This window comes from Priestia sp. SB1, from assembly GCF_038898415.1.
The window spans coordinates 1-57,671 of sequence record NZ_JBBJSS010000003.1; the positions used below are offsets into that span (position 1 = coordinate 1).

General features: G+C 37.2%; 65 protein-coding genes (1 of these 65 running past the window's edge). 6 read left to right on the plus strand and 59 right to left on the minus strand.

Features of this window, described 5'->3' with window-relative positions:
- Positions 1-122 precede the first annotated feature (122 nt).
- The 23 genes from WKH56_RS10580 to WKH56_RS10690 form a co-directional block, all read right to left on the minus strand.
- Entirely contained in the window at positions 123-524 is a 402-nt protein-coding gene (locus WKH56_RS10580) for a hypothetical protein (RefSeq protein WP_255905637.1), read from the minus strand.
- A complete protein-coding gene (locus WKH56_RS10585) occupies positions 500-934 on the minus strand; it encodes a hypothetical protein (RefSeq protein WP_342835599.1) in 435 nt (144 codons plus the stop codon). Before WKH56_RS10585 ends, WKH56_RS10580 begins: the two co-directional genes overlap by 25 nt.
- 39 nt (positions 935-973) lie before the next feature.
- Entirely contained in the window at positions 974-1,414 is a 441-nt protein-coding gene (locus WKH56_RS10590; RefSeq protein ID WP_342835600.1) for a hypothetical protein, read from the minus strand.
- A gap of 20 nt (positions 1,415-1,434) precedes the next feature.
- A complete protein-coding gene (locus WKH56_RS10595) occupies positions 1,435-4,683 on the minus strand; it encodes a hypothetical protein (RefSeq protein ID WP_342835601.1) in 3,249 nt (1,082 codons plus the stop codon).
- A 54-nt stretch (positions 4,684-4,737) separates the two neighbouring features.
- Positions 4,738-6,495, minus strand: coding sequence for a hypothetical protein (locus WKH56_RS10600; protein WP_342835602.1), 1,758 nt, complete (start codon positions 6,493-6,495; stop codon positions 4,738-4,740).
- A gap of 21 nt (positions 6,496-6,516) precedes the next feature.
- Entirely contained in the window at positions 6,517-8,067 is a 1,551-nt protein-coding gene (locus WKH56_RS10605) for a phage tail spike protein (protein ID WP_342835603.1), read from the minus strand.
- A complete protein-coding gene (locus WKH56_RS10610; protein ID WP_342835604.1) occupies positions 8,064-9,491 on the minus strand; it encodes a distal tail protein Dit in 1,428 nt (475 codons plus the stop codon). Before WKH56_RS10610 ends, WKH56_RS10605 begins: the two co-directional genes overlap by 4 nt.
- A gap of 15 nt (positions 9,492-9,506) precedes the next feature.
- Complete coding sequence (locus WKH56_RS10615; RefSeq protein WP_342835605.1) at positions 9,507-15,416, minus strand: hypothetical protein; 5,910 nt, start codon at positions 15,414-15,416, stop codon at positions 9,507-9,509.
- A gap of 3 nt (positions 15,417-15,419) precedes the next feature.
- The gene (locus WKH56_RS10620; RefSeq protein WP_342835606.1) at positions 15,420-15,722 is read right to left on the minus strand and encodes a hypothetical protein; all 303 of its coding nucleotides are present in this window, start codon (positions 15,720-15,722) and stop codon (positions 15,420-15,422) included.
- Positions 15,723-15,763: 41 nt separating this feature from the next.
- Positions 15,764-16,276, minus strand: coding sequence for a hypothetical protein (locus WKH56_RS10625; RefSeq protein ID WP_342835607.1), 513 nt, complete (start codon positions 16,274-16,276; stop codon positions 15,764-15,766).
- Between the two features lie 73 nt (positions 16,277-16,349).
- Positions 16,350-16,919 carry a hypothetical protein gene (locus WKH56_RS10630; protein WP_342835608.1) on the minus strand — a complete coding sequence of 190 codons (570 nt, stop codon included), beginning with the start codon at positions 16,917-16,919 and terminating at the stop codon, positions 16,350-16,352.
- Entirely contained in the window at positions 16,897-17,313 is a 417-nt protein-coding gene (locus tag WKH56_RS10635) for a hypothetical protein (RefSeq protein ID WP_342835609.1), read from the minus strand. The genes WKH56_RS10630 and WKH56_RS10635 overlap by 23 nt, the downstream gene beginning before the upstream one ends.
- Positions 17,310-17,801 (minus strand): HK97 gp10 family phage protein, encoded by a 492-nt coding sequence (locus tag WKH56_RS10640; RefSeq protein WP_342835610.1) that lies wholly within the window; start codon positions 17,799-17,801, stop codon positions 17,310-17,312. The genes WKH56_RS10635 and WKH56_RS10640 overlap by 4 nt, the downstream gene beginning before the upstream one ends.
- Complete coding sequence (locus tag WKH56_RS10645) at positions 17,779-18,153, minus strand: hypothetical protein (RefSeq protein ID WP_342835611.1); 375 nt, start codon at positions 18,151-18,153, stop codon at positions 17,779-17,781. Before WKH56_RS10645 ends, WKH56_RS10640 begins: the two co-directional genes overlap by 23 nt.
- A gap of 1 nt (position 18,154) precedes the next feature.
- Complete coding sequence (locus WKH56_RS10650) at positions 18,155-18,526, minus strand: hypothetical protein (RefSeq protein ID WP_342835612.1); 372 nt, start codon at positions 18,524-18,526, stop codon at positions 18,155-18,157.
- A gap of 10 nt (positions 18,527-18,536) precedes the next feature.
- The gene (locus tag WKH56_RS10655; protein WP_342835613.1) at positions 18,537-18,779 is read right to left on the minus strand and encodes a Rho termination factor N-terminal domain-containing protein; all 243 of its coding nucleotides are present in this window, start codon (positions 18,777-18,779) and stop codon (positions 18,537-18,539) included.
- Between the two features lie 52 nt (positions 18,780-18,831).
- Positions 18,832-18,981, minus strand: coding sequence for a hypothetical protein (locus WKH56_RS10660; RefSeq protein WP_328264594.1), 150 nt, complete (start codon positions 18,979-18,981; stop codon positions 18,832-18,834).
- Positions 18,982-19,014: 33 nt separating this feature from the next.
- Positions 19,015-20,034, minus strand: a complete 1,020-nt coding sequence (locus WKH56_RS10665) for a major capsid protein (protein WP_342835614.1) — start codon at positions 20,032-20,034, stop codon at positions 19,015-19,017.
- A gap of 63 nt (positions 20,035-20,097) precedes the next feature.
- Positions 20,098-20,487: a hypothetical protein gene (locus WKH56_RS10670; protein WP_160203500.1), complete on the minus strand. Its 390-nt coding sequence runs from the start codon at positions 20,485-20,487 to the stop codon at positions 20,098-20,100.
- Between the two features lie 3 nt (positions 20,488-20,490).
- The gene (locus WKH56_RS10675; protein ID WP_342835615.1) at positions 20,491-21,210 is read right to left on the minus strand and encodes a hypothetical protein; all 720 of its coding nucleotides are present in this window, start codon (positions 21,208-21,210) and stop codon (positions 20,491-20,493) included.
- 97 nt (positions 21,211-21,307) lie between these two features.
- Positions 21,308-22,423 carry a phage minor capsid protein gene (locus tag WKH56_RS10680; protein ID WP_342835616.1) on the minus strand — a complete coding sequence of 372 codons (1,116 nt, stop codon included), beginning with the start codon at positions 22,421-22,423 and terminating at the stop codon, positions 21,308-21,310.
- Positions 22,420-24,021, minus strand: coding sequence for a hypothetical protein (locus WKH56_RS10685; RefSeq protein ID WP_342835617.1), 1,602 nt, complete (start codon positions 24,019-24,021; stop codon positions 22,420-22,422). Before WKH56_RS10685 ends, WKH56_RS10680 begins: the two co-directional genes overlap by 4 nt.
- A 106-nt stretch (positions 24,022-24,127) precedes the next feature.
- Positions 24,128-24,988: a hypothetical protein gene (locus WKH56_RS10690; RefSeq protein WP_342835618.1), complete on the minus strand. Its 861-nt coding sequence runs from the start codon at positions 24,986-24,988 to the stop codon at positions 24,128-24,130.
- Between the two features lie 141 nt (positions 24,989-25,129).
- Between WKH56_RS10690 and WKH56_RS10695 the strand changes: the two genes are divergently transcribed.
- Together WKH56_RS10695 and WKH56_RS10700 are read left to right on the plus strand one after the other, a co-directional pair.
- A complete protein-coding gene (locus WKH56_RS10695; protein ID WP_342835619.1) occupies positions 25,130-25,483 on the plus strand; it encodes a hypothetical protein in 354 nt (117 codons plus the stop codon).
- Positions 25,484-25,815: 332 nt separating this feature from the next.
- On the plus strand, positions 25,816-26,559 hold the full coding sequence (locus WKH56_RS10700; protein ID WP_342835620.1) for a hypothetical protein: 744 nt from the start codon (positions 25,816-25,818) through the stop codon (positions 26,557-26,559).
- A gap of 205 nt (positions 26,560-26,764) precedes the next feature.
- On the opposite strand, the gene WKH56_RS10705 is transcribed toward WKH56_RS10700, so the two are convergent.
- The 5 genes from WKH56_RS10705 to WKH56_RS10725 form a co-directional block, all read right to left on the minus strand.
- The gene (locus tag WKH56_RS10705) at positions 26,765-28,042 is read right to left on the minus strand and encodes a PBSX family phage terminase large subunit (protein ID WP_342835621.1); all 1,278 of its coding nucleotides are present in this window, start codon (positions 28,040-28,042) and stop codon (positions 26,765-26,767) included.
- On the minus strand, positions 28,035-28,904 hold the full coding sequence (locus tag WKH56_RS10710; RefSeq protein ID WP_342835622.1) for a terminase small subunit: 870 nt from the start codon (positions 28,902-28,904) through the stop codon (positions 28,035-28,037). Before WKH56_RS10710 ends, WKH56_RS10705 begins: the two co-directional genes overlap by 8 nt.
- A 51-nt stretch (positions 28,905-28,955) precedes the next feature.
- On the minus strand, positions 28,956-29,672 hold the full coding sequence (locus tag WKH56_RS10715) for a hypothetical protein (protein ID WP_342835623.1): 717 nt from the start codon (positions 29,670-29,672) through the stop codon (positions 28,956-28,958).
- A 102-nt stretch (positions 29,673-29,774) separates the two neighbouring features.
- A complete protein-coding gene (locus WKH56_RS10720; RefSeq protein ID WP_342835624.1) occupies positions 29,775-30,416 on the minus strand; it encodes a hypothetical protein in 642 nt (213 codons plus the stop codon).
- Between the two features lie 228 nt (positions 30,417-30,644).
- Positions 30,645-31,514: a hypothetical protein gene (locus WKH56_RS10725; RefSeq protein ID WP_342835625.1), complete on the minus strand. Its 870-nt coding sequence runs from the start codon at positions 31,512-31,514 to the stop codon at positions 30,645-30,647.
- 341 nt (positions 31,515-31,855) lie between these two features.
- Here WKH56_RS10725 and WKH56_RS10730 point away from each other — a divergent pair, with 341 nt between their 5' ends.
- Entirely contained in the window at positions 31,856-32,914 is a 1,059-nt protein-coding gene (locus WKH56_RS10730; RefSeq protein ID WP_342835626.1) for a beta family protein, read from the plus strand.
- Here WKH56_RS10730 and WKH56_RS10735 read toward each other — a convergent pair.
- The 18 genes from WKH56_RS10735 to WKH56_RS10815 all read right to left on the minus strand — a co-directional run bounded on the left by WKH56_RS10735 (position 32,883) and on the right by WKH56_RS10815 (position 43,743).
- Positions 32,883-33,452 (minus strand): sce7726 family protein, encoded by a 570-nt coding sequence (locus WKH56_RS10735; RefSeq protein ID WP_342835627.1) that lies wholly within the window; start codon positions 33,450-33,452, stop codon positions 32,883-32,885. The two genes, WKH56_RS10730 and WKH56_RS10735, sit on opposite strands and share 32 nt — an antisense overlap.
- 356 nt (positions 33,453-33,808) lie before the next feature.
- Positions 33,809-34,264: an ECF-type sigma factor gene (locus tag WKH56_RS10740; protein WP_342835628.1), complete on the minus strand. Its 456-nt coding sequence runs from the start codon at positions 34,262-34,264 to the stop codon at positions 33,809-33,811.
- Positions 34,265-34,276: 12 nt separating this feature from the next.
- Positions 34,277-34,672, minus strand: coding sequence for a hypothetical protein (locus WKH56_RS10745; protein ID WP_342835629.1), 396 nt, complete (start codon positions 34,670-34,672; stop codon positions 34,277-34,279).
- 54 nt (positions 34,673-34,726) lie between these two features.
- On the minus strand, positions 34,727-35,242 hold the full coding sequence (locus WKH56_RS10750) for an HNH endonuclease signature motif containing protein (protein ID WP_342835630.1): 516 nt from the start codon (positions 35,240-35,242) through the stop codon (positions 34,727-34,729).
- Positions 35,232-35,405: an IDEAL domain-containing protein gene (locus WKH56_RS35135; RefSeq protein ID WP_481861963.1), complete on the minus strand. Its 174-nt coding sequence runs from the start codon at positions 35,403-35,405 to the stop codon at positions 35,232-35,234. The genes WKH56_RS10750 and WKH56_RS35135 overlap by 11 nt, the downstream gene beginning before the upstream one ends.
- 86 nt (positions 35,406-35,491) lie before the next feature.
- Entirely contained in the window at positions 35,492-35,719 is a 228-nt protein-coding gene (locus WKH56_RS10755; RefSeq protein ID WP_342835631.1) for a hypothetical protein, read from the minus strand.
- A gap of 253 nt (positions 35,720-35,972) precedes the next feature.
- On the minus strand, positions 35,973-36,332 hold the full coding sequence (locus WKH56_RS10760) for a hypothetical protein (RefSeq protein WP_342835632.1): 360 nt from the start codon (positions 36,330-36,332) through the stop codon (positions 35,973-35,975).
- 1 nt (position 36,333) lies between these two features.
- Entirely contained in the window at positions 36,334-36,507 is a 174-nt protein-coding gene (locus tag WKH56_RS10765) for a hypothetical protein (protein ID WP_342835633.1), read from the minus strand.
- A gap of 158 nt (positions 36,508-36,665) precedes the next feature.
- Entirely contained in the window at positions 36,666-37,493 is an 828-nt protein-coding gene (locus tag WKH56_RS10770) for an ATP-binding protein (RefSeq protein ID WP_342835634.1), read from the minus strand.
- On the minus strand, positions 37,423-38,271 hold the full coding sequence (locus WKH56_RS10775) for a DnaD domain-containing protein (RefSeq protein ID WP_342835635.1): 849 nt from the start codon (positions 38,269-38,271) through the stop codon (positions 37,423-37,425). Before WKH56_RS10775 ends, WKH56_RS10770 begins: the two co-directional genes overlap by 71 nt.
- A gap of 205 nt (positions 38,272-38,476) precedes the next feature.
- The gene (locus tag WKH56_RS10780; protein ID WP_342835636.1) at positions 38,477-38,848 is read right to left on the minus strand and encodes an IDEAL domain-containing protein; all 372 of its coding nucleotides are present in this window, start codon (positions 38,846-38,848) and stop codon (positions 38,477-38,479) included.
- Positions 38,849-39,161: 313 nt separating this feature from the next.
- On the minus strand, positions 39,162-39,863 hold the full coding sequence (locus WKH56_RS10785; RefSeq protein ID WP_342835637.1) for an MBL fold metallo-hydrolase: 702 nt from the start codon (positions 39,861-39,863) through the stop codon (positions 39,162-39,164).
- Positions 39,860-40,795 carry a recombinase RecT gene (locus WKH56_RS10790; RefSeq protein ID WP_342835638.1) on the minus strand — a complete coding sequence of 312 codons (936 nt, stop codon included), beginning with the start codon at positions 40,793-40,795 and terminating at the stop codon, positions 39,860-39,862. The genes WKH56_RS10785 and WKH56_RS10790 overlap by 4 nt, the downstream gene beginning before the upstream one ends.
- 1 nt (position 40,796) lies before the next feature.
- The gene (locus WKH56_RS10795; RefSeq protein WP_342835639.1) at positions 40,797-42,767 is read right to left on the minus strand and encodes an ATP-binding protein; all 1,971 of its coding nucleotides are present in this window, start codon (positions 42,765-42,767) and stop codon (positions 40,797-40,799) included.
- Positions 42,768-42,828: 61 nt separating this feature from the next.
- Entirely contained in the window at positions 42,829-43,056 is a 228-nt protein-coding gene (locus WKH56_RS10800) for a hypothetical protein (RefSeq protein ID WP_098548066.1), read from the minus strand.
- A gap of 1 nt (position 43,057) precedes the next feature.
- Positions 43,058-43,321, minus strand: a complete 264-nt coding sequence (locus WKH56_RS10805; protein ID WP_342835640.1) for a hypothetical protein — start codon at positions 43,319-43,321, stop codon at positions 43,058-43,060.
- A complete protein-coding gene (locus WKH56_RS10810; RefSeq protein WP_098548064.1) occupies positions 43,322-43,516 on the minus strand; it encodes a helix-turn-helix domain-containing protein in 195 nt (64 codons plus the stop codon). It lies immediately after the preceding gene.
- A 20-nt stretch (positions 43,517-43,536) separates the two neighbouring features.
- The gene (locus WKH56_RS10815) at positions 43,537-43,743 is read right to left on the minus strand and encodes a helix-turn-helix transcriptional regulator (protein WP_342835641.1); all 207 of its coding nucleotides are present in this window, start codon (positions 43,741-43,743) and stop codon (positions 43,537-43,539) included.
- A gap of 194 nt (positions 43,744-43,937) precedes the next feature.
- On the opposite strand from WKH56_RS10815, the gene WKH56_RS10820 reads away from it, so the two are divergent.
- Both WKH56_RS10820 and WKH56_RS10825 read left to right on the plus strand, forming a co-directional pair.
- The gene (locus WKH56_RS10820; RefSeq protein ID WP_342835642.1) at positions 43,938-44,288 is read left to right on the plus strand and encodes a helix-turn-helix domain-containing protein; all 351 of its coding nucleotides are present in this window, start codon (positions 43,938-43,940) and stop codon (positions 44,286-44,288) included.
- A 315-nt stretch (positions 44,289-44,603) separates the two neighbouring features.
- On the plus strand, positions 44,604-45,734 hold the full coding sequence (locus WKH56_RS10825; protein WP_098548061.1) for a site-specific integrase: 1,131 nt from the start codon (positions 44,604-44,606) through the stop codon (positions 45,732-45,734).
- A gap of 121 nt (positions 45,735-45,855) precedes the next feature.
- Here WKH56_RS10825 and WKH56_RS10830 read toward each other — a convergent pair whose 3' ends face one another.
- Both WKH56_RS10830 and WKH56_RS10835 read right to left on the minus strand, forming a co-directional pair.
- Entirely contained in the window at positions 45,856-46,038 is a 183-nt protein-coding gene (locus WKH56_RS10830) for a zinc-finger domain-containing protein (RefSeq protein WP_013056173.1), read from the minus strand.
- 29 nt (positions 46,039-46,067) lie between these two features.
- Positions 46,068-46,721, minus strand: a complete 654-nt coding sequence (locus WKH56_RS10835) for a ribonuclease H family protein (RefSeq protein ID WP_034266558.1) — start codon at positions 46,719-46,721, stop codon at positions 46,068-46,070.
- A gap of 219 nt (positions 46,722-46,940) precedes the next feature.
- On the opposite strand from WKH56_RS10835, the gene WKH56_RS10840 reads away from it, so the two are divergent.
- The gene (locus tag WKH56_RS10840; RefSeq protein WP_033578453.1) at positions 46,941-47,339 is read left to right on the plus strand and encodes a reverse transcriptase-like protein; all 399 of its coding nucleotides are present in this window, start codon (positions 46,941-46,943) and stop codon (positions 47,337-47,339) included.
- 6 nt (positions 47,340-47,345) lie between these two features.
- Here WKH56_RS10840 and WKH56_RS10845 read toward each other — a convergent pair whose 3' ends face one another.
- From WKH56_RS10845 to WKH56_RS10895, 11 genes are all read right to left on the minus strand, one after another.
- A complete protein-coding gene (locus tag WKH56_RS10845; RefSeq protein WP_013082383.1) occupies positions 47,346-47,621 on the minus strand; it encodes a DUF6123 family protein in 276 nt (91 codons plus the stop codon).
- 61 nt (positions 47,622-47,682) lie between these two features.
- The gene (locus tag WKH56_RS10850; protein ID WP_013056169.1) at positions 47,683-48,144 is read right to left on the minus strand and encodes a divergent PAP2 family protein; all 462 of its coding nucleotides are present in this window, start codon (positions 48,142-48,144) and stop codon (positions 47,683-47,685) included.
- 130 nt (positions 48,145-48,274) lie between these two features.
- The gene (locus WKH56_RS10855) at positions 48,275-48,589 is read right to left on the minus strand and encodes a hypothetical protein (RefSeq protein ID WP_013056168.1); all 315 of its coding nucleotides are present in this window, start codon (positions 48,587-48,589) and stop codon (positions 48,275-48,277) included.
- 105 nt (positions 48,590-48,694) lie between these two features.
- Entirely contained in the window at positions 48,695-48,952 is a 258-nt protein-coding gene (locus tag WKH56_RS10860) for a DUF2533 family protein (protein ID WP_013082381.1), read from the minus strand.
- A complete protein-coding gene (locus WKH56_RS10865) occupies positions 48,949-49,722 on the minus strand; it encodes a nucleotidyltransferase domain-containing protein (protein ID WP_310884282.1) in 774 nt (257 codons plus the stop codon). Before WKH56_RS10865 ends, WKH56_RS10860 begins: the two co-directional genes overlap by 4 nt.
- A 5-nt stretch (positions 49,723-49,727) precedes the next feature.
- Positions 49,728-53,345, minus strand: a complete 3,618-nt coding sequence (locus WKH56_RS10870; RefSeq protein ID WP_310884281.1) for a dynamin family protein — start codon at positions 53,343-53,345, stop codon at positions 49,728-49,730.
- Positions 53,346-53,544: 199 nt separating this feature from the next.
- Positions 53,545-53,715 (minus strand): hypothetical protein, encoded by a 171-nt coding sequence (locus WKH56_RS10875; RefSeq protein ID WP_155017140.1) that lies wholly within the window; start codon positions 53,713-53,715, stop codon positions 53,545-53,547.
- A gap of 6 nt (positions 53,716-53,721) precedes the next feature.
- The gene (locus WKH56_RS10880; protein ID WP_310884280.1) at positions 53,722-54,285 is read right to left on the minus strand and encodes an isoprenylcysteine carboxyl methyltransferase family protein; all 564 of its coding nucleotides are present in this window, start codon (positions 54,283-54,285) and stop codon (positions 53,722-53,724) included.
- A gap of 5 nt (positions 54,286-54,290) precedes the next feature.
- Entirely contained in the window at positions 54,291-55,376 is a 1,086-nt protein-coding gene (locus WKH56_RS10885; protein WP_098627144.1) for a type III polyketide synthase, read from the minus strand.
- A gap of 224 nt (positions 55,377-55,600) precedes the next feature.
- Entirely contained in the window at positions 55,601-56,143 is a 543-nt protein-coding gene (locus WKH56_RS10890; protein ID WP_028414038.1) for a GNAT family N-acetyltransferase, read from the minus strand.
- A 444-nt stretch (positions 56,144-56,587) separates the two neighbouring features.
- A protein-coding gene (locus tag WKH56_RS10895) for an NAD-dependent succinate-semialdehyde dehydrogenase (RefSeq protein ID WP_310884279.1) crosses the window boundary here: on the minus strand, positions 56,588-57,671 show its 3' portion. Its footprint extends 341 nt past the window's final position; only the last 1,084 of its 1,425 coding nucleotides appear in the window; its start codon lies off the right edge, out of view; it ends in the stop codon at positions 56,588-56,590.

The window sequence follows — 57,671 nt, forward strand, 5'->3', positions numbered from 1 at the left end:
CCTCTCGAGTTCAGGGCTAAAGCCGTCTAGTGTTGTTTTTATTATTTTCACTGTCTACTTGACAGGGGGCAATTCATGATTACCGTGCCTTTGTCGTATTTTTTCATTTATTTCATCCTCCCTTATCGTTTAAAAAAGAATTCTGAAAGAGCTGGACCGAAAGCATCCATAAGCCAACCACCACCGACAACGGCAGTAGTTATAATTCCTATAAGGTTCCATTTACCTTTCTCCTTCTCAAGCTTCACATCATCATCACGTTGCAGTTCATTGATGGAGATATCATGTGTATGAAGTTTTTCTCTATGTTCCTTTTGTTCTTTTACAAACTCTTTCATTGTCGAGGTCATTTCACCTGTGTTTTCTTTAATCGCTTCTAAAGAAACAACCATTGGTAACACCACTTTTTCAAGGTTGCTTACATTTTGTGAAACTACACTGATATCACGCTGCAGCTCTCTTTTTATCCGGTCAGTATGTTCATAAAGCTCTTTATGCGTTACAAAATCTTCTCTTCTCTCCACGCTTTTACCCCCTTCAAAGCAATGGTTATATTCACCCCTGCAAACAATAAGTAGCGAAAGGCGTTAATTTTATATGCTGATGTGTCAAAAGATGCAGTTGCATAAAGAAGCGTAAGGCCAAAACCGGTAAAACCAGCAATCATAAAAAATAAATATTGTAGCCTTCTGTATTCAATCACTACTGCAATTAGGTGAAAAATGGCACTTAGGCAAAACAAAAGACCCCATACTTTAATGCTCATGAGGTCTTCCATTCTTTGATATGTGCTTTCATTACTGATTTCATCACTGGCTAGAAAAATAAAGCAAACACCCGTGATAATTGTGTAGAACATAACTACAATTGAAAGTGTGTCTAATACCGTATCCCGAACCTTTTTATCCATGTTGACCTCCGTTGTATTTGGCATGTTCGGCCCCCCTTTTTCTCATTCTCTCTCTTTTGGTTATTAAACTAAACTTAGATCAAGCAACAATGGAGCTGTTGAAGTTGCAATTTGCTTTTTAACAGTGAAATATTTCTTTTTCAATGCTGTATCTTTTGCAAGGTATTCATCATAATCATCAGATTCAGACATTAAATTAAATTGTGCTTGCTTATAGTTTTCTTCTAATACTTTAGAAGCAATTTCGCGCTGAAAGTCTGTTAATAAATCTTGTGTAATAACCCCGTTATAGCTTTTTTCAACAATGATGTAAGGTAAATTAATTCCTGTTGCTGTCATATTTGCTGTTTTCAGCGAATCTACACCAAGAACAAACGGCGGCGTTACATAGTCAATAGATACAATTTCTAATGTATCAGGATTCAAATATAAAACTTTATGTGTGCTGTCTTGAATGTTTTGTTGAGTTGATTCTTCAATATCAAGCATTGCTTTTTCTATCATTTTAAAAACCCCTTTTTAAATTAATTTTTGTAAGTTACTTCAACTTTTAGATTGTTATTAAAAATCATATACGGGCTATCTGCGTACACCCAAAGACCAATCCCATAAACAGAAGTTTGGTTAATTGAATTCTTGAATGCTGCTGTTGCATCAACCCATTTGCTTTCTCCCCACTTGAATCCCGCTGTATATGCTGTACCAGTGGAAAGCCCACCGTAGAAAGTAGGTTGTGAACTACTAGACGGTTGCGATTGATAACCGTGTAAGACAAAACGCGCGTTTTTTGAAGCAGAAGAACCACCGCCATTATAACGCTGCGCCCAAATGCGAACCTTTGTAATTGTTTTTCCATTGAACTGATTAAACTGAGTACCAAAGAACCAATAACCCATATAACGCCCGTAAGAACTGGTCCAAAGAGCTTGGCGAACATTCCCACCATACCATTGACCACCAAACCCTGAACGCCATGAATTACCGCTGTTAGCTGTTACTGTAACGGTTGTATACGTTGTAGGAGCTGGCGTTGTAGGAGCTGTAGCTGTTGGATATGTCCATGTCCCTTTTATCAATCCCCCCTCCCATTCATTAGTGTTAGCGGTTGAACCTGTAGGAGCTGTACCAGCACCACCAATAAATGATGAACGGTATGCTCTCATGCCATAAGGTGAACCACTACCTTTACAATTCACCACATCAATCCTAGCGCCATAGCCGGCCAAAATACATGAGTTTGTACCGTTGTAAAATTCCCCGTCCCTTAAATCTCCATAACCATTACTAATCATAATCGGATAGGCCGCAAGACCTTTTGCATCCATGATTGTCCCGCCTGTTGTAGCAAAACGAGCTGTACCTTCACAATAAACAGGATTTGCTGAACTTGTTGCGATGATTTTACCTTTGTTCATAACGCAATTGACTGTATTGTACATATATTTAAAACCGCCATATACAACGTTAGATAAGTTTTGAAAGTCTATTTTTAAAATTCCGTTACCTGTGAATCCTTGAATTAATACATTTTCGTATATTTCTTTCCCGTTGTTGTAATGTATTGTTATCGTTACATCATCAGAAAGAACTTTAGGTAAACGGTTAACAGCTTCTTGAATTGTTGCAAGCGGGCTTGACCATCCTGATCCATCGTTATCATCATTGCCGTTCATAGGATCAACATAGTAGTTAGTTGCCCCTGTAGTTGTTTCTACAATGTTAGGAGCTTTAACGCTTTTAGATGCAAACAACGTTTCTGCTACAACATTCTGAAATCCTGAATAATAAGTTACACCATCATCATCTAAAGTGTTTAACCCTACAGCCAAATCACCATTTGCATCTAAAACGATTAATTGACCGTTAACATTGTTTGCCCCTCCAAGGGTAGCAGTTCCACCTTGCAATTTATCAAATTCAACAGATGAACCTTTAATGTGTCGGCCTTCAATCGTACCATCAACAATCAAATCAGCATTAGCTTTTCTACGCCAAATAAGATTGTCTACGTAAAATTTATTTGTTGTTTCACCATTAGCTGAATAGCTAATGTAAAAACGCAAGTATGCAGTACCATCAGGAACCTTGAAAGAACCACTTTTTGTAACAAAAGCTGTTGTTCGCGGTGATTCAGTCCATCTTAACGGCGTGTTCCAGATATCTAATGATTGCTTTTTAGCGTCATAACATAAAAAACCTACTCTTCCATCACCTGTTCCCGCCGTGTTTAAATAGCGAGCTGTAGCTTGAATAAACATTTCTTCACCAGCTGTAACAGGTATAAGGTTATTTACGTAAATGCTGTTATTTGAGCTTTGTAAAGCATCCATAGCTAAAGCTTTATTTGAACCGTTCCCGTTTTGGAAAGTGGAAATATCCTCTACCCTGTTCTTTGATCTATTCGCTTCATAACTTGGATAGTATCCTAAAGGGAATGTGTTTAACACATCGTTTTCAAAATCCGGATTTTCAACAAGGTTCGTCCAATCAGCTAATAAAAGAGATTGTGCAAAAATAGTTCCTGTTGCTATTGCAGCTCCATTAAAGATTGAGTTTTGCCCGTTGAATCTCCAAAGAGTAACCGCTTCTGCTGCATCTGACCATTTAGTTCCATTAAGAGACAAGTTATCTAAAGCGCTTTGTCCTTTACCATCAGCTTGATCAATTGCATCTGTAATGTCTTTTACATGCGGATTCCAGGAAGTTGCTTTATCTCCCTCTTCTAATTTAAGAGAATGAAAATTCAATTCCCCGCCTGTTTGCCCTGTAATTCGATACAAGGTAAAGCTGTTGTAAGTTGTATTTGTAGCAGTAAACGTAAAAGTTACATAAGTCCAAGTAGTTGTTAATGCTACACTTTTTTGCCCGCCTTGCTCATGTCCAATAGTCCAGGTTCCGGAACCTTTAACCCAACCAGACCAAGTATATTTTTTACCTACTGTTAATCTTGGAGCTGACCAATAACGGCCACCGCTATTTGTAGATGTATCTGTTCTTAGAATTTGAGCTGCAACGCCATATGGTGCAGTAGATTCAGTAACAAATGATAAGGAAGTAGCTACGCCGGTCCCTACACTAGCACTTAATTTATTGGTGTAGCCTTTCATACCCGTTAATTCAAGTAAATTGGCCCCACCTACAACTACATCATCTACGTTTTGCTTCTGCTTTGCTTCAATAGCTTCTTTCAGCGCGTTGACTGCATTATTATATTGCAGGAACTTATCCCTGAATGTTGATTTCGTTACGCTGATTGTTTTTGATTTATTGACAGTTGAGAGGTCCCAAATTTTAACCGGTGTTAAACCATCCAAATAGGTTTTTAAGTTTGTATATTGTGTTGCTACAGCTATATACAAAGAATCAACCGTTGCCATACCTGCATTTAAAGCTTGCTTTCTCACCGAATAAACTTCACCTTTACTACTACCATCAAGTGTTGTGATTGTCGGCAAAGTAGTTGCGCTATCCGCGATTACATAACCGATAATTTCAGTTATTCTATCCTTCAAAATTTTTCGTTCTGTATAATCAATCAAGCTATCGCTTGTAATATCATCAATGCTTTTCTGAATGCCATCAATAGTGTCTGAATAATTTGGATCAAGTTCACCTACTTCAATCCAAGCTGAACCATCCCACTTTTTCATCATGTTAGGAGTGACATTTGTATCTAACCAAAGAGTATCAATTGAAGGGTTTGCTGGTGCTGTTCCTGCTACTATCGCATCGTTTAAATCAACTAATGAAAATGTACCTGTTGCAATTGCCATCAATTGGCCCTCCTTTCTTCAAAATAAAAAGAAGGAGGAATTCCCCCCTTCTCCTTACGCCTTATCTAAATCACACACAACATTACCCCTTGCGTTTACATCCGATGCAGCAACAGTAATTGTTTTTCCTGTCTTGTTTCCGGTTGTATTCCAGGTTGTATTTTTAACACCATTAGCATCATACAAGGACCAGTTATAAGTAAACATGGTTCCTGCAGCATCAACTTCTACACCAGCTTGAAAAACTTTAGCTGTTAAAGTAACTGTTCCTTGTCCGTTTTTAAATGTATTCGTTCCTACGATTGTTACAACGTATGGATCACTAACATCCGTTACGGTGCAAACATCTGAATATTTAACGCCGCCATAAGTTACAACACATTTGAATGATTCAACGCTTGGAATAGCACTTGCTGGAATAGTAATTGTGTCAGTTGTGTAACCTGTAACACCATTAGCCGTTGCAGCATCTTTCATTAATCTCCAACCATTACCGCCATCTGAATCACCGCCGCTTGATGTTGTTGCAGAAGGATCTTGATAGTACCATTTGAAAGCAGTACCGGTTACTTGATTCGCTCCTTTGTATACATCCACATGAGCTTTAACCGTTCCTGTAGAGTTGCGCACTACGTTTCCTTCCGGCGTCCATACAACAGCTGTTACCGCATCAGCACCGGCTTGACCTGTTTGACCATCTGCAACAATCGGTATGATTTGTTCATCAATAAAGTTCGTTGCCGATGGAGTAACACCGGCTTGATACAATCGCACACGAACCGCTTTAATTGCAGAAGTAGCTTGAGCTGTTGGTGTGTATGTTTTAGATGATTCATTTGAAGCTGATGTGTATTTATCAGTAAATGTTGAACCGTCTGTTGATTCAGCAATAACAAACTTTCCAGCGTAAGCAGAAGGTGTTCCCGCTCCCGTTTGGGCGAATGCTGTAAATGTAATACTAGAAGGTGTGTAAGCTTTTGAAATGTTCATTTGGATTGCTGAAACGCTCTGAGATAACCAGTAAGATGTTGCGTTGGCTCCACCTTTAGTTTTGTTTACGGTGAAAACTTTTGTGATAGTTGCGTACCCGCTTCTTGTCGCTGTGAAAGTAACAGTTCCTACATCTGCACTCATACCTGTAGTTGTAAATGTTCTGTTAGATGGTGTACCTGATGCTGTACCTGAAATACCTGACAATGCTTGTGTAATGGTCCAGTTCACTGTATCATCCGTTGCACCATTGAAGATTGAAATAGTTGTTGCAGCTCCACCATAACTTGAAACCGTGCCGTTTGCATCAGCTGGTACGTTTGCGGATTCATTGCTTAATACGGCCATAATCGCATTTGTACCATTCGTACCGTTTGAACCGTTTGTTACTTTAATAATCTCGTATTCTGCTTTTGTTGTAACATCGAATCCGGTTCCTGGATCAGTGTAAACAATTTCAGCCATATAAGTCATAGAGTTATTTGAAGCTAAAACGTTTGATTTAATTGTGAGAGTTTTAACGGAACCTGTACCTAAAGTATAAGTGGTATCACTAGCTGTAATTTCTGTATAGTTTCCTGAACTGTTTGTTTGATAAAACCACTTAATGCTCTTTGCTTGAGAAGCAATATCTGTATTGTTACCAGCAATAAAAAGCTGAGGTGTTAAAACGTTATTTGTTGTTGCATAGTTAGGTGAATAAGCTCCACCATTGGGATTATAAATAACTTGTCTTTGTTGTGATGAACCTATAAAGGCTTGCAGTTGTCTTGCATCCGATAAATCAACTAAACTCATTGAACCAGTAGCTACGATAGTCATAAAATACCACTCTTTCTTCTTCTAATTTTTTTGTTCTTCCGGTAAATCAAGGTCACAATAGAAAGTGGCGCGCTGGTAAACATCGGATGTACTAACTGATATCTTGCTACCTACATTCTTGTGTGCATTTGTCCAAACGTAATCAACATTGCCCGCTCTATCTTTTTTCGTCCAAATGAACGCTTCTACTGGCAATGTATCCGTTATGTTCTCTTTTCCTCTATAAACACGGGCGGTTAACTCTGTATCTATTAAACCGTTTTTAAATGTCATACCATTGCTTGAAATTACTTCTACTTTGTAAACAATATCGTTTTTGATTTTGTCTACTTTTTCTTGCGCACCTTCCGGCGTTTCAGCTCCTATTTCACTAGCTGTTGTAGGCGTGGCTTTTTTCCACTCAAAACCGTCCCAGGTGTAAAGAATTTCTACAGGCTTAGATGTATCTATCCACAACACATTAAACGCCCCTTTTGGCGGCGTTGGTTGTCTGAGTATCTTAACCCTTAGATTCTTTTTAAAATCATCAAATTCAGCTAATACATCCCGCTGAGAGTATTCAACGAATTCTCCTAATGTATAGTTCTTGGATGCTTTATCAACCAAAGAACGTTCTACGCTAATTACACGTGCTTCTACGTACAAAGGAGGAATGTAGTGTAAATCTTTAATGCGTAATGTATCCCCAAACCTAACTTTTTCATGTTGATAACCTGGAACGTTTTCTAAATCAGCTTGTGAAATTTCATATTCAACAATGCTGTTGATCCGTTTGGCTAATTCAGTTTTACCTAAAGAAGTTAAACGCTCTTTTGTCATTTCTGTATCTGAGCTTTCAGGTTCATATATTTTCCACAAATGTTTTCCTTTTCGGCCCCAACGTCTTAATGCGTCATTATCTTGCACCACAACAGAAAGCCGCGAACCATCATCTTTTTCAGGACCTAAGCACAAAAGAGCTGTTAAAATATCATCTGTTTTTTCTTTACGCACCAAATTAAGCAAGTCTTTTCCAAATTCAACTTCTTTACCTTTGAATTCTCCAACTTGCTCAAGCATATCTACAACGCGTCTAACAATTCGGTTTCCGTCAATCTCTACCCGAAAATCTAATTCACGGCCAAAAGTTGTTCCTATGAGCTGTATTGATTCGTAAGGATCTGAGTAATCAAAAGATATTTTCCTGATGTTTTCATTATCTGTTACACCCATTTCCCACTCAGTACCATCTAACACAAAGTTACCGGCGGTTCTGACTGTTTGCCCTGTTAATTCTTTAGGCTCAATAGTCTTTTGCTTACGTAGGTCTAAATATGATGCTGTACAAATAGCTGTTACTTCATCACCGTCACGTTCAATATCATCTATGATAAATTCACGAAAATTACCGTCTTCATCAGGAATTACAACCCTATTCCTTCCTACAATAAACTCCGCTTTTGGATGATCTGCAGGACAAGAAAATTCAAACGTTTCTTCTAACTGTGAATTTCTTTTGTGGTCCCCTGAATGCAGGCTTTCATCAAGTGTAGCAACAATATCATCTGATTGTTTTTCAAGAATGTGGATCATCTGAATTTCTCCCTCCACGTTACCTTAGTAGGCAAGGCCGGGCTTGTAACAATAACGTTATCACCCCGATTGAGAGGAAAATATTCACCACCAAATGCTTTTAAATCAAGGCGTGATTCACCATTTACTAAAATATCTTTACTCTTATGATCAAAAGTGACTACATCCCCTTGCTTTACAATGTAAGGAATTTGATTTTTAGTAAGCTGGTTAATCTTATACACTCTTACATCATCAGCTCTCAGCGATGGAACCGGACGCGTTCCGTATTGCGCAATGTAGATGCCTATTTGAGTCGGTTTTCTCATAAATTGCTGTTCTACATCGTTAAATTCTTTGAACGTCCTTGCTGTATGTTTTCCAGTGGTTTTATCTACTTTAGCAACATAAGCAGTCCAGCGTGTGCCAACCCGTAATATTCCGTAGAAATTCCAGTAAGTTGATTCCTTTTCGCCGGATGTACTAACAATATCCCTGTACCCTGCATCACCGCCGCCTGTTCGTGCTGTAGCGTAGTTACGCTTTCCGGATGAATCAACATCTTTAATTGTTAACATGCAAACAGAAAGGTTGTTTTCATCTAACAAGTAGACCTCAACCTTTCCAAATTTATCTTCACTGGTATTTAAAATTTCCACCATTGCTTCCATGCGGAAATCTGTTAAAGTTTGCCCTAATGATTTTTTATAAAAAGGACCATGCCAAGCGTCTTGAGTAGTTCCAAAATCTTGAGCTATAAAACGGTATCCATCGGATTTCATGTTGCCCGTTGCGTATCCATCAATCCCTACGCGCCCTTCCGTTTTAGCCCACCCAACAATTGAAGTTAATTTATCATTCAATACAGTCTCTTCTTTATCTACTGCATAATCTTCTAAATTAACAACGCGGCCTATACGGTTGATCTCTTCACCGTTAGTAATATCAATGTTTGTATAGCTTTTATCAATTTGAATTTCTATAACTGGTTGCGTTTCAACAGTCCCGGCGTTACTAGCTGTTGTTAGTGCAGTACCGTTTGATATGACCGCATCGGCAACCTTTTCTGTTTTTGCGTATTTATAAGGATCAGGACAAATAAAAGTTATTGTACCCTGTCCAAGTGTCACAATTTCATCAGGATCAAACGAACCATCCACCAATGCATAATATACACGGTCAGGTTCATCATCAAAGATTAATTCCGCTGCTTCATCTGTAATCAACCAAGCAGCTAAATCTTCTTTGATCTTTTGCAGATTCTTTGCATTTATCCAAATAGGAATAGTAATTTCTCGAACATCTACGGTTGTACGCTGATGATAACCACCCGGACGGTTTGGAATTTTTAGAATGTCTCTTTGAATCGGCGCCCAAGCTGGACGTTTCCAGCCTGGTGCGATATTCAAATAACTTCGGCGTTCACCGTTAAATGTAATACCCAAGGTTATCACCCCTTCCTAAAATCGTTTTTTAACATCATCTTGCTTACTGTCATACTCTTTACGTGCTTTGTAAGTAGCTTTAGCGAACGATTTACCATCAATATTAAGCTCTACAAGAATAGGCTTATCATCTTGGCTATTTCGCTCAGGTGTTTGACTAGGTTTTTCATTAGCTGGATAGTTTTTGACTAAGTTTGTTGTATTAGCGTAATCAGCTGCAGTGAATGAAGAAACTGGTGTTGTAATAGCTGAAACTGCATTGTTAGTTAAACCTTGCAGCAACGATGATAAAGACAACCTACCATCCATCAACATATCCATATCAAAACCTAATTGCTCACCTACATATCTAAAGAGCTGTAATGCACGGGCGCGGAATTGTTCAAGCGGAATAATAACTTCACGTTTTCCACCTTCACCTACGGTTGCATCATGTTCATAGTTGATAATTCCACCGCGTTCATACTTACGTTTTCCACTTGGCCCCCAACCGGAACGGCCGTATTTTAAATCCTTCTTCCAATTGGTATTGTTAAACCATGCTAAAAGCTGGTGATAGCCGTTATATATATCGCCAAATCCCTTCATTTTGAAGCGCGCAAATGATTGCGGTATATATTGAAGCAATCCACGTGCAGGATTTCCATTTCTTACGTTGATATCACGCAACCTTGGATCTTGAGTGATTTTTTCATTACCCTTGGATTCTCTATGAATTTGGGCAATAATCCCGTTCACTTGTGCAGGTGTTACTTTCTCTTTCATTTGTGCTGCAGCTTTTAAAATTGCACCTCTCCAAGCTTCTGCACTTTTACCGGATTTACCAGCACCGCCTTGTCCTGCTGGCGGGAAGAAGTCTGCATGTACATGATCGGTATGAGGATTTTTTCCCCCTCCACCGTAAGGACGCCATTTCTTTCCTTTACCCGGTCCACTGATTCGGTGATTATAGATAACATATTGCAAGTTACTTGCTGCAGTACGTAAATACTCAGCGATTTTCGCCATCGTACCCTTAGACCCGGAAATATCAAAGGCTCTCCCGAAAGCATGCATTGATTTTGAATTACCGCCAACCATGTTACGGTTGTTATAGCCACCAGCGAATGAAGTTTTCCCGAATTTATCCTTAACCTTTCTATACCAAGCTTCTACATAAGGCTGCATACCACCAAATCCGCTACCTGGACCAACTTTACCAGGATCTCCACCGCCATCTGAGAAAGACATATATTCATCTAGTTTCGATTTAATAAAACCAACTGTAGAATCTTTTGCTTTCTTCACGCCGCCGGTTAGAATATCACCCGCTGCACTACCTAGTTTCGGTAGATCCGGAATGAATTTGCCGAACACCTTTTTCATGAGTCCTTCCGGATCAGACATGTAATCCCAAACATCTATAGCTAAATCTTTTGCTTTACTTGCTGTTTTTACTGTCTTATCCTTTGCATGCTCATAAACTTCTTGTCCTTTATCTAATACTTGGCCACCTGTATCTTTAGCCCAATTACCAACAGCTTTTGCAGCGTCACCGATAACGTTACCCTTTTTATACATTGGAGCAGTTATTGAACGCATGAATTGAGCTGTTTTTTCACCACTCAATACTTTTGTTCCTTTCTCCATGTTGACAAGTGTAGGTTTATTTGGACTTAGTGCAGCAGTCCCATCAGGTCTAAGCATTAATTCTTGTTTATACCCATCGCCAACCCAAGCAGGACCATCTTCCGGATGCCCGTCTGTTCCTCGCTTGTACTTTGGTACATTCCATTTAGGAATTTCTTTTACATCTATTTTGTTAAGCACCCAGTTTACACCGGATATAGCGCCGTTTAAGCCTTTACCCATCGCCCCAACTAAAGTGTTTGCGAATGAAGTAACACCTTTTTTCACGCCGCCGGCCATTGCTTTGATACCATCACCGATACGTCCGGGTAACTTTTTAGCGCCTGAAACGATATCATCAAAAACAGAATTCACTTTGGACTTGATACTTTGGAACATTTCCGTTGTACGGTTGCGTAGTGAAGCCCATGCATTTACTACACCTTCTTTTGCTGATGATGCTAATTTTGTCACATTATTTTTGATTCCAGACCATAAATCTGAGAGGAATTTTCGCACCGAATTAAAAATATTGATTGTTCCATTTTTCAATGCATTCCACTGATTTTTCACATTGTTCCAAAGACCTTGAGCTGCTTTTGTTACGAGATTTTTCAAAGCGCTCCATAAGTCAGACAGGAATTTTTTCACCGCGTTGTAAATATTAATTGTCCCACTCTTCAACGCATTCCATTGGCTTTTTACGTTATTCCACGTTGCAGCAGCGTATTTTGACACGGTATCTTTCAAGCTAGACCATAAATTTGTCAGGAAGGATTTTGTAGCGTTATAAATATTGATTGTTCCAGCTTTTAATGCGTTCCACTGTGACTTAACGCCATTCCAAAGAGCTTGAGCCGCTTTGACCGCATTATCTTTCAAAGATGTCCACAAATTTGAAAGGAACGTTTTTATTTCGTTGTAAACCGTCACTGTTGAACTTTTCAAGGCGTTCCAGTTATTTTTTACGTTGTTAATGTAATTTTGTACGATTTTGGTTGCGTTGTCTTTGATCCAATTAAACGCCGCTACTATGAAATCTTTGACTGAGTTATAAATTGAAATTGTATTATTTTTTAAATTATTCCAGTCATTTTTTACATTCGTCACAAAATTTCGGGCGATTCCAACCGCTAAATCTTTGGCTTTTGTAAGCGCGTTTACTACTGCATCCTTGACCGCATTAAAAATTGAGATAGTTGAAGATTTTATAGCGTCCCAATTTTTCACAACCGCATAAACCGCTAATCCAAGTGGACCACCTAAAGCCGCTAACATCAATGGACCCCACTGTTTAAAGAAGGAAACCACCGCATTAAAAGCTGTTATTGTCGCTGATTTTATTTGGTCCCAATACTTAACTACTGCATAAACCGCTAATCCAATCGGTCCAGTAATAATTGCTAGGATTTCCGGCCAATATTTTTTCAAGAAATTCCAAACCGCTGAAGCTCCCGTTTTAAATGCATCGAATAATTTGTTAACGAAATTACGGAATGTTTCAGACTTGTTATAGGCCACGACAAAAGCCACGCCTAAACCAACTAAAGCTGCGATAATTAAACCTATAGGATTCATCATCATACTTAAATTAAGCGCTCTTTGTGCAGCTGTTACCGCTGCTATAACACCCTGCAAACCACCACCTACTAATGTATAAGCAATCATAGCCGCTCTAACAATACCCATGATAGCCACTGATGCTTTTTGTGCTAAGTTCCAAGCTTTTACTGCAGCTGCAACACCTGTAACTATTCCTTGATAGGTAACAAACGCTGCTGCAAGTCCTAAAATGACAGGTGTAAAACCTTCCCACTCAACAAATGCATCAACTACACTAGCTATTTTTTCAGCAATTGGTTGTATAGCATCACTCACTTTGTTCAAACCAACGGCTATTTTATCCCCGATGGATTGCCAAAAAGAAGCCATGTTTTGCGCATCGCTTCCAACCAACTTATTAAGTAAAGTAGTTACTTCATCACCTATCATTTTGAATGCTTTAATGAAAGGTGCTGCAATGGTACTACCTGCTTGTTTCAATGTATCCCACAAGTGCATAACAGCATTGCGTAAATCCTCTGAGTTTTTCCATAGCTTAATAAATGTTCCACCTACTAGAACTAAGGCCCCTGAAACAACCGTTGCAGCTCCTGCTATCCTCAACATACCAAGAACAAACGGTTTGATGATCAAGAAGGTTGCTGAAAAGGCCGCTTGCATCCCTTTTGCTTTACCGATACCGATAGCCATAGGTGATAAAATTAAACTCATTGCGGTGAAGAGATACGTAAACATTCCCGCTGCTGCTGTTATACTTGGATTCATTTGATTGACCGAATTAACAAAGTTACCAATAGCTGTTGCACCATCAACCGCTTTAGCCGCTATTTTGCCCCAAATATCTATGAAAGGTTGTAATGCGTCTAACCAAGTGGATTTCGCTTTTTCAAGTGAAATACCTAAAGGTGTTAAACTATTTTCAAGCGCTTTGATTTTTTCGGATGTTTCTTTTTGTAATCCTTCTAATTCTGTTAGTGCTTCTTTACGAGCTAAAGCATGTTTTTCTTTCCATAGTGCAACATACTTGTTCAATTCAGAATCAGACATTTTAGTAAGCGCTTGGATTTGGCCCGCTGCTTCCGGTCCCATTTTCCTGAGAGAATCAAGCAATTCCTGATCAATTCCTCTTTTAGCTAAACTATCAATGTTTGAAGCCCAATTCTTCATCACATCTACTTGACCTTGTAGATTTTTCATCAAGGTTTCAGGTTTTGTTTTCTCTACCTCAGCCTTTTCAAATAATCCCCAGGTATCCACAATTTCTTGTGTACGGTCTTGTACTGCTTTTTGATAATCAAGCAATAACTGACCACGCTGTTCAAACACATCAGCCATTTCAGGACCTTTTGCTGCGTTGAACATTGCTACTGTAAAACCAGCTAATGCAATCCCTACACCTATAGCAACTTGATTCATACGCATTAAGCCCTGATTAATGAGCATAATTCTATCATTCAAGTCCTTCATGCTGGCATTACGCCCTAACATGCTCAATGCGATATTAGCCGCTGTTCCACGCTTACCCATATCTTCTAAGCGATTGCCGATGTTTAAAAAGAATCTATCAATCCTTTGGATATGACTGACTTCCGGTAAAATATCCATCATCTTTTTTGATTGATTACTTCTTGCGTTCATCGTATCAATTGAACGAATAAAACGGTCCTTGTAGGCTTCCATTTGGATAGCCGCCTGATTCGCTGCATCTGATGTATTTACGCCTAATTCCGTAATCATGGCTTGATAAGCTCTACCGCCACGTGATGCGGCCATCATAGCCCTGTCAACATCGCGCAACTTTTGTTCAACAACTCTCATTCCAGCTTCATAAGAACCAAAATCACCAGCGTCACGCAATGCTTCTAACTCACGTTTTGACTGATGCAATTCATCTTTAAACCTAGCAAGACGTTGTGTAGTTTCTTCTGTTGAAATTTTCACTGTACCATCACGATTAAGACCTAAGATAGCTAATTGCGTTTCCTTGGTAGCACTACTTAACCCTTGAATAGTTTTAATTGCGTCTTTACCGGTTGATGTAACGCTGTTAATTCTATTTAGAGCAACACTTGATTTAATAGCTGAATCAGCCATTTGATCTAATGACTGTGTACCTTGAACGGCCATTCTGCGGATTTCACGCCTAGAAGTATTTACTTCACGCCCGAAATCTTTTAAATGGTCAGGAAGTTGTCTAAATTTACGTTCAAAGTCAACGTCATCAGCTGCGCGTTTCAATGCTTTAAACTGGATTTCAGCACCCCTGATAGAATCACGAACTTCATCAAAAGCACCGCCATCACCTAAGTTATCAAGCATATCATCAATGTTGTTTAACTCTCTTTCAATCATGCTCAAACTACGTTGTGTAACTTTTCCTGTACGTGACATTTCCTGTTGAACACGATTAAGGGAACTATCAATCTTGTTGAATGAGTTTGTTTCACCAAGCGCATCAAATTCATGTTCTAAATCGTTCACGGTTTGGCGTGTTTGTTCAAAGTGTTGGCGTGAATCTCTCAAAGCTCTATTTAAGTCATCTAATGCTCTACGGTCATTCAATGAATCAATTGTGTCACTAACCGCTGAAACACTATCATTCATCTGTGAGAAGCTATGCGATGACTCCCTAACCGTTTGCTGTGAAGTTCTACTTACACCTTGCAAACTACGTCTAACACCTCTTACAGTGGATAACAAACCATTTGCAGAAGCAGTAAAGATAGTGCGCATTTCCCTAATAATCCCGGCCATTCATCAGCCTCCTTCCTGTTCAGCTTTTAATTTCTTGAGCAATTCAATGTCTGTTTCAAATCGCTTATCCGCTTTTGAACCAGCTTTTACTTTTGGTTTGATCAATTCAATAAACTGGTTCCTTGCTTTCTTTACTTCTGAATCATCCGTTTGTAATGGATGCGAATGAGCAAGTGAAAGAAAGTTTATCCATCTCTCAAACTCTTTATTTTTCGCTTCCATTTCATCTTTATCTTTCAATAGGCTCATATGCCCTAGTGCTTCTCTAAGCGGTAATTTAAGGACTTCTGAGCGCCCACCAAGCAAAGGCGCAAGGCGATGAATTATTGCTTCATGCAGCTCTATTTTTATTTTGCCGCTGCTTTTGTTTTTGGTTTTTCCGTTGTCGTCTTCACTTTCTCCATGAAATTCTTGAACTTGAATTTTGTTTGCGTCAACGCTAAAGACTTTTTTGCGCGATTGATAAGATCATCCATATCATTCTCTTCTAAAACAGCATCATAAATGTCCATAACATCTTTAAGCTTTTGTCTTTCCATTACATCAAGTTCAACGCCGCTCAAGATGCTTAGTAATTTAAAAGCTTGGTCAGGCAATTCAACCGCTAACATATCAAAAGAAGCAATTGCTTTAGTAATTACATCTTGATCTGCTGCATCTTCATCTTCTAATCCCTGGCCGTTAGTTAGTGAACCAAACAATACTTTCAAATCATCATTTTCATTCACTTTAGCCATGATTTCTTTTATCGTTTTCATGAGCTGCTTAAATTGCAATACATCAATTTCTTCAACTTCATGATTTTCTTTTTTAACGTTACCTTCTTGATCTTTGATTTTTAATGTAATAACTGTTGCCATGTTATTTTCCTCCTTGGAATGAAAAAGAGGACTGAATTCAGCCCTCTTCTTTTTTTTAGATTATTTTATTTAATTAAGCTGCAGCGTTTGGATCTTTTGCACCAAGGTAGAAGAAGTTACCCGGCTTAGTAGCATCAAAGTTGTCACGGATGAACATAGACATTTCAATAGTAACGTTACCTTGTTCATTAGCAGAACTACGGTTAAAGTCACCGTCAGACGCCATTTTATAAATAGTGATATCCAATGATTGATCTGCACCTAATACACGTGGATGGATTTTTACGCGTTTAGCTTTACTTCTTAATGAAGTTCCTAAAGCCGCATCCATTAACCCTACTTTAGCGCCTGATGTTGCATCAGTAATTGCTACAGTTGCAGCCATCGCTAATTCAAAGTTATCAATGCTTTCTTCTGCTGCAGTAATGGTTAATTTCGCTTCCCAACCTACTAGAAATTTATCATAAACTGATTCGCCAAAATCAGCTACTTTAACTTCTGAAAATTGAGGTGTAATAACTAATTCTCCACCTTCTGCTTGTAGGTTGTCTTTACCGTTAAAGCTCATTACGTTAGCACCTTCACCAACTGTAATATCTGACATACCAAAAGGAATGCGTTTAGTTTGTGGTGTTCCCGCCATTGTTTATTTCCTCCCTCATAGTGATTAATAAATTCAGTGAATATTCCATTACATCGCCACTTACACCTAAGCGGCTAGGTTCCGATACCGCTTCAATGAAGTACACGCGGTAACATGTTTCAAGCTCAGGAACGCAAACAAGCTCCTCCACTGTTTTCATGTGAAAGAGCTTGTATAATTTATGAGCGGTTACTTCTGCTTCACTGAAATCAGAAGACCGAATAAATATCATATATTCCGGGCGGCGTGTTTGCGCTTCATCATTTTTATTCGCTGCGCGGCCACCTTCATAATAAACCGTGCCTGTTCTATCAAGTCCGGTGTAATAATCAACGGACCATTCCAAATCAGGTTTAACCGGTTTAGCTTGATTCATCAAAAATTCTTGGATCATTTAGAATCACCTTCTAAAGTTCTATCACGGATGCGTTCGTTCATGCTGTTATAATCCGCTTCTGTAGCGTTAATAGCATTCTGCATGAACTTTCTGCCCGGCTTATATCCACGCCAACGAGCCTTGGTTAGCGTTCTTCTACCCCGTCCATTCAGATAGTAACGCGGATATTTCGCGCCATTATCATATTTGGTGTGTGTGCCTGGACGATAAGGTTCTTCATGTCGGCGCCATGCATAAACAGAACTAGAACCACCTTCAACCACAATTTCTTGTCCAACACGCTTTGCTTCATCAAATGAAATAGAATCTTCTAAATCCCCTTCATCATGATGAACCAGCGCTTTAGCGCCTTCTTCTACAAGCTTGCCGTACATAGTCATTTCCTCAATTGCGATTGCTTCAAAGTTTTCCGGCATTTCTTCAAAGAGTTGTTCCAGCTCTTTCATGCCTTGAAATCCAACATCAATATGATCTCTTTTTGCCAACGTAAGCGGTCCTGTAATAAACTTTTTTGCCGGAATAATTAAGTGTCTCTTCTAACACTGTTACATCACCCCTGATTACATCACCGAACCGGCCAATCCATTCAATCTCAGAACCGTATTCAATTCGTGTATCAGATGGTAAGCTAACTTTAAGTGTTGAAGTAAACTTGGTTCCATCTGTTTCTTTTACTGTAGATGCAAATTTAGTTCCATCAGACAATTGAAATACTTCTGATGTGTATTGCACACGGGCTTTAGAAGTATCTTTAGAGAACACGGGCTTTCCATATTTATCTTTTTCACTGGTAGGCGTATAGATTGTTACTTTGTCTTTCATTGGCGGTGCTGGCATATCAAATTAACCTCGCTGTTCTTGCGCTGCTAGGCTTGATTTCCTTTTCTTTCTCCCGCGCAATGATCTCAATTACATCAGGTGAAATTTGTTGTGTTATATCATATGAAAAAGTTATATCTTCCACCTTCATGCTTTTTACACCTTGACGTTTGAACATCGCGTGTTCTTCCTCTTCACCTTCAATCATGTAGACCGTTTGTAGGCCGATGACTTTAGGCGTAAGATACTTTTCATCATAGAAGTTGGTAAGCTTGTCATAAGCGGTGAATACAAGCTTCTCCCTATCTTCCATAGATTTTTCCGTGTACACATCCGTGTATTTTATAGATTCCAGATAGGCGTTGACTAATTCAAATTCATAGCCATACATAAAGCTTCACCTACTTTTCTTTAACGGCTTTTAGAAGTTCATCCTTCTTCATATCGTTATAGCCTTCAACGCCTTTTTCAGCGGCTATTTCCTTTAATTCAGGAACCGTTTTTTCTGCAAGAATACTTTCTTCTGTTGGTCCCACTTTATCACCAAGATTCTTTGCTTGGTCCTCAGTTAATTCAATTTCTGTACCTGGACCAACTACTTTATCTTTATAAACTAAATAGGCTTGTGCTTTATATTGTGGCATTCCATTCACCCTTTCTTTTTAAAATAAAAAAGACAAAGCAATTCGCCTTGTCTTAGAGCTTCTTCACATATCCAATTGACTCAAAATAATCTGCTGATTTTTCATCAATCTCAAGCGTTTCACCTTTCACTTTTCCATCAATTTCAGCATCTAACACTTCAACTTCTACTTTTTTGTTTTCCTCTTTTTTAGCAGCTGGCATGTTGACCACTCCTTTTCATTTATTCTTTATTTATTAAGGTGTATAAACATCAAGGTGACGGATTAAGAAAGGATTCTCTAGTGTTGGGAACCCTGCACCATATGTTTCAATTACTGAGCGAATAGGACGCGTTAAGTCCTCATTGTTCAAGTAAATGCCCGGCTGAAAATCATTTTCCAGTGTAGGACCTAATAGATATTTACCTGCACCCTCTGAAATCATGACAATGCGGTTTACAGGCATAAATTCACGTACAATAGTTTGATTTGTGGCATTGTCTTTATAAGTCATTTTACGCTCAGAAACAATGCGTAGCGGCGGTAATTCGTAGCTGTTTAATAGTTCGCTTACTTCCGCTTGATTCACACGTGTTGAACCAGCTGGACGCCCTACTTCCGCAATGATCTTTGAGTTAGTTAGAATCTTAGCGTTAAGTTCACGGGATACTAACAGTTCATCCGGTGTTTTACCGCTGTTTGCATCTGCATAAGCTTGAACTTGAGCTAATAAGAAACCGATAATATCAAAATCAGCTTTGTTGAAATCATTACCTGCAGTTAATCCTACTTTGTTTTCTGCAGGGATACCGAAATCGAAGTTGATTTTCACGTTGTTCCCGCTATATGCTAACGTACCTTTCATAAGTGCTTCTAATTTTGCTAACTGAATAAGGCGTAGTGTACCGTTCACAATATCAATGTTTCGAACAACAACCTTATCAATCATTGCAGCTTCTTCACGGTCATTACGCGCTTCATTAATTGCTACTAACTCTTCATACGTAACGATATCTTGTAAACCGAACTGAGCGATTTCACCCATACGATCAGCTATAGCGTTACGATCTACAACCGGCGGTTCTGAACCCATACCGATATATCCGGCCATAAAGTTATTTGTTTTTACAATGTCATAAGCAAATTGACGGTTAAACGTTTCTTCTGTAGGCATGTAAGCGTCCGCTAATGTAAGTGGTGCATTAGCAACCGTTTCATCTACTAGCCCACGTAATGCAGGCTTTTGGAATTGTTTTAAATGTGTAATACCAGCCATAATATAATTTCCTCCTTGTTTTTAGGCATAACAAAAGCGCCACCTGTTTAGGTAAGCGCCTGATTAAATATGTTTAACGTATCGAATAAGCGGGCGTGTAGCCGTTTTAAATGTTTCTGTTACTGTAGAAGGTAATTTAGCATCATAAACAGAAGCACGAATAAGAACTTCTCCTACAATCACATCGTTCTTACCATCGCAATCTACATCAACATTCAGTAAAGCGAATTCATCAAATCCCGTTGGAAGTGTACCAGCTGTAGCTTCTTTGTAAACTTCAAATTTACCTGATGTTGTGTTACGTGCAATAGGCGTTCCAACAGGTAAATATTTCGCTCCAATTTTAGCAGCGTCTAAAGTTGCGCCACCTTCAATGTATTGCATATGAACAGAAGCTAAAATGTTTGTACCGCCTTTGAACGGTGTACGTTCAGATTTTAAATTGTACGGCATTTGTTAGTCCTCCTTTTTATTTCGGTTACGTTTTGCCATTACACGTTGATAGCTTGCAACACCAACATCATAACCGTCTTTTTCTTTTGGCTTGGTGTTCCCTTTTTGAGTAGAACCAGCGGAATAAAAACCCTTTTTCTTTGTTGTTTTTTCTTCCTCTTCATCTGAATCTTCTTGAGCTTTGAGGTATTGCGGGAACTCTTCCTGTAACTCTTCAAATAGTTCATCCAAGTTTTCCGGCTCTCCATCTTCATCAAGCTCAATATCATCAACATTAATTAAACGAGCAAGCAATTTTGGATCAACGCCATTATCAATAGCAAATTCCTTTACTGTTGCACGTTTTTCTCTACGTTCAGCACGTAGGAGCTTTTCCTCTTTGGCTTTCAATTCTGATTTCAATTCATCTGCATCTTCATGATCTTCCTTATCAGAACCTTTGCCTTTGTCTTTACCTTTTTCAGCCTTTTCTTTGAGTTGGCGATACTCTTCAACGTCCACATCTTCAAACTTCTTCATACGCTTTCCAAGCTGAGTTTTTAGCAGTTCTTGATACTGCTTCTTTAGCTTTGGATCTTTTTTTATCAATTCTGCTAAATTTGGTTCATCATCCGGGTTAGTGTCATCATCATCATCAGGATCACCGCCTGAATCAGAAAAGAATTGAATAGGTAAGCGTACTAAAGGATGAAACGTTGGTTGAAATAATGGTTTTGCAAACATGGTCTTTCTCCTTTCCGCTGCTTGAGGTGCAGGAACCTATATACTCATGCAGTTTATAACGTCACCAGCATGGTTATGGACAAAATAAAAAGAGCAACTATTTAGCAGCTCTCATTTCACGTGACGCATTACGATATTTAGCTTTTACTTTTTGCCATGATGGACTATTAACCCGCTTCATTCTTCTAAAAGCACCGATAGTTTTAGGGGCACCGCTCCCTAACACGGCTTTATATCGCTCATACATCTTTAATTCCTCATGAGCTTTACGCCTAATATCCTGTTCTTTCTTGTAGGCTCTTTGTTGGCTAGTAGAACGAATATCTTCTTTTGGTTTCCAGGTCTTCCACTTATCCTTTTCCTTCTGAATCTCTTCTTTTGTTTTAAAAGCAATTACAAAAGGAATTATGGTGTGTCTGCAGTTAGGATGAAAAGGAGGTAATTGAACCCCGCCATCATTGATTGATTTAAAACCAGGATTATCACCGGTTAAGCTAATAACCATTCCTTGAAACCCTGCGCACACATGGCACGTTGGAGCGTGTTGACTTACTTTTACAAGGGTAACACCGCTTTCTATATAGCGGTTTGCAGCTCCTTGTGTATTAGCTTCACGCATTTTAGTTCTTACTACAGTTCCAGCGTATTTATCAACCCTTAACCTTCTGCGCTTTCCTTTTTTATCAGGTGCAGTTAAAAAAGCAGTTAACCCTTCTTCCTGGAATGCTTTTGCTAGTCTCTTTCTTACAACCCTATTGTGATTACCAATAATTAAACCATCTGCAATTTCTTTCTTAACCTTCTTCAACACCTTATTAATAGTGGTTCTAGTGCTTTTCTTAGCGGTCCTTATAGCTGCTTTTAAATCGGTTAGCGTATCACTAACAATCTTTTTAACTGCAGCAATGTGTATTTTTCGTTGGAACCCTTTTGCAATGAAACCTCTTTTAGTCATCGCATAAGCACCATCTGTTTTAGCTCCCGCTTTTTCTAATGATGCACTTGCTTTATCTACGGCTAGATAATATGCCTTCTCAAGCTCTTTTGGCATTACTTCACTCGCTTTGATACCTAAACCATCTAAAGCTTTTAAAATAGCTGAAATAAGCGCCTGAGCGTTTTTATCTTCACTTAGATTAGAAGCGAAAACAATTTTATTTAATATCTGTTGGATGACATCAGCAAAGTGTTCTATAAGCTGATTTGAATTCATTCTTCATCATCTTCAACTTCAATCGGATCACCATTTATATCACGGTTATCATCTAAATTATCACCATCTTGGCCGCCGTTCTGAATAGTTACGCTATCTACGGTTTCCCGCTCCATTTCAATGCGCTCTATTTCTTCTTGAATCCATTCTTCTGATGCAGTAGGATTTGTTTTTCTTACGAATGTTTCAAGTGACATACCGCCGCCTTCAAACGCTGGTAAGTTCTCAGTGATTAGATCCGTTCTTGTTACAGGAACCATACTATTTAAAGCAATATCAGGTTCTTCAATTTGAACTGCTTTATCATCCTGGTTCAATAACCATAAGCAGCTACGGATTAATTGTTTAAGAAAATAGATGTATTCTTGCTGAATCTGTTCAGCTTTTACGATGGATACGAATAGATCATAGAACTTGGCTACACCACTAACAGCTCCATTTGATGAAGAATCAGCGTAAAAATCCAATGCCTTTTCTGATGTACGTGTTTCCATCAGCATAGTTTTCATGAGGTCCTTGGCCCATTCTAAACCACCGATATTTTTAACATCTACTTGAATAACTTCCATTGCGCGTCCCTGGTCATCAAACGTAGTAATTTCTAAATCTCTATGATCAATGTGGCCATTGCCTTCACCATATCTTTCTTCTGACTTAGACATTAGATCATCAAACACCGCTTGACTAATAGCAATACGTGGTTTTGAATTTCGTTCGTACACAATCCCGGTGTTGGTTAATCTCCAATTTATCTCTTCCTGCTTTCCAAACAGATTACGTAAATCAGATACACCTAACGGATTCATGAAGGTTTTATTATTCGGCCAATAGCTAATGAACATTTGAGAGCGTCCAGTAAAAGTATTTTTTAACTTATCCTTCTTCAATATCTCTTTAGCGGTTGCATCATCAAGCCTTGTCATTCTTGTACCTTCTAACAAAAACAACATGTCTTCTACATCTAGGTTTCCTTTGTTTTGGCGCTCCCTGTATACGTGGATATAATCCTTTTCATCTATGGTGCGTTTATAAGCCAAATCAGCACCTAAACCATCTTCATGAGGAAAATATACATCCCTTGATTTGAATTCAATCCTGATGCCATTTTCATCATTCCAAGGCACACCAACCAATCCACCATCAACTTGATGCTGAACAATATTGCTCCAATGTTCTAACTGCAGCTTACTATTTGTTTCGATCTGCTCAAGCACTTCATTCTGCAGATCATCAATTTCACTTGATTCACCGGATGTTGGCCCGTCAATAAATTCATCCGTTTCTTCATTGGCCGCTTCACTATCTTCTTTATCACTTGGAATAGCAGAAGTTATTTTTCCAATAGAGCGGGCAACTAGCATAGCGGGAACTTCCGCAATGAGTTTACAAAGGTTTGCGATGATGTAAGGCGTTTGAACGTTCTTCGCTTTCGCTGGTCCGTTATAATAGCGGTCTGTAATCTCACCGTTTTCTATGAGGTCTTTTGCTCTAGGGAACACTTCAGCATGGTTGCCTTCATACAAGTCACGATGCAAATAGATATCACCGTGTACATTAGATATGATTTTATCATTCCATTCTGTCCATTCAATTGTCATATATTCATCAATCCCCCTCCAATACAAAAAACCACGGGAATATATAAGTTCACGTGGCTTTTTGTGATTTACACTAATGATAAATATTTTTAAAAGTTTTTTATCTTTATTTAAAATTAAAATCTATTGGCTGTTGGTTTGTTTTTCCGGTGGTTGGTGTATAAGTAATTGATGCAGGTCCCCAACCGACACTTACACTGTATCCACCAAAAACATCCGGCACTGATTGAGCGTATTTTCCAACAACTCTTCGTTGGGCTTTTGACTTCAATGCTTGCATTCTTAATTTAACAGTACCTTTGTAGACAGATTTAACTCCTCTATTCCCAATAGTATCTTTTTTGAATTGCCAACTTGCCCCATACATATTAATTTCAGTCGGTCTTTTAGTATCTGTGTTAGGGCACCAAGTCGAAGTACTGTCATACCAGCTACCTTTATTATTATATTTTGTTTGCGAGCCACAACTGTATTGACCAGCAATTATATTCCAATCTTTAGGGACAGCTATGCCAATACTATCTCTACTGATTCCATACCTTCCATAAAAACTGTTACCCGGAGTACTTTTCCATTCATAAGTTAAGTAAATATCTTTGTAATATTTTTTATTAACTAGCATATCGAAGGATTGAAATGTTAACTTTAAAGTTGTAGTTGGAATATTATCTAGTTTATGAACTTTATTAGGATTAATCTTAGTTAATTTACCAGTTACTGAGTTCTGTTGATATGTTTCAGTATATAGGTTATCAAACTTCAAATTAGTTCCGGAGTTTTCGATAATCATTCTTTTCTCAAAGAAATTCAAGTTAGATAATTGCCCCCTTGGATATCCTGAATTAATAAGTATTTTATCCATTTTTTGTTCTGATAAATTGTTATTGTTATTAGCAAAAGTATCCCCAGGTAATAATAACAGTAAAAAGCTTGTGATTAAAAGAAATGAAAGAATATTTTTGTTCATTTAACCTCTCCTCTAACTGCATAGTAATTTACATATAACCAAATTTGTCCAAATTATACATTTAATTATTTTCCTTTTAATAATTGCTAAATTGAACTATATTTATATACAACAAGGCATAATTAGGAGGTATTCATAAAAATGAAAGTTAAAAGAAATGTCATAATACTCAGTTCATTTTTAATACTCATTGCTTTTATAGTTTTTATTAATTACGAACATCAAGAAAAGAGTTCTGAGACTTCCTATATTAAAATACTAGATAAAGGCGAAAAAAATGGTCATTATTGGGTATTAGCAAAAGATCCAAATGCTTTCGAAGAATCTAAATTTAAAATCACAATTGATAACGAAAACACATGGAATTTGATTCAAAAAAATAAAGAATATTTTTCTACCTATTCATATGTAACAAAATCTAAAAAAGCTGAATTAGAAAATATAAGTCTTCCAGGACAATTACAAAAAGATCAAAAAGCTCACAAAAATAATTAATACTCTTTAAATTAAGTTCTTGTCATTTCAACACTAACAAGGTTATGTGGGCTACGTTCAAATTATAAACGAAATAATCTGAAAAGACTATAAAATTCCACGAAAATACTTTAAATTACAATATTTGTATTAAATATAGACGATTACCACCATCCCCATTTACATTTCATTGCAAGATTAAAACCTTTAGATTAATCAAATCTAAAGGCTTTTTTTATATAGCAACCCAAATTCACCTATGCATCACTACACTTTTTATAGCAAGTCCAAACTTTTTCAATCTCTTTGCATATTCTGTTGATGTAAGTACCTTTATGAAAGGAGAAGATAATATGGATATTCTTATTATTTTGCTACTTATTTTCTTAGTCTTAGCCGTTATTTTAAGAGATACCTTCACCCCTCCCCCTGGGCCTAACTACAATCTATTTAGCCTTCCTTTACCTCAACCACCGGGGGTTATGAACTTACCAGAAAATATTTACTTTTATATTGATAAACGTTTCACGGCTGCACAAGTCAGTCGTATTAAAACCATTATTGCTGATGTATTAGGTCAATGGAAAGCTCATCTTACACAAAAATGGAATGGGGGCTTGAATAACGGTGTTTCAGCTTGGGCTGCTTGTGTTCAGACTTATGCAGTTAATGGCTTAAAACCATATTGGCAGAATGCGCCTGTCCCTAATGGTCAAACAGCACTTAACATTGCTATGGATGAGTTTACACAACTATTTCGTGACAACGGCTTTAGACGCTCAGCACCCGCAATAATTGATTATCGTATTCCATATCCAATAACAAGCTCCACCATATTCGGTGCACAGGCTTATCGAAGAACTAGAGTACCTTTATCAATTACAGTCAATCCTAAGCAGATAGATAGAATGGATATTAGTAACGGAGTCCTGGAAGGTTCATTAGTACATGCCTGGCTCCATCGGGCTGGTTTTGATCATCCATTTCACGTGTATACCACTTATTTTAGTGGTGAGGCTGCTATGTGTTATATGCGTGGTTACCTTCCTAAAAATCCTGCTGTACCAGATCCTGTTTTCACTCAGTTTTTTGACTAATAATAGGGAAACTAAGATTGTATATGATATGCAATCTTAGTTAACATAATAATTCTTACAGGAACCAAACAACGACAAAGAACCCCACAACAGCAACGTTTGTGAAGCTTCCAAAAACACCCCTTTATACATTGTTTTATACATCGTTGATTTAACAACGTTTGTAAAAGAGCGAACGCGATTATTTCCCGTATTTTTTGTATAATCACCAAGCACTTGAACTACTGGAACCAGCGCGTTTTTTAAATACGATTGTATTAACAAAATAGCGGTCTGAATCTAGGTGATGGTCATTCTTTTTAATTGGCTTTTCTTCGCCCCTATCCGCTGCCTTTTCGTCCCAAATGTAAGAAGCAAATTCACGGAACGTTTCTTTGCAACAGTCATTGTAATAAATGAGCTTACGCTTCAAGGCGCTTGCTACGTTGCGTATACCGTCCACTACATCATTGATAGCTTTGATAACTCTAAAACCATCCTTCTTTAACTGAGCAATGAAACTAGCAGCTGATGGATCTACAATAGCCCCTCTTATTCGGGTACCTTCCACAAAGGCTTTTAAGTCCTCACTGTATTCTGAATCTGTACGTTGTTTAGACTCTTTACGGCCTTCATAATGATATTCTTTGATCTTGTACCATTTATTCTTTAACTTGCCCCACAAACCGAATACGGTAGGGTTTTGTGTACCATAGTCAATTGCTACATAGTATTCAGTGTAAGGTCTGTCTTCTGTATCTACTACATTATCATCGTGATTGAACATATCGTAAATAACACCTTCTGCAAGGACCCACAAACCAAGCACATAACGGTTATAGAAGATACCTGAATACATACGTTTATAACGCTCTTTAACCCGCTCAGATAGCGATAAATTATCATCCATTGTAAAATGCAAATGCACCATACGTTTTTCTGTTAATTGATCTAAATATTCAAGCTTAAACCAATGATAAGGACCAGCTGGATTGCAGTTGAACCACATCTTCGCACCTTCTACAGAACAACGCGCGGTTGCTTGATTAACAAATGATTGTGGCATAAGCGCAACTTCATCAAAGAACATGCCCGCTAATGTAATACCTTGGATAAGATCCTGTGAACTTTCATCTTTCCCACCGAAAACGTAAAAGTAATTGACTTTGCCTTGAAAGCTAATTGTTAAATAGTTATCAGCACGATGATCTTTTACTTTGTATCCACGCGTTTTTAACATACGCTTGAGCGGGTTTAATACGTTACGCCGCAAAGCTCCAATAGTTTTTCCGGCCATCCCTACATTTTCTTCATTGAAAGTTTCCATAGCCCACATAACGTAAGAAAGAGACATTACAACCGTTTTACCAGCACGAACAGAACCATCACAAATAATTCCGTCATTGTCTTTCACATGTGAATCTTTTCGCCACCATGTTAAGACCTGCAGCTGCTTAGTTGAAAAAGGTTTAAATTTAAAAGGAGCTGGTTTCTTTTTAATCATTGCCCCACACCTCAGCGGTTTTACCATCTAATGCTTCAATGAATCCATCGCTTTCAAACTCTTCACTATCTCCACCATCTTTAGCGGCTTTTATTTGTGCAAGTTTAAGCTTCTCTTCTTCTATCTCACGTTTGAACTTATCAGGGAACAGATCAAAGTATAAAGACAGTTTTTCCAGAGCTTTCATTTTATCTGCTAATTTAACAGATATACCATCACGGCCCTGCTTAACTTCTGATATCAATGTACCATCAATCATTTTTGATTCATTGAATTCAACGTAGTTAACCATCCTAGTTATTACGTTACCGTCTTCATCTTTTATTGGACCGAACGCGCCCATCACTTCCACTTCTTTTTGTCCAAACGTTAGATAATCAGTTACATCAGCAAAGGCGATTTTTACCCACTTCTGCAACACATCCATTGCGTCTATGAATATTCCTTGTGTCATGTCCTGTTTGATGCACTTGATTTCCTTTGAAACCTTAGCATGTCTTAACAACCTGCTTCCTTCCACATGCGCGCTTTCAGGTGCATAACCGGCTTTTATTGCTGACTGAGTAGCATTGAAGCTCTTAACGTAATACAAACAAAAAAGCCTTTGCCTATCGGTTAATTCATCCGATTCCACAACGGCTTCTATTGCATCATCACGTATTAGATTAGTAGTTGCATCCTTTTTCTTTTTGGTTGCAACCTTCTTTGGTTTGGTTGCATCTTTTTTAGTTGCACGTTGCCACTTCTCACGGCTCTTTCTACTCTTCAATGTTCCTAGCTTAATATCATATTTATCAGCTAACGCTGAAAGGGTTATATTACTGGTTTCGAATTCTTCTCGTATCACATCCCAGTTTTTCATCTACATCACCACTGCCTCCATATCTACAAAACAAAAGAGAGCTACAAATATTTAGCTCCCTTTTTCCAAGTGTTCTATTTCTTTTTTTAAATAAACATTAATTTTGGCACATACACCAGCTGTATACAACGTCAATTCCTCTAACGGTTCCCTAATAATACGTGGGTTAGGAATAGTTTTTCGTGGTGGCATAATTACCTCTTCATAAACAACTTCAGATTTAGGATGAGTAAAATTGGCACGAATAACATCTACTAATTTTTCATGAAGTGCCATTATCTCTTCTAAATCTTTATCTAAACCTTCAACAAAAGGCTCTAATCCTTTCAACCTTCTTCTGAAAGCTATAATATTATTTTGACTTTGATCGTCCCTTTGGCGTAACTCTTCTTGCTTAATTTTAAGCTTATAGTAATCCATCAACAAACTTAGAGAACTAGCAAACTCTCGATTGGTTTCTGCTAACAAAGAATATGTCTCTTGGTACTTCTCAATACGTAATTGCGTTGCTAAAAACTGTTTTTCCCTTTTGTTATCTTTCTCAGATTGTAAATTTATTTGTTTATGAGCAACGAAATAAGCAATCACACCAGCTGCTAAGGCTCCTATAATTGCTCCTAAGTAACCGCCCCAGAAACCTATCCACGCGTCAGTATTCCCGGGAGCAAAACTAGTCCATTTCCAAGTCATTCCCCACGCAACAAAAAGTACAGGGATTAATAGTATAATTACTACAACAATACCAATTAACCACTTTTTCATTTTCAATTATACTGCTCCTTCAACTCATATAATACATACGAAATCCCTTATAACATAACTTCCATTAGATTAAATTTAAATCTCTTGAAAAATAGGGTTACCTTTATATTAGTTATCCATACTATCTATAATTCTCTCTATTCTTTTTATTGGTATCTCTCTATGTAAAAGTTTTTTCATTCTCTCTTGGACAGCATGCGGAGTCAGATCCTTGTTTCTTGATACAATGTTCCGTATTACTTGTGCTTCTACTTCTCTTATTTGTGAGTCATCATATTCATGCACATAAGGGTTTGATGATACTTTAGGGTTTATAATAGGGAAACGTTTTAATTCTTCATTCACTTGTTCAAGAAGTTCCGTACCTAGATTATCTAGTAATTGCTTCACTTCTTCCTTAGTGTAATTATCTTTTTCATCTTGTTCATCTGTATAGCTTTCTATAGTTTCCTGTGCCCGACTAATAAAACCAACATCTATTTTCCTAATATTTTCATCAACGTTACTTATTTTTGATTCTATATTATTTAATAGAAAAGAAGTTTGTTCGTTTACTCTTCTACCATCACTATCTTGTTTTAGGGCAATAAAAATAGCTATAATGGCTAAAGCAATTGAAACAGAACTTGATATAAAAGAAAATAAATTCGTTACTTCTTGATTATCGCTTAAACGATAAGTAAGAATAAGTATAATAATTGCTGTTAAAACCCCTACTAACCAAGCCCAATCTCTATTCGTCCATTTCATTAGTTCATCTCCTCCACTCACCATTATATAACAACAAAAACAATTATTGTTATATAAAGATTTTTTTTCATTAGGACAGTTAAAAAAGCACCCTCGAAAGGATGCTCTTCAAAATATTCACTTACGTCTTTTTTTTTATGCTCAAGTCCCTCTATTTTTAGAAAAAGACTTTCCTTTTTAAGCGTCAATTATGAGTTTTCTATAAGAATAATCCATTCTTTTTGAACATCAATATTGAACCTTACCATAAATTTGTTTATCTATGTCATTTATTATAAATTTTAAAACAACAAGTATATCGTTAGATTTATTAACTAAATCATTAAATATATTTTCAAATTCTACTGCTTGTGAACTCTCAATACTTTCTTGATAAATTTTTTCAGCAACTGGATTGGGTAACGGAATTCGTTGGGAATCAGTGGCACTTGTATCATTTAAATTCAACGCGCATATACCTTGTATAAATTTATCTTTATCTTTTAAGAGTTGTCTTGCCTGGCTAAATTTATAAAATAATCCTATCCTATCTACTATATACTTACTACCAGAATAACTACCTACTTGGATTTCTGTAACTCTTATTACTTCTTTCGTCAATTTTTCTCTATATTCCATATATTCATTTATTTTTTGTGTAAATTGATCTAATTGTTGGCTTAAGAGGTTACTGATATATAAAGATCTGTTATCTTTTTTGATGCTTTCCCATTCGCTAAAACTATTCACTTCATCTTTATATTTTATTTCATGGTATAAACCTTCGGGGTAACTTTCACTTACCATATAATTATTTACCTTTAACATGTTATTATAAAGCGGAGCAAATATTTCCTTTTTTCTAGATTCCATTTCCTTTCTTTTAGCATCTCGAGAATATGCCTTACTAGTATTAAAATATGTTATTATTCCCGTTACCGCAGACCCGCATAACACACCTATAATACCTATGTAGTTTTGATTAATTTTAAATTTACTTATATCACCTTTATGTTTAACCAGAACAACAATTAACAATATTGCTATAATAGCTATCGCAATACGTTTCGCGTATTTTAAGCCTTTCCATTTGATAAAGTATTTTGTTTTTAATCTCATTTGAATATCTCCCTTCCGAAAGAGATGTTCGACAAAAAATAACAAACACCTGCACTTTTTACCTATTTTTCACTAAACGTTTTTAGGGAGTTTCTCCTCCTTATCTATTTCTATATTCCCTCTTTATTGAATTTAATTGTTTTAATTTCATTTCCACAAAAATAAGTTCAACCTAAATTAACTTTGATTGATTAACTCCAATATCTTCAACTCAAGTAAGAGGGTTTAATCACACGACATATTCTAACAAAATACAAGAAAACCCCTTCAAAAAGAAGGGATATTTCTCCATTTATAGAAAGGTTCTTATGTAACCTAAAATAAATTACTAGGAGGTTCTTATGTACTATCCTTTGTTGAAAAATGCCAATAATGAAATGAAAGCTTTAAAAGAACTTAAAGAGGAATCACGTCAAAGAATTATTCCTATCATTGAGTCAAAAAGAGTGAGAAAGAGTAACATACCGAACTGGGAGTCAACGTTCAATACATTAGGAAGATACCTAAAAGAACGTATCAAAGATACCCGGTTTATCTATGATTTCAATTGTGCATTAGAAGACCTTGGAGAGGAAACACAGTTAGTAAGCATAACTGGTGATAACCTTGTACAACATTGCTTGAATAAGATGGATGAAGAAGATTTAAATGTTATTCCTTGTTTTCAACATGATTCTCCTGAATGGTTAATTAATTCTGTTCTTAAAGCTGGTTATTCCGAGATAGCTATTAGAATTAGATGTCATGATTTTCAAGAATCCTTCAATCCCTTTGTGCTTGAAAAAATTAAAAGTGATTTAAAATTGGCAAAGCCAGATACGAAAATTACTGTAATACTCGATTTCTTTAACCAGCCTACTACTACAAAAAGGATTCAAAATACAATAGATACTTTTTCTAAAATAGAGAACTCTGAGTTGGTGTACTTAGCCACTTCCTGTCCTGAAAATGCTTCTGATGCGGAAACACATTCAGTTACATTAATTGGACCAAGAACTGAACTTAATAACTTTCTTGAATTGAAATTAAAAAATCCTACTTTAGAGTTCGGTGACTATACAACAAGACTAAAAGGAGAAGTCCTTAACGGATTTAATCATAATAATTCTTATCTGAAGATTTTCTATTCTACTGAAACAGATTATTGGATTGCTAAATCTAAGCTAATTAAGGATGACGGTGAATTAACTTTTTATGAAGTATGTACAGAATTAATTGAACAGGATTTTTTCCCTGGACCGACGTTTTCTTTTGGAGATGGCGAAATAAAAAAGTGTGCAGATAGACAACTAACAATAAGTGGTCATCAGGTTCCTATAGCTATAGGAGTTAACCACCATATTGAAATTACCATAGCACAACTTTCAGTTAACTTATCCTCCAGTTCTCTCTTTGCTTAAGAACATTATAAACATATGATTGTACAACTTTAAAATCAGCTTCTTGATTTAAAAGAGTCAGGAGCTGTTTTTTTCTCATTTTCTTTAATGATTTTGCTAAACCTAAATGATCAATTAAACCTTCTAATTCCTTTTTCCATAATAGCTTTATTATAAGTGTTGGATCTTGTGTAGACACTCTTCTCCCTTTTCTAACGTTTATTAATCTCGACTGATTCGCACTGATGACCTTAATTCCCCACCATTCCGGAATCAATTTCTTTACTTCTGGTAGGTGTTTTCGGGACACCACAATAGTCATTCTCTCAAAAGCTCTATTATAGTATTCCATCTGTCTTGGGAGACGGTCTAAATTATCTAAATCACTCTTTATTTCGTAACCATGCATTATTCCGTTAACCACGGCTACATCAATCCTGGACGCTCCATTATCTAAGCCAAGTTCATTGATAATTCTAGTATCAGTACACCGACCATAAATTTCATTTAATTCGGTTAACAATAATGACCTAACTTTAAAATCATTTAATAATTCCATTCTTATCACCCAAATACATCTTATTAATAAATCCTTTTTATTTCAAGATGTGTAATCAGAATATGTGGATATATTTAACTTTTAAATGAACAAGGATGCTTCTACAATATCCCCTTTTAATATTCATAATATTCTATTAGTAATTGGATTATCCTTTAAATAATACATTTCTTTAATTTTAAAAATTATTAAAAAGCCGCTTATCCCTTCGGATACGCGGCTTAAAACTGCAAATTTTTACAATCATACATTTACGAGCAAGGTTTTATAGTACAGGGTAACCTTAGAAGTAATAAAGTTTTAATACATAGAAAGCTCCTGCTCTACAACCGCCTCTTCCTGTATTCATTTTACAGTTATTTATAAATTAATCTCAACTTTTGAAGAAATTGGTCTTTTTGAACTTTTTTGGCGACCTTGACGATAATGACTTCTTTGACTTTTCTGATGGTATCGCGGGAGCACTCTAAATGTTGCGCTATTTGCGTATAAGATATTCCTTCCAGCATACAGTCATATATTATTTTATGTTTATCTTCCTCTAATTCATCTATTATTTTATCTAAGTATTCAGTGATAGCTAAATATTTATATAAACGCTTTTCGCGACGATCTAATTGATTTAATTCAGCTTGGCTAATACCACCGCTACCTTTTGGCATAGCCGCTTCATCTCCATAGGTAGCAGTAAGCTTTTGCCCTCTGAAACTAGGTGCGTCTAATATTCTATTAAGACGAGTAATCTCTCTTAACATAAAGTTATAATCTCGAATCCATTCTTCAACCTGCCATTTAATCATTTGCTGAGACATTCGTTCTTCCTCCTATCTAATTCGGCTTGACCCGTCTTCTATATCAATTTTCACTTTATATTTCAAAGCGTTAATTTCTTCTTTAGTGCTTTCAAACGCATTTCTCCAACGCTGCATATTTCCGTAAGCTGTTGCTTCTTGCTTTCTCAATTCCTTAACTGCAAGTTCAGCATGAGCATGTTTATTTTTTGATGCTGCTATCTCAGCCTCCGCATATGTTGATTTCCGATCAGCATAAATATTTTTGTACTCTTCCGAAAACGTTGCAGCTAACTTCCCGATGAACACTAGCATTTTGGACATAATTTCAATACGATGCACTTTCATTTCATCCGGTGTGCGTTCTAACATTTTCTGACACCTTAGAACTTCATTAAGGTGTTCTTCCACCCAACCCTTTTGTTTCATTGCAGCACCTCTTTATATAATTCAATTGTTTTATTAATCATCAAATCTACTTTTCTAACATTTTGTTAAACGTTCCTCTTCATCTTGCATAAAACGTTCAAACAGCTTTTCTGTTGGGGAACTTATCAAACCTTCCATCCACAAATCCCACTGGTCTTTGTAATAATGCGGACCGAATTTCTTTTCATGAATATTTTTCCAATATCGATCAAATGCTGTAATGGTATGAACGCCTTTTTCACCAGTGTGATGAAATAGGCATAAAGGAACTAAATTGCGCCATTTACCACGCCCGCCTATTCCATAACCTTTATGAACAATGTGATGCAGCTGAAATTCAGGATTCCCACAAACAGCACAACATTCTCCATAGTGGCGCAAAGCTCCATTTCCTTCTTTTCTGGAAACTTCACCACGCTGTTTCCAATGTGGAATTTTTCGATTGTGATACATGGTGACGTTTGTATTTTTCTTTGGCTTTTTCTTTTTTCTTGGCCGCTGCTTCATATAAGGCTTTAGTTTTTTATCCACTTTCACCGGCTTAGGAACAGGATTGAATTCATTTAACAAAATATGACCCCCTTTTTGTTAGCTCGTAAAACCATTCTTTATCTTTAGTAGCAAGCGCTAACTCAATGATCATTTTGTGCTGTACATCCCTAGCGTGTTCACCATACTTACAACTGCAAGTTTTACCGAAACAGAACCCAGTCTTTTTACACCGTAAACACATGATCCCATCCCCTTTTATAGTTCTTTCACTATAAGTTTAAGAATCTTTTTTAACCGCTTGTTTTGACCTTTTAAGCTAGTATTCTTTTAATCTGATACTTTCATATTGTCCCGTTCTAAAAAGTTATACATGCCTTTGTGATGACTTTGAACAAGATCAGCCGTATCAATCGGGATAACAAAACGCGGTGTTGTTTGCTTTTCGAACTTTTCGATAAGCCCATTTACTCCATCAAGCAGATCAGGACGGTGCGGAATTTCTTGAGCTAATGAATTTATCAAAATTTTGTATTGTGAAGTTTGATTTTCGGACATTTGTTTTTACCTCCATTTAGGGGTGCAAAGGTGTATGTTCTATGTAGTAGTTTCTAATGCAACGTGCATAGTTTACTTGTTTGCTAGTTCCTTAGTTTTAATGCGCCAAAAGTTTAACCGAGCTTTATCCAATCTTTCTTTTTGCATTGCTTTAGAACGTTGCTTCATTGACTTAACTAAACGCTTCTTTTGCTATTGCTTATTCACTTATACCTCTCCTTTTTGACTTACAGGTCAAAACACATACCTATTTTTAGTTATAGAGCTTCCGAATATTCTTCTCACGCATTTTAATACTCAAATGACCTTTTATTGCTCTATCCATAATCAAAAGCCCCACTTCATCTTCCAGGCGGTTAAAACGCGCTGCTAATCGTTCTATTGATACACCTTTGTGATAAAGTCCATCGAACTCTTCTAAGTCTTCTTCATACCATTCAAGAAAAACACCGTAGCTATCAATGTCATCTAAAACGTAATAAACTCTACCGGTAGCCATTCGTTTGCGGTCTGTACGTTTCAACCCTTCAAACTGTTTACGCCCTTCAATGTAGCTTTTTTCAAGTTTATTTACCGTTCGTTTACCTGCTGCTATTTCATAATGAGTGGGCATTTTACAATCTTCTTTCAAACGCTTCTATTTTTTTATCTAATTCTTGTAATTGTTGTTCTAAATTGTGATAGCCTGTCATATCTTTTACACATATGCAAGTTCCTACCTCTACGATTAGTTTTCCAGGATAGGGATAGGTCACAACTCTCCCTATCCCGTTGCAGATAGTACACATAATCACAACTCCCAATCTGTTTTTAAAATTTCTCTCATTCGAACCTACCCTTACGTTTACCTATTGGTCAACGACAATTCCTTATTAATCGTACAAACGAACTGACAAGATCAATGTTTGTACTTTACCTTCAGCATCTAAGATTATAAGAAACACGTTTACTCCATAAGCGCTTTTAAGCGCTGCTGTGCAATAATTTTTCGATAGCTAGTCGCTTTATTGTGAATGGATTGACACATTTCTGTTAGCCTGTCCATTGAACGAGGGCCGATTTTCACGCCTAAGTCATCCGGGTTTAAGTTTGATGTAACAAAGATTGGTTTCTTTCTTGTGTATCTACCATCTACAATGCGGTAAATGACATCTTCTACCCAATCCGTTACTTTTTCCGCTCCTATGTCATCTATAATGAGCAAATCGCATGTGTGTAGTGCTTTCATAATTTCATCTTCTGATTCTTTATTGTGGTTATTGAACGTGTTACGTATTTTTTGTAACAGATTCGGCATACTGATAAATACAACTGTTTTTCCTTCGCTTTCTAGCGCATTTGCTACTGATGCGGCTAGAAGGCTTTTTCCGTTCCCAGGCACACCCCACAACATGAGTGCTAACCCTTTCCATAACTTTGTATCAAATTCATTTACAAATCGCTTTGAAAATTTGAGTGCGTTTTCCGCTCCTGGTGTTGATTTAAACTTTTCAAAGGAAGCTTGATCGAATCTTTCCCCTAAATCGCTTATAGAGAACATTTCCCTTAATTTGCGTTGTTCTTGATATTTCGCGTTCGCCATCTCTTCTTTTTTACGCGCTTCCGCCTCACAAGGGCAAACAGGTTGAACTATTCGTTTCTTTCCAAACACATCTACTTCCATAACCGGTACTACCTCTTTACAATGAGGACATACACGCGGTTCAGAGGGACAAGTCGTTGAGACTGACTGATTCATTAGAACTTGATTGACGATTTGTTCCATCGGATTCATTTGGATACCCTCCATTCTGTTTAGTGTGAGTACCAATATTCACTTGAGGTCTTTCGTTTCTTAATGCCAATGCTTGTACATCTGCTAATGTTTTTACATTTTGATTAATCCAGCTTTTAAGAATACCCTCACAGTAGCCGAAACTTGTTTTATTACGTTTAACAGCGATTTTCATGGATTCTACGACTACTTCTTCATTAAGCTGCTCAATCCAATAATTAATATCGTCAATCACTAAAGGTTTAAGCATCCCGAAATTTTGTTCATACACTTCAAAAGCATTAGCGCGTTTAGTAATAGTAGATATTTTTTCTTTTTCTTTTTCTTTTTCTTTTTGTCCACTTGTCGTCGACGTATCGTGAACGTGTCGTAAAAACTCATTATTAATGGATTCATTTGGGATATGATTCATCAATTCCGCTAGCAACGTTTTGTCTTTCACTTCCACTAATTCTTTTTTGATACAATCGATAACAGGCTTTCCAGCTTTATAAAGGTTGTATTTGCCCCAATGGATAATCGCAAGTTCTCGCGTCTCTTCGTTGTACTTAATTAACTTATGATTATTAATGAAGCGATCTAACAACGCTGTAACTGATTCGGTTGAATATCCTAAATCAAAGGCCATTTGTTTTTTAGTGATGGCGTACACTCCAATTTGAGTTGTTTTAGGGTTTGTTAAAAGATACAAGTAAAAATATTTATCTTCGGGTGTCATTTCCTCCAAAACTTTCGGATCTTCCCAAAAGGCTGTATGAACGTGTCTGTATTTAGCCATTTATAGCACTCCTTCTGTGTGGTATAATATCTGTACGTTTTATTTCTAAATCGTTTGACCTCATGTTCCAGCATGTGGTCTTTTTATTTGCTGAATTCTTCCATCTACTCACCCCTTTCAAATTACTCCGAGTAAACCTCCAGATGTTTTATATCCCCAAACATTTTTGCCTTATAGAAACTCACTTTAGTACAATTAGGACATTTCATTGTGAATCACCTGTTAGTTTAAGAAACAGCTCTTTATCCCCGTTTATTAATGCCTGGTCAATTTTATAATCACGGCTAATAACGACTAATTTTTCTTCTAAGAGGTTCATTAACTTGTCCAACTCTCCATAATCACGATGATTAAGGTTGCATGTGTCATAAGAAAGCAGCTCTACATATTCAAAGTTTTTATGTGAAATCCACTGAGTAGAATTTTCTAAGATTTCAGGATTATCGGACTTTGTGACAACTACTTCTAAGTATTCAACTTCCCTTGTTTTTTTGTTGTAGTGAAGTAGTTTGACTTCTCCTTCATATTCCTTCAAAGAGTACTTAATGTTATCCTCTTGCGTGAATTTACGTTCCATCTCTCCCCACTCCTTTTATTTGAATATTCCGACCGATAACTACGCACCACTAATACATGAGTGACAATAAAAAGAGCAATGACCAGACTATTTACAATCATTTAACCGTCCTACCTCTAAAATAGATTTATGATAATACCCCTGTTCAACCGCTTCTAAATACCGCAACACCACTTCTTTGTTATCGTTCATTCCCCTAACTCCTTTTTATAGAAGTTCATCACATGTTCATAAGCTGTATAACCACCCACTATGACAAATGCCATCGTCAACATGATAATAATAGCCATCAACGCTCCCACGTTCATTCCCCCTATGCGATATATACCGGCTTTCCGGTTAATTTCATAATCTCTTCTTTAAATAAACCTTCATCGCTGTTGGAATCACTAAGATGTAAAAGGTGTATTTCTTCAACTTGACTCAAATCATTTGCTTTAAAGAATTCTTTAACATTTTCTAAGCTGAAATGTGAACATGTAAGTCGTTTTTTCATTATCTGTGGGACTGTACCTAGTGCGATATTCGCGTCCAAGATAGCTGCTGAGTAGTTGCATTCAATCATGATATGAGTAAGTCTATGAAACTTATATTTGATATAGTACGTATCCGTAGCAAATAGAAGGCGATCACCTTCTTTATTCATAATCAGAAAACCAAATGGTTCAGATACATCGTGCTGGACATCAAAGGCCATGATTTGAAATGTTCCGACCTTAAAGGGTTTCTTAGCTTGTACCGTTTTAATCCGGTGATGTTCAACATTTACGGCGTTTGCTGTACCTGTTGACATATAACAATCGATTCCGGCTTTTAAAACATCCTTGAGAGATTTGACATGATCTCCATGCTCATGAGTGACCAAACAACCCGCGATTTCAGAGGTTTTAAATCCAGCTGCTTGTTGAAGTTGTCGCCATCCTACACCGCATTCCAATAACAACTTTGTTTTTGAATCATCCAGCAGATAGGCATTGCCCTTGCTGGATGATCCCACTACTTTAATATCAATCAAAACGGCGCGCCGCCTTTTTTCGGTTCTTCCTCTACGACTTCCATTTCTAAAGCAGATTGTTTCTCTTCTTGTGGTTCTTCGGGTTGTTTTTCGTTTGGTTCTTCCTGAGTTTCTTCAATCTGTTTTGGTTCTTCCGTCACTTCGTCATAATCCATGTCAAGCACTTCACCATTTGCGTTTTCATCGATTTCTTGTTGTGCTTCGATTTCTTCATCTTCTTTATTGATGTGTTTCATCATTACGCTTTCATCATCAGAAGAGTTTAAGAATTTCTTGCAAGCACGATTGATAACGGTCTTTTTAGCCATTTCTTGCTTGAACTCATCATGTGTACTACCTTCTTTTTCTTTGTCTTGGCCCTTGCTCCAAAACTGTGCTTTGCTCCAGGCCTGTCTAATTTCCGCAATAGTCATTAACTCGATGTACACTTCATCTTCAGGAAGTACGATAGTTGCATAAGCACCAATGATTTTCTCTTTATCGATGTTTCCGAACTGCTGTTTATGTTTAAGATTAGCGATTCGCCCGTTGATGATTTCGTAATCAACTGAATCACCTTCATAAATTACTGCTGCATCAATACTTTTGGCTTTTGCTACACGTTTCGTTACTGCCATTGTGCCGAAGTAAGAACGCTGGAATGTTAATTGGTTTCCGTAAACAATGAAGTAACCTTGTTTTTTTGCTGGATTCAATCCTTGAACTACCATGTCCAGTAATGCATTGGCGATGCTGTCTTTTGTGCAAACTTCTAAAGCTGGACGTTTGTTTCGATCTTGTGTATTTTGAAGGATTAACCAAGCTGATTTCATTGAGTTTTCCGGACTATAGAAAGCAGGGAAGTGGAGCTCCCCACTTTCTTGAAATTCTTTCACCTTTGCTGCTACTACATCCACCGTATCTTTTTTAACCATTGCTAATTGATTTGTCATTTTAGATTGCCTCCTGGTTTAATTGTTGGTTTTGTTCTACACGTAATTCATCATCTGTACCACTTACAACTAATGAAATGATTTGTGTATCCATATCGATTAATTCCGTCACTGATTCGCTGTTATCAATGAAGATAGAGCAAGCAACGTTAAAGTGTTCAGCTAGTGTTGAAATGATGTCTAAACCTACATTGATACGAGCTGCATTGTTTAACCCTCTTGAGTATGGAACGCCTTGATATAACGTCTCGCACGTTTCTGTTAAGCCACCATTGATTTGAGTTTCGAACAATTTGAAACGAGCGTATTTGAATTTAGAATTAATTTTTTCTTCCAGTAATGTAACTTTTGAACGGATAAATTCTTCTGTTAAATAAAGTTGATGTTCAAGATCCTCGAATTCTTTAGCAAGTTCTTTTTCTTCTGCTTCAAGTTCAATGATGCGTTGTTCAGACAATTGAACTTGTTGTAAGCGAGCACGCTTTTCACGTTCTGTCATGATTTCGTTATCTAGATTTTTAATTGTTTGCTCATGCTCTTGGATAACTTGAATGTTAGTATCTTGTATTTGATTTATTTGTTCTTTAAGAGCAGCGATTTCAGTTTGATAAGAAGTGTAAACCCCTGTGTCCTCAAACCTAGTTGTTTGAGCTTTCATTTCTTCAAACTGTTGAGAAGCTTCTTGCTTTTGGCGTTGAATTTCTTTAATTTCCGCGTCAATTGCATTAATCTCATTTGTAACTGCTGAAATTTCAACCTTTAACTGTTCAACCTTTGCCGCACCTTCTTTACCAGCAACAGCGATATTAGTAAGATGTTTAGCTTTTTTAGCATTGAAGTTTTCAAGCATCGTTTGTTTTTTATCTTCTGGTAAATCTTGACCGCACGTAGAGCAAGCTAGAGCATGTGTATCGAATGTTTCATCGTCCGCCGTTTTCCATTCGTTGCGTAGCTTATCAACTTTTTCAACTAGTTCGGCATGTTCTGACATTAAATCAGCATGTTTTCTATAAGCCTTTTTAGAATCAACTGTATAGTTAGCTTCTTTATCATTAAGCGCTTGAATTTCAGCACGTTTACGATTGAGAGCAGCATAATTTTTTTCCGTGTATTCGAACTTCTTTTCTTCCAGCTCTGCTTGTTGGAAAGTTATTTGTCCTTTTAAATCAAGAATATTGTTGCCGTTTCGAATTTCAGCAATTTTATTTCGTTCTTCCATCATGAGCACTTCTGCTTTTTGAATACGTTCATTGATTTCAGCTTCGTTCAAATCTGATATATCAGTCATACCGCGACGAACTTCATCAATTCGGATTGGAATGCGTGTAAGTTCTTTATTGATTTCAGAGCGTTTAGCAGTAATAATTTTGCGATGATCTTCAATGCTTTTGCCGTTTAAGATGTTTTCTAATGAAGCTAACTCCTTGTTGCTGTTGATTACATCTTCATTTGTGATGTCACCAGAGATTTGTAATAGTAATTCACGGCGCTTTTGCCAATGTAACTGCTCATTAAAATAAAGTGGACTTGTTAAAAGTTTGAACACATCTTCGTCAATCAGATTTGCAACTGCATCTGTAAATTCTTTTTTCTTACTAGGTACACCGTTCACGTAATAATCTGTTGTATGCCCTGTGAATTCTGTTGTAGCTGCACCGCGTTTTCGCGTCCATTTTTCCTTAAACACTTTACGGAGACTTAGTGATGTACCTTCTACTGAAAAGATTCCTTCAACCTCATGCTCCAGGTTGTTAATTTCTTTTCCAATTGAATCGACTGTTTTTAATTGAAAATCTTTTTTGTTTTGACTATCTTTATCGAACATCAACCAAATGAACGCATCGAATAATGTTGTTTTACCTGTGCCGTTATCACCGAATACTTGAACGTTGTAGCCTTGAGTATCTAATTTGAATTCTTTAACACCTTTGAAATTTTTAAGAACTAATGCTTGCAATATGATTTTTTTCATTTTTACCTCTCCCATTGAATGAATTTCGAATTTTAGTTATACTAATACCGAAAATGTTTTTCTAAGAGTCCTGTTCCAGCAGGCTCTTTTTTATTTGGTTAAATCCTTCATATAAGACCTCACCTTCTTCTGCTCTGATATGCTGCATAAAGTATTCAGTTACTATCGGGATATCTAATGCTTCATCGTGTGATATATCGTTTTCCAAGGCTTCTTCTATGGTGTTAAGTTCAGGAACAATTCCTTCTTCGTTCCACATGTTGTATAGATACTCTTGGATGATGTTCACTTTAGATGATCGACTCCTTTGAATTGAATTCGTTTAGATAATCTTGTGTATCATCAATCCAACTTTGAAATGATTCTTGTGAATATTGAAAGAACAGGTTTTCAAGCGCGCTTAATTTTTGTTCCAATCCTTTCAAGTAACCTTCTTCTTTTAATAAGAAAGGTTTAGCAAGTTCGTCACCTTTTTTGTACTCATCAATACGTTGTTTAGAACTTTCAATACTGTTTTTAGTTACTTCAATTGCATCAATAAATTTGTTTTCCATTTATATCACCTCTTTTTCATGACTTTTGATCCATCTAAAAAACGCTTCTCTTTGCACTTTTTTGTGGCGCCCTATTTTGATAACTGGGAATGACTCGCCATCCATGAGTTGATAAGCCTTTTCTTTGCCTACCCCTAAGATTTCTTGGACATGTTTAGCTGTTAAAATGTACGGGAACTGTTCTTCATAATTCATTTTTTATTCTCCTCTCTTGTTTACCGTTTGGTCAACTCTTCGATAAAAAATAAGTCCTCTACTGTGCATTCGAGGATATCGGCCATTCGTAAAGCCATTCTAAGTGTAGGCTCTGCCTTACTTGTTTCGAGTTTGTGTATCCAAGACTTATGAACCTCCAACTGCCTTGCTAGCTCTGCTTGACTCCATCCTTTTCGTTCTCGAAACTCTTTGATGTTATTTCCCATTTTTTCACCTCGTCATCAAGTATGTTTACCATTTGGTCAACTCGATAATCTTATTATATACAAACGTTTACCTATTAGTCAACACTATTTCTGTTATTTTCCTCCAAAACATTTTATTTATTGTTGAAACCTTCCTCAATAATATAGATAATAGGTGAGTAACCGTTTTTTACATGGGTAGGAGGTGTAAAACTATGAGGACTATCGGGGAGATTTTTAAGGAACAAAGAGAGAGGAATAAACTTTCTCAAGATGCTACAGCCGAAAAATTAGGTGTAGGAAAATCTTACATTTCTAAGGTTGAGAACAATATCAAAAAACCTACAATGGAATTCTTAAACCGAGCAGCAGACATCTTCCATATCGATGTATTAGATTTCTTTGAAGGTAAAATGAAACCAGATAAAGATTTATCAACAGAAGACTTAGAGTGGGTTATTCTTGGAGAAGAAATGAAAAAGCAAGGTGTTAGTACCGAGCAATTACGTGAATGGGTACACATAATTAAGTCAACTAGTATGGGAAATAATACCAAAAATAATTGAATACAATTTTAAGCTGCTTTTGGAGGCACAAAAAGGACATAACAAGACTAAAGCGTTAATTGTCGAAAAAGTACTATATCATTCGACAAATTCCGCTATTTCCATTATTGGAAAACTCCACTATCATAGTACATAGAGAAAAAATAGAACATTCGTTCGTAATCTATTTGTCGTATTATGAGAAATCGAGAGGGAGTGGTTTGTTATGAAGCGAACAATTGTTGAAACAGATATTTTACCGGTTGGTGTTACATTAGTCATTGAAGGAGTTGTCTATGTAGGGACGGAAGATCGAAACAAAGGAGTGCGAACAGCATGAAAGGATACTTCCGTAAACGTGGCAAGACATGGAGCTATACTGTAGATATTGGCAAAGATCCGATAAGTGGAAAACGACGCCAAAAATCAAAAGGTGGTTTCCGCACAAAAAAAGACGCAGAAAAAGACTGCGCCGACTTCATTTCCAAATTTGATAAAGGTTCTATTATTATTCGTAAAGATATAACAATCAAAGAATTCATTGAATTCTTTTTATCACGTGCAGAATTAAAATTAAAAAACTCTACTTATACCAATTACAACTACGCGGTTAACAATCGGATTATACCACGGCTCGGAAACATAAAGCTACAAGAATTCACAAAATATCACGGGCAAGAATTCGTGAATGAATTATCTAAAGAGGAATTGAGTTCTCTTTATATTCGTTTTGTGATTTCTTTGTTAAAAAATATGTTTCAAGTTGCGATTGAAGATGAAAGAATTATAAAAAATCCGATGGATTCTGTAATCATGCCGCGCTCTACTCGAAGAAGTTACAATGTTTGGTCAGCAGAAGAATTAAAACGTTTTTTATCTGTTGCTCAATTTGATGACTCTACTTATTATTTAACGTTTTTAATCGCCGCTCACACTGGCATGAGGCGCGGTGAAATCTTAGGTCTTAGATGGAAAGATGTAGACCTAGAAGGAAAACGTATCAGCGTAAATCAGTCACTCACCTATGTTAAAGGTAGATTTCAATTCTCGGATTTAAAAAACTCTTATTCTTTTCGAATGATTGCCATTGATGACTTCTTAGTTAAACAATTAAAAAAACATAGAACAAAGCAAAATGAACACCGACTAGCCAAACCAGCTGAATATAATTTCGATTTAGTTTGTTCGCGTGCCGATGGACGTCCGTTATTATTAAGTACATTACGAGCGCATTTCCAAAAGCATATAGATAAAGCGAATGTCCCAAAGATTCGTTTCCATGATTTAAGACATACACATGCTACAATCTTATTAAAGATGAGAGAAAATCCAAAAATCGTAAGTGAACGCTTAGGTCATTCGACAATCGTTCGAACACTCGACACGTATTCGCATGTTATTCCAGACATGCAAGAAGATACAGCGTCGAAATTCTCTGATTTAATGAAAAACCAAAAGTCTGTGTAATGTGGTCAAAATGTGAGCATTGTATATAAAACTAGTCCATAAACCCTTGATACAACAAGGATTTATGGACTATATGCTTCATATGGATAGAATGAAGCTGCTGCCGACAAATTATACACGCTTACTTTTTAGTCAGCAAATCTCCATACTGCTTAATCTTTTCTCCTACGGTACACTCTTTAATACAAAACGTCTGAGCGTATGTTTTGCCCTTTTCTTTGTTAAACGTTTTTTTTACAAAACAATCACTACAGTAGTAATCCAATAACTCCGTTACTTCTTCTAATAATTGTTTACGTTCCACTCTCGTTCATCTCCATTTCGTTCTGTGTGTTACACTTGCTTCCTGCTAGCAATTGGTATCCCTTGAAGAGCTTGAGTCGCAAGCTGGTCGGCCTCTTCATTTTCCTTCCTTGAAATAGGCTCATATACCGGTCGGATACCAAGTTCCTGCATTTTATCTTCTATTCGATCTAAGTACCGATTAAACTCTTCTTCGAAACAGGGCCACTCCCCTGCAAGCTGATTTAATACAACCTGAGAGTCACCTCTAAACGTTACCGGTATATGATGAACACCAAGTTCCTCAAGCTCTTGTATTAAATAATAAAAAGCAGCATACTCTGCCTCATTATTTGATTCTATCTCTTGCAGTCTTGAGTTTCGTCGTATTCGGTAAGACTGGTTGTTCTGTTTAAAATAAATCACAGCCCCAAGCCCCGCTAAAAGCGTATCATGCTCATAGCCTCCGTCAAAATATGCCACAATATCGTGAGGCTCTGTCTGTACTTCCTGTAAGAGCTTTTTCGCTTCTTTTACAGTCCATTTTTGCTGCTGCTCATCAAGTAGAAAAATTTCCTTCGTTCGACCTGTTTTTTCTAAATCACCCACAATCATTAGCGCCTCATTCGCATCTGTGAAATCGGATGTGAAAATTAACTGTTTATGTTTCGAGGATTTATAATGCCATTCAATTTGGAAATTCATAACGAGCATTCCTTTCATCAGCAATTTTGAATTCAACACTTTTTCTGCTTTTTTGTATTTTATCTTCTATTATGTCTTTTCATGACAGTTTTCTTACCTAATAAGCGGATTTTAGCGTTTATACGTGCTAATATAAAATAGCTGAAGTACTTATGATACAATACTATTGATGAAAAAACATGGTTTAAGCTTATATTGTTTTAACAAGGAGGCTGTATGATGATTGAAGTTTATATAGACGGAGCCACTGCTGGCAATCCTGGTCCTTCTGGAGCTGGTATTTTAATTAAAGGAAATGGTGAACATCATCGTTACGCTATTGCTCTTGGGACAATGACGAATCATGAAGCAGAGTACCATGCACTTCTTCATGCATTAAAAATTTGTTTAGAAAAAAAGTATACGAGCGTATCTTTTCGAACAGACTCTCAGCTAGTAGACCGCGCAATGAACCAAGAATACGTTAAAAATAAAGCGTTTGCTCCTTTACTGGAAGAAGCCCTCAAATTGTCCAGTCAATTTGATTTATTTTTTATAAAGTGGATCCCTAGCTCTCAAAATGCAGGTGCTGATCAGCTGGCCAGACAAGCCATTAATCAAAAAGAAGCAGGAATGTAATCCTGCTTAAATCATACCTGATGACTTTAAATATTGAATGGCTTGTTTTTGATTGCTAATACGATTTGATGTCAAATTCTCGAGGAGCGATACAAAAAAACTGCCGTCAAATTCTTTTTGTACTTTTAGTGTCCATTCAATTGTAAATATGACCATCTCGTCAGCTGCACGCGTATACTGCTGACCAAATGAAATAAATCCACGTGCATCTTCTGCTAAATGAAAGCCTTTTTCTTCAAGATAAAGAAGATACTCTTCAACGGTTTGAGCTGTTTTTGTCACTTTTTCGTCCCATCCTTTTGCAAAGGTTCTTCTTTATCTTAGCTTACTTTTGGCTATTTGACTATGATTTCCCTTCTAAAAAATAGCCAATTGCTCCAAGTGCTACTCCTAAAATGGCTCCGCCAATCACTTCTTCTGGCTGATGACCAAGCATTTCTTTCAAGCGCTGTTCCGTCAAATCGTGAAAGCCTCCGTCTGGAAGACCCGCAAGCTTTTCAATTTCTTCATCTAACGTATTCACTTTAATAGTAATTTCGCCAGTCTGCCTTCGAATTCCTTGTGCATCGTACATCACAATAATTCCAAAAACAGATGCTAACGCAAAGTCAATCGTAGAAACACCTCTTTTTAATGCTACATAGGTAGCCAAAGAAGATACGCCGGCTGAATGAGAGCTTGGCATTCCACCCGACGCAGCAATCATCCGCATATCCCATTTTCCTGTTTGATACTTTTTAATTGGGATTTTTAAAGCTTGTGCTAAACCGATTGATGAAAGAGCAATGACAATTCCTTTATTCATATTGCTTCACCTCATCTATAGTTTGCGATGGATTGACATCTTGTACCCAAGCAAATATTGCCCAACAAAAAACGCCGGGCTAATCTGCTGACAGAGCAGACTAATCCCGGCGTTTTTGGAAACAGTTCTGTTATTTTTTACGCTTTTTTTGTGCAGCATTATTCATTTTGGCAGATTCAACTTCAGCATAAGAGCCGAATTCTTGTCCATATTGATTATTTGCACTTTTATTAGCTTCTAACTTCTTGTTAACAGAATTATTTTGGTTTTGTTGCACGTTGAACTCAGAAGCAAACTCCCCAGCATAAGTGTCATTTGCACTTTTTGCACGCTTTGCTTTTTGAGCCTGATTTGCTTTAAACTCAGAAGAGAACTCTTGGTTATAATTATGCTTTGCATTGTTATTCGCTTGCGCATTTTTATTACCTAATTTTTGACGACCCATCGCTATCTCCTCCTATTTGTACCTCGTTGGTACACTATTAGTATGGATCAAGCGGCACGTCATATCCTGTTCAAATTAAGGTAAAAACACCAGAGCTTAGCACGTTTATATTCTTGCTACGTACTCTTTAACCATTTCTTCCGTCACTACTTTACGGCCTGGAATGATGGTATATTTTTGAGACAGCTCATTAATTTCTGCTGTTACAGCGTTAATACCGTCTACAGAAAAGGGCTTCCCTTCTTTGCAGAGAAGCACAGCTGCTTCAATAGCTTGCTCACGTCGAGCTTCTAAGCTGGCAAAAGCACGTACTAATTCGTGCTGTTTTTTAGAATGGGCTGAAATTTCTTTATGTACACTCATGTTCGTTCCTCCATTATATTATGCTGAGTTAGTAAAAATAAGTTAATGTCCTCATAACTGATTTGCTTTTCCGGTAATTCTTTTAAGTTTTTTTCTATCGCTGCAGATTCTTTCTTAATGTTATCCAAAAAGTTTTTCATCTTTTCATTAAAAGCGACTTTCCCGCTTATCTTGCATTGTACAAATTGCTCAATGATGGATTGCTGCCTATCGTCGAGATTTGCCTGCTTACATAAATCGGCAAATAAAATGACAGGGAAACTGCGCTGCTTTACTACTACTTTCAGTGATAAAAATGCACGAATCAGTTGGAGCATCACTTTTATATCCTCTATTGTAACAGAAGATGTCAGATTTCTTTTACTATTTATCGTTAAAATTTTAAAATAATGATATCCCAATGCTTTTAAGGAATATGATTGAGCCATCATTTGCCGGAGTGGCTCAGCAAACGATGACTTTTGATAATAAACAAAAGGCGACCATAGCCACTCATAAAGCGAAGGGTTTGATTTTGTAAACAAATAAATGGTTTTGTACAAATCCCACCCTTGCATATCATAATTGCCTTCTGCTACATTAATGACCTCTTGAGGTCTATTGAGATGAAGATAGCGTGATGCTTTATATTTATATATAAAGCGGACGTCAAAATCACTCGCTAACGTGTCCAGTCCGTAAGCACGGCTCCCTGATTCACATGCAAACAAAATTTCTACATTATATTCTTTTTCAATTTCCTGTAAACGTTTATTTATGTGTGTAGACATAAAAATTAATGACCCTTTCTTTCCTCCAATACATGTTCTAGCACCGTCATTGTACTTACCAATTCTTGAATTGGAAATTCTTCAGACACGGCCGCTTGCAGCTGTTTGTAATAATCATACCATTCTTCAGATACAGACTGTTTATGCGCTAAAACGTACTGATTCACTAAATAGGTATAGTGTGAATGAAGAGCAGCTTCTTCTTTCGCAATGTAATGATTAACATCCGGCTTAATACGTTCTAATAAAGCAGCGTGGAGCTTTGCTTTCTCATTTTTTTCAAAAAAGCTTTTATTGTTTTTATACAGTGAAAGCTCTTTTTGATACGATTCATTCTTATCGAATTGATGACTTGTCACAACTTCGCTGCCATTTGGAGGCTCTAACGAGTTCAACGTTGGAGTAAACGTCGGTTCATAGCGCTGTAGCTTTGTGATGATCATTCGATGCCAGTCTTCGATTAATTTTACGATGTATTTTTCGATTCGCAAAGTGGTCGCACGCACTTCTTGCGTTGCGTCGAAGGAAATAGACGTTAACAACTCCTGCAAACACAGGCGCAGCTGCTTTTGCTTTTCACCTCGATCATCTCTTAAGTTTGCCGGACTGAATGCTTCTTTAAAGAAGTCATCGTACCTCACAAACAGACGTTTTTTCACATAAAATAAAAGCTCTTCTAATTCTCGGTCAAACTGCTGTTGTTCATATTCAAAATGAATTTCATGCAGTTTTGCTGCTACCTGCTCATTTTTTATGTGAAGAGATTGAATGTATCGCTTTTTATCGACTTCTGATTTTGTCTGCACCTGTTTCATTTCATTGGCAACTGCTAAAATTTGTTCGAAATCTGCATAGACACTTTGGATAGCAAGCTCTGGTAATTCATAATTTATGAAGCGGTAAAACGCATTTTTGAATGGCAGAAACATTTTATCCTCGTGGTTTTGCAAAGCTTGCAAGCTTGATACCGGGTATAAGCGCGGAAAGCGTATACCATACTGTTCAAGCTGCTCTTTTACGTACGTCTGAACTAACTGCAGCTCTGTATCCGAGCTGGCTAAGTCCGCTGCATTTACTAAGAAAAACATTTTATCAAGCGCAAATACATCTTTTACACGGCCAAGCTGAATAAGAAATTCTCGGTCAGCTTTTGAAAATGCATGATTATAATACGTTACAAATAAAATGGCATCTGCATTTTTGATATACTCAAACGCTACTCCCGTGTGTCTCGCATTGATTGAATCAGCTCCAGGTGTATCAACAAGCGTAATGCCTAAGCGAGTAAATTCACAGTCATAATACAGGTTAATAAATTGAACAAAACACGCTTTTTCTTCCTTGGCTACATAATCATGAAATCCTTCTGTATCCACTACTACTTCTGAACCGATATGATGCTTGACTTCGCCGTAGCCTTTTTCTACTGCCTGTAAAAACGACAAATGCAGCTGCAGCTCTTCTGTTGCCTGCAGGGTCGGAATAATCGCTAGCGCTTCGTCAATTGTTTCTACTTCATGATGAAACAGCTTAAGTGCACCATTTAAATCTTGGATCATCTGCTTGTTTGTTTTCATTTGCACAACAGCTGTTTTATGCGGCCGTTTTTCTGTTGGAGGCATAATTTTATTGATGGTTGCTGTTGTTGGATTCGGAGATACAGGAAGTAATCTTTCTCCAATCAACGCATTAGCAAAAGATGACTTACCGGCACTGAATGCTCCGAATAAAGCTACGGTAAACGTTTGATTTGATAGCTTTTTACGTTTTTCTTGAAGCCTATTAATAAAGCGGTCTAATTTTCCAAATGAACGGAGCTGTTCGAGAACAGCTGATACATCTTGAAGAACCTTTTCTGTTCCTGTTTCATGCACAGCTTCCTCAGGCTGTGAAACTAACTGCTGCTCACTCGCAGCTTCATGCTTTTCTTCAGCTTTCATGATGCCCGTTTCATATTCTTCTTGTAACATATATGACAACTCGTTTGTATCTTCTAGCGTTAGGTCGTCATCAGTTTGCTGTAAAGATTGAAGCAACGCTTTTGTACGTGCCAGTTTTGCTTTCATTTCCTGAAGAGATGTATACGCTTCTTCAAATGCCTCACATTCCTGCAAGTGTTGAGAAATATTCTCACGCTTTACTTCATCTTGCTCCATTTTGCTCTGTTCGATTTGCGCATAGAGCTCGTATAACAATCGCGTGGCTTTTTTCTTAATGTGATCAGCTACATCTTTTGCGTACGTTAAAACATAATCACCATTAATCGTAGCTCCTGCTTTTACCGTTTCAATTAAGTCATGAGGTTCTAACGGAATTTCAAACTGCTGAACCTGGCGTATAAGATCCGGGTCAGTAAGATTTTGATTTTTCACCAGATCTTGCACATATTGCTGCAAGTGCCACTGCAGCTGAGAGGCTGTTCGTTCTTTCATATCGTCAAAAAATAACGTCAGCCGCTCTTTTTTTACTTCCTCGGTCTTTTTCTTAGCAAATAAAAGACCCACTTTGAAATCAGGCTTTGTCGTTTCTAAAAACAGCCTAGCTTTTTCTCTCATTTCATATGGTGTTAAATTGGCGTTGCTTAGTATCTTGCCTGTTTCTTGTTGGTACGTTTCTGCTAACTGCTTTTCAGCACGCTTTATTTCCGCTTCTTTTTCGAGAAGCTGCTCTTTTTGCTGCTTATTTATTTCATGGTTCTCAAGCGTCAGCTTATGGCGCAGCTCGTCATGAATCGTTAACTTTTCTTCTTCTTGGTCTTCAATAAAGGCAAGGTGATCGTCAATTAACATTTGCAACGCATGTTGAATATGCTGATGTCGGTTTTCTTTTTCCGTCATCATAGCAAGTAATAGAGATTTTACGTACGAAAGGTCATTATGACGGTTGGCTGGCTCTTTTAACGACGTATAGAAGATTCCTTCTGGTCTAACATTCCACTTTAAAAATGACGTTTCTACAGATTCTTTAAATGCTTGAAATGTTAGCTGATCTTCTTGATGTTTATCGATTTGATTTACAATTAAATAAAGCGTTTTATTAGCTTCTTGCAGCTGTTTTGCAAATTGAAGATTTAATTCTGCCTGCACATGATTATAATCCATCACGTAGAAAATAACGTCCGCTAAGTGAAGAGCTGACTCGGTCGATACACGATGCGCATCATCTGTTGAATCAATCCCCGGTGTGTCCATCACCACAACATTTTTAGGAATAGCGTTTGTCTCGATTGATAAATGAATGGACTCTACTTCATCTCCGTCGACAGCAAACTGCTTAATTTGTTCATACTGATAAGGCGCTTCATAACGCACCGGCGGCTGTTTGCGGTAATAAACGGTTGCATGCTCATCCCCCGCCTTTACTGATACTAAGTTTGCGCTTGTCGGAATAGGACTTGCAGGCAAAATTGCTTGCCCCATTAATTCGTTAATCATACTCGATTTCCCAGCCGAAAAATGTCCGCAAAATGCTACAACAAATTCACCGTTCACCCACTTTTTTAACAGCTGTATTGCTTTTGCTGCCTGCTGTTCATCTCCAGCTGCTTGAAATTGCTTATGTAAATGAAAAAGAGATGCTTCCAATTGGAGATTTTCTTGATGTTTCACACTCACTTTACCCATTATTACTCTACCCCTTTTGCCTCATTCAAGACTGTATTTAAATGTTCTCTATCCATCTTTGTTTCTGCTTATTCTTTCTCTATTTTACTTGATTCACCTACGTTTTCCCATAAAAAACTGAATTTTTAGTTACAAAAACAATAAAAAAAGCTGTCAATAATTTGACAGCTTTGCATTGTATTTATTTACCGTGTATATATTACGCCTTTTGGGCTTTTTCAATATTTTTCATTACATACGTTGTGACGCCAACATATGTAGCAAGTGCTCCGATCACAAAAAGACTAACCATTACGTCCACCACCGTTTCTACTTGATGAAATTGATAATCTTTATCATTTGATTTCATCTTATCATGAAAGATAATCATTTTCAATTAGTTTTGAGATTTTTTTGCAGGAAAGAAACGTCCCGTATTTTGCATGACCTCGCCATAATTTGTTTCATTCGTTAGCGCTTGCTCTTCTAAAGGAATTCTAACGGCTAATATACACAAATTGAAAACAGAAAAAATAGCTAACGTCCAGTATGCCTGAAACATAAGCGGAACTAACACCAATTCTGCCGCTACAACTGTATAATTTGGGTGCTTCATAAACCGATAAGGACCTCTTAGCACAACCTTCGCGTTAGGCAAGACGATAATTTTTGTATTCCAATACTTTCCTAACGAAGAAATAGCCCATACTCTTGCAAGTTGCACAAGCACAAAAAAGCTAAACAACAAAAAAGAAAAGTGATACATTCCACCGTTTAACACATATACTTCCGTAAAAAGAGCAGCAAAAAAAGCGGCGTGCATGCTTACCATCCATTTGTAGTGACTTTGACCAGCTTCGTACGCTGCCTGCTTCTTCATCCAAGCTTCATTTCTTTTGGCAATCACCAATTCACATAGACGCTGTAAGATAATAAATACAAAAAAACTATAAAAAAACAATCGCTTTACCTCCACTCTAATAGAAGCATTTCAGAACTAAATCCAGGACCAAGAGCTGTTAATAAACCGTATTCTTTACTCGGAATTTCTTTCTTCATAAAGCGGTCTAGCACATATAAAACGGTTGCCGAAGACATGTTTCCATGGTTTTTAAGTACATCTAGTGAATCAGCAATCATATTTTCGTTTAGCGATAGCGTTGATACATATGCTTCAAGCACTTTTTTCCCTCCAGGATGAGCAACAAAATGTTTTAAATCCCGACTGGTCAAATTCTGAGTTTGTAAAAAAGACTCCACTTCTCCGCCTAACCACGAATCGATAATAGTGGGAATATCTTTTGAAAAGACAACAAATAACCCATCATTTTTAATCTCCCATCCCATTACGTCTTCGGAATTTGGCATAAGCGTCGATTGTGTATGTAAAATGTAAGGAAAGCTTTTTGAACGGGCAAAAGTGATATCTGCTTCGTCACCTGCGACTAAAGCAGCTGCTACTCCATCAGCAAATAAAGATGTACCGATTAAGTTGCTTTTTGAACGATCATTCCGCTGAAAAGTCAAACTGCACAGCTCAACGGATAATACAAGAACTTTAGCGCGCGGAAAGGCTTTGCAATATTCGTAAGCCCTTGAAAGTCCAGATGCTCCTCCGGCACACCCTAATCCCCATATAGGGATTCTTTTTGTATGGTCTGAAAACGCAAGCTTATTCATAATTCGCGCTTCAATGCTAGGCGTAGCTACACCGCTTGTTGAAACGTAAAAAATAGCATCAATTTCTCCACACGGCAAAGGGGTACTTACATAGTCTTTATTTGTTAAGCATTCTTCAATGGCTTTTGTACCTAATTCAACAGCACATTCTATAAAAGCATCATTTTTTTCTTCGAATGTATGATCTTCTTGAAACCAAGATAAGTCTTTGGCAAAATTACGTTTTTCAATTTGACCATTTTGAAAAACGGTCAGCAGACGATTAATATCTTTAAACGACTCGGAAAAAAGTTCTTTTGCAAATAGCAGCGTGTCTTGCTGAGTTAATTCATAGGGGGGAACTCCAAATCCAACTGAGATAATTTTTGGCATACACTTCACCTCTTTGATTGCGTTACATTTAACATTTGTAATAGCTGGGGATTTATTCAATTCTTTTTTAGTGAAATGGAGGTGAAACATAAAAAAACTTTCCTGTAACTCAGGAAAGTCTACGTTTTGAAGAAGTGTATGTTTGTTGTGCACTTTTATTATAGCGCAAATAATCTGAATGTACAGATACAATTTATGGATTGACGAAAATAAGTGCTTATTTTTTATGAAAAGAAAATGGACATATAGATTTCATCTACATATTCATTGTTGAAATAAGCTTGTTCTTTCATAACACCTTCTTGTTCAAATCCTACCTTTTTATACAATTCGTATGCCACTTTATTAGAAGCAAACACAGTTAAAGAAAGTTTATGAAGATTATTTTCTTTGCACCAGTTTAGCGTATAATTCATAAATTGTTTTCCTATTCCCATTCCCTGTGCTTTTGAAATAAGCCATGTACGGAAGAGCCCCGTGTGGCGCTTCATTTTAATTTCGCCTCTCAGAACACGTGCGATTCCAAGCACTTCACCTTCGACTTCAGCTACAACGTACATGTGATTGTTCTTTTCTACTGATGCAATAAAATCTTGCTCTTCTTGGACTGTGCGCGGCTCATCTTTTTGAATAAATTCCCCGGCCTCAATAATTTCTCTTACCGCTGTTGTAATATGCTCTGCATCACTTGCCTTTGCAGGGCGTATAGTGACTTCACGTCCGTCTTTTGCTTTAAATTTCACTATGTTTTTCTCTGCTGTAATCATCTATATCAACTCCTATATTTTTCACCATTCAGTACTACTATTTTGGTTCTAGCTTGCGTAATTTATCAGTGGTAAAGTTCTGCTTTTCATTTCATCTAACAAGCAATCATGTGCATTTGTTGTATTACCCACGCTTTAAACAAAGCTAAACCATTTTTGAAATATTTATTCTTGCACAGACATCCTAGAAATGCAATTAATTGCGTTAAAGAACTATTATTTCAAATTTTCTTTACAAAAGTGCATAAAAAAGAGGCTGGGACACAACGAAATCACTCCGACCTAAAGACGAACAAATGGGATTAATCCGCTAGAAGCAACGAAACGCATGAAAGCTACGTCCATCTTAACAATAAAAAAATACGAACTAACAACCAATAATTTTGATTATTAGTTGCTAGTTCGTATTTCACTTCGACTAAACTATTTTTGTCCTACTTTTTATTAAAGTCCCATTGAGATATATTTTACTTCTAAATAATCTTCAATGCCGTAATGACTTCCTTCACGTCCAAGGCCACTTTCTTTAAAGCCGCCGAATGGAGCTTGAGCTGCAGATGGAGAGCCATCATTTACTCCTACAATGCCGTATTCTAATTCTTCAGATACAAACGTTGCTTCTTTAATGTTTTCTGTAAATACGTAAGCTGCTAAACCATAAGGGCTATTGTTTGCTCGTTCTACGGCTTCTTCTACTGTTTTGAATGTTGCTACAGGTGCCAATGGTCCAAACGTTTCTTCAAACATGCAATTCATGTCATCAGTTACATTTGTGATAATTGTCGGCTCCATAAAGAAACCGTTTTTAGTTGTTATAGCTTGTCCGCCAACTACAACTTTAGCTCCTTTACTTTTTGCATCCGCAATTTGTGCTTTTACTTTCTCAACCGCTTTGTCGTTAATTAACGGTCCAACTTGTGTACCTTCTTCTAATCCGTTTCCTACTGTTAATTCCGCCGCTTTTGCTGCAAATTTTTCAACGAAAGCATCTGCAATGGATTCTTGTACGTATACGCGGTTTGTGCAGATGCACGTTTGACCTGCGTTGACAAACTTAGAAGCAATTACGCCGTTTACAGCAGCGTCTAAATCTGCATTTTCTGTTACGATAAACGGTGCATGACCGCCTAATTCCAGCGATAATTTTTTCACAGTATCAGCAGCACCGCGCATTAGATGTTTACCAACCGCTGTTGAACCAGTAAATGTTAATTTTCGGATGCGTCCGTCTTTTTGCCATGTGTCGCCAATAGCTGCTGCATCTCCAGTAACAACATTGATCACACCTTGTGGAACGCCCGCTTCTTCTGCGAGTTCTACTAAACGAAATGCTGTAAATGGTGTTTCTTCAGATGGTTTTAAAACAATTGTACATCCTGCTGCAAGAGCTGGGGCCACTTTACGCGTAATCATGGCTGCAGGGAAGTTCCATGGCGTAATAGCTGCTACAACGCCAACAGGCTGTTTTTTAACCGTAATACGCTTATGCGTATGATGAGCTGGAATCGTTTCACCATATACACGCTTT

Coding starts and splice junctions, on each gene's coding strand:
- WKH56_RS10585 (WP_342835599.1), bottom strand. CDS start 934: ATGCCAAATACAACGGAGGTCAACATGGATAAAAAGGTTCGGGATACG.
- WKH56_RS10875 (WP_155017140.1), bottom strand. CDS start 53,715: ATGATTATCTTTCATGATAAGATGAAATCAAATGATAAAGATTATCAA.
- WKH56_RS10850 (WP_013056169.1), bottom strand. CDS start 48,144: ATGAATAAAGGAATTGTCATTGCTCTTTCATCAATCGGTTTAGCACAA.
- WKH56_RS10690 (WP_342835618.1), bottom strand. CDS start 24,988: ATGAACAAAAATATTCTTTCATTTCTTTTAATCACAAGCTTTTTACTG.
- WKH56_RS10890 (WP_028414038.1), bottom strand. CDS start 56,143: ATGATTACAGCAGAGAAAAACATAGTGAAATTTAAAGCAAAAGACGGA.
- WKH56_RS10660 (WP_328264594.1), bottom strand. CDS start 18,981: ATGCCAGCTGCTAAAAAAGAGGAAAACAAAAAAGTAGAAGTTGAAGTG.
- WKH56_RS10655 (WP_342835613.1), bottom strand. CDS start 18,779: ATGCCACAATATAAAGCACAAGCCTATTTAGTTTATAAAGATAAAGTA.
- WKH56_RS10600 (WP_342835602.1), bottom strand. CDS start 6,495: ATGACTATCGTAGCTACTGGTTCAATGAGTTTAGTTGATTTATCGGAT.
- WKH56_RS10705 (WP_342835621.1), bottom strand. CDS start 28,042: ATGATTAAAAAGAAACCAGCTCCTTTTAAATTTAAACCTTTTTCAACT.
- WKH56_RS10760 (WP_342835632.1), bottom strand. CDS start 36,332: ATGCCCACTCATTATGAAATAGCAGCAGGTAAACGAACGGTAAATAAA.
- WKH56_RS10765 (WP_342835633.1), bottom strand. CDS start 36,507: ATGTGTACTATCTGCAACGGGATAGGGAGAGTTGTGACCTATCCCTAT.
- WKH56_RS10835 (WP_034266558.1), bottom strand. CDS start 46,721: ATGAATTTCCAAATTGAATGGCATTATAAATCCTCGAAACATAAACAG.
- WKH56_RS10665 (WP_342835614.1), bottom strand. CDS start 20,034: ATGGCTGGTATTACACATTTAAAACAATTCCAAAAGCCTGCATTACGT.
- WKH56_RS10695 (WP_342835619.1), top strand. CDS start 25,130: ATGAAAGTTAAAAGAAATGTCATAATACTCAGTTCATTTTTAATACTC.
- WKH56_RS10635 (WP_342835609.1), bottom strand. CDS start 17,313: ATGATCCAAGAATTTTTGATGAATCAAGCTAAACCGGTTAAACCTGAT.
- WKH56_RS35135 (WP_481861963.1), bottom strand. CDS start 35,405: ATGTGTTTACGGTGTAAAAAGACTGGGTTCTGTTTCGGTAAAACTTGC.
- WKH56_RS10780 (WP_342835636.1), bottom strand. CDS start 38,848: ATGGAACGTAAATTCACGCAAGAGGATAACATTAAGTACTCTTTGAAG.
- WKH56_RS10825 (WP_098548061.1), top strand. CDS start 44,604: ATGAAAGGATACTTCCGTAAACGTGGCAAGACATGGAGCTATACTGTA.
- WKH56_RS10595 (WP_342835601.1), bottom strand. CDS start 4,683: ATGGCAATTGCAACAGGTACATTTTCATTAGTTGATTTAAACGATGCG.
- WKH56_RS10685 (WP_342835617.1), bottom strand. CDS start 24,021: ATGACAATTGAATGGACAGAATGGAATGATAAAATCATATCTAATGTA.
- WKH56_RS10745 (WP_342835629.1), bottom strand. CDS start 34,672: ATGAAACAAAAGGGTTGGGTGGAAGAACACCTTAATGAAGTTCTAAGG.
- WKH56_RS10725 (WP_342835625.1), bottom strand. CDS start 31,514: ATGAGATTAAAAACAAAATACTTTATCAAATGGAAAGGCTTAAAATAC.
- WKH56_RS10740 (WP_342835628.1), bottom strand. CDS start 34,264: ATGTCTCAGCAAATGATTAAATGGCAGGTTGAAGAATGGATTCGAGAT.
- WKH56_RS10730 (WP_342835626.1), top strand. CDS start 31,856: ATGTACTATCCTTTGTTGAAAAATGCCAATAATGAAATGAAAGCTTTA.
- WKH56_RS10790 (WP_342835638.1), bottom strand. CDS start 40,795: ATGACAAATCAATTAGCAATGGTTAAAAAAGATACGGTGGATGTAGTA.
- WKH56_RS10770 (WP_342835634.1), bottom strand. CDS start 37,493: ATGAATCCGATGGAACAAATCGTCAATCAAGTTCTAATGAATCAGTCA.
- WKH56_RS10625 (WP_342835607.1), bottom strand. CDS start 16,276: ATGGCAACAGTTATTACATTAAAAATCAAAGATCAAGAAGGTAACGTT.
- WKH56_RS10735 (WP_342835627.1), bottom strand. CDS start 33,452: ATGGAATTATTAAATGATTTTAAAGTTAGGTCATTATTGTTAACCGAA.
- WKH56_RS10710 (WP_342835622.1), bottom strand. CDS start 28,904: ATGAAAAACTGGGATGTGATACGAGAAGAATTCGAAACCAGTAATATA.
- WKH56_RS10630 (WP_342835608.1), bottom strand. CDS start 16,919: ATGGCGGGAACACCACAAACTAAACGCATTCCTTTTGGTATGTCAGAT.
- WKH56_RS10865 (WP_310884282.1), bottom strand. CDS start 49,722: ATGTCTACACACATAAATAAACGTTTACAGGAAATTGAAAAAGAATAT.
- WKH56_RS10755 (WP_342835631.1), bottom strand. CDS start 35,719: ATGTCCGAAAATCAAACTTCACAATACAAAATTTTGATAAATTCATTA.
- WKH56_RS10720 (WP_342835624.1), bottom strand. CDS start 30,416: ATGAAATGGACGAATAGAGATTGGGCTTGGTTAGTAGGGGTTTTAACA.
- WKH56_RS10615 (WP_342835605.1), bottom strand. CDS start 15,416: ATGGCCGGGATTATTAGGGAAATGCGCACTATCTTTACTGCTTCTGCA.
- WKH56_RS10805 (WP_342835640.1), bottom strand. CDS start 43,321: ATGGAAAACAAATTTATTGATGCAATTGAAGTAACTAAAAACAGTATT.
- WKH56_RS10650 (WP_342835612.1), bottom strand. CDS start 18,526: ATGTATGGCTATGAATTTGAATTAGTCAACGCCTATCTGGAATCTATA.
- WKH56_RS10840 (WP_033578453.1), top strand. CDS start 46,941: ATGATTGAAGTTTATATAGACGGAGCCACTGCTGGCAATCCTGGTCCT.
- WKH56_RS10885 (WP_098627144.1), bottom strand. CDS start 55,376: ATGCCAAAAATTATCTCAGTTGGATTTGGAGTTCCCCCCTATGAATTA.
- WKH56_RS10795 (WP_342835639.1), bottom strand. CDS start 42,767: ATGAAAAAAATCATATTGCAAGCATTAGTTCTTAAAAATTTCAAAGGT.
- WKH56_RS10670 (WP_160203500.1), bottom strand. CDS start 20,487: ATGCCGTACAATTTAAAATCTGAACGTACACCGTTCAAAGGCGGTACA.
- WKH56_RS10605 (WP_342835603.1), bottom strand. CDS start 8,067: ATGATCCACATTCTTGAAAAACAATCAGATGATATTGTTGCTACACTT.
- WKH56_RS10775 (WP_342835635.1), bottom strand. CDS start 38,271: ATGGCTAAATACAGACACGTTCATACAGCCTTTTGGGAAGATCCGAAA.
- WKH56_RS10815 (WP_342835641.1), bottom strand. CDS start 43,743: ATGGGAAATAACATCAAAGAGTTTCGAGAACGAAAAGGATGGAGTCAA.
- WKH56_RS10675 (WP_342835615.1), bottom strand. CDS start 21,210: ATGTTTGCAAAACCATTATTTCAACCAACGTTTCATCCTTTAGTACGC.
- WKH56_RS10870 (WP_310884281.1), bottom strand. CDS start 53,345: ATGGGTAAAGTGAGTGTGAAACATCAAGAAAATCTCCAATTGGAAGCA.
- WKH56_RS10645 (WP_342835611.1), bottom strand. CDS start 18,153: ATGCCAGCACCGCCAATGAAAGACAAAGTAACAATCTATACGCCTACC.
- WKH56_RS10820 (WP_342835642.1), top strand. CDS start 43,938: ATGAGGACTATCGGGGAGATTTTTAAGGAACAAAGAGAGAGGAATAAA.
- WKH56_RS10860 (WP_013082381.1), bottom strand. CDS start 48,952: ATGAGTGTACATAAAGAAATTTCAGCCCATTCTAAAAAACAGCACGAA.
- WKH56_RS10680 (WP_342835616.1), bottom strand. CDS start 22,423: ATGAATTCAAATCAGCTTATAGAACACTTTGCTGATGTCATCCAACAG.
- WKH56_RS10700 (WP_342835620.1), top strand. CDS start 25,816: ATGGATATTCTTATTATTTTGCTACTTATTTTCTTAGTCTTAGCCGTT.
- WKH56_RS10590 (WP_342835600.1), bottom strand. CDS start 1,414: ATGATAGAAAAAGCAATGCTTGATATTGAAGAATCAACTCAACAAAAC.
- WKH56_RS10810 (WP_098548064.1), bottom strand. CDS start 43,516: ATGAATTATGAAGAACAGTTCCCGTACATTTTAACAGCTAAACATGTC.
- WKH56_RS10855 (WP_013056168.1), bottom strand. CDS start 48,589: ATGGGTCGTCAAAAATTAGGTAATAAAAATGCGCAAGCGAATAACAAT.